This window comes from Lichenicoccus roseus (genome assembly GCF_005844085.1).
Taxonomy (GTDB): Bacteria; Pseudomonadota; Alphaproteobacteria; order Acetobacterales; family Acetobacteraceae; genus Lichenicoccus; species Lichenicoccus roseus.
In genome coordinates this window covers 564,387-622,057 of sequence record NZ_VCDI01000003.1, presented here as the reverse complement: position 1 = coordinate 622,057, position 57,671 = coordinate 564,387, and the positions used below count along the sequence as shown (strand labels likewise).

General features: G+C 67.6%; 49 protein-coding genes, 3 tRNA genes and 1 pseudogene (2 of these 53 cut by a window edge). 44 read left to right on the top strand and 9 right to left on the bottom strand.

The features are described from left to right. The 8 genes in view from sufB to FE263_RS12065 are tightly spaced (at most 56 nt apart) and all read left to right on the top strand, a layout consistent with a single transcriptional unit that may run on beyond the window. Window positions 1-63, top strand: partial view of a Fe-S cluster assembly protein SufB gene (gene sufB, locus FE263_RS12100; RefSeq protein ID WP_138326218.1) — the 3' end only. 1,458 nt of this gene lie to the left of the window's left edge; 63 of the gene's 1,521 nt are visible here — the last part of the coding sequence; its start codon lies beyond the left edge, outside the window; its stop codon occupies window positions 61-63. Then, window positions 60-830 carry a Fe-S cluster assembly ATPase SufC gene (sufC, locus tag FE263_RS12095; RefSeq protein ID WP_138326217.1) on the top strand — a complete coding sequence of 257 codons (771 nt, stop codon included), beginning with the start codon at window positions 60-62 and terminating at the stop codon, window positions 828-830. Before sufB ends, sufC begins: the two co-directional genes overlap by 4 nt. Beyond that, window positions 827-2,101, top strand: coding sequence for a Fe-S cluster assembly protein SufD (gene sufD / locus FE263_RS12090; RefSeq protein WP_138326216.1), 1,275 nt, complete (start codon window positions 827-829; stop codon window positions 2,099-2,101). The genes sufC and sufD overlap by 4 nt, the downstream gene beginning before the upstream one ends. 1 nt (window position 2,102) lies before the next feature. Next, window positions 2,103-3,350, top strand: coding sequence for a cysteine desulfurase (locus FE263_RS12085; protein ID WP_138326345.1), 1,248 nt, complete (start codon window positions 2,103-2,105; stop codon window positions 3,348-3,350). Window positions 3,351-3,406: 56 nt separating this feature from the next. Next, window positions 3,407-3,856 (top strand): Fe-S cluster assembly sulfur transfer protein SufU, encoded by a 450-nt coding sequence (sufU, locus tag FE263_RS12080; RefSeq protein WP_240759417.1) that lies wholly within the window; start codon window positions 3,407-3,409, stop codon window positions 3,854-3,856. After that, window positions 3,856-4,263, top strand: coding sequence for an SUF system Fe-S cluster assembly protein (locus tag FE263_RS12075; RefSeq protein WP_171034066.1), 408 nt, complete (start codon window positions 3,856-3,858; stop codon window positions 4,261-4,263). Before sufU ends, FE263_RS12075 begins: the two co-directional genes overlap by 1 nt. 17 nt (window positions 4,264-4,280) lie before the next feature. Continuing rightward, on the top strand, window positions 4,281-4,652 hold the full coding sequence (locus FE263_RS12070) for a HesB/IscA family protein (RefSeq protein ID WP_171034065.1): 372 nt from the start codon (window positions 4,281-4,283) through the stop codon (window positions 4,650-4,652). Then, window positions 4,652-5,626, top strand: coding sequence for an alpha/beta hydrolase (locus tag FE263_RS12065; RefSeq protein WP_138326213.1), 975 nt, complete (start codon window positions 4,652-4,654; stop codon window positions 5,624-5,626). Before FE263_RS12070 ends, FE263_RS12065 begins: the two co-directional genes overlap by 1 nt. Here the strand turns inward: FE263_RS12065 and FE263_RS12060 are convergent. Next, entirely contained in the window at window positions 5,589-6,884 is a 1,296-nt protein-coding gene (locus FE263_RS12060) for a class I SAM-dependent RNA methyltransferase (protein WP_240759414.1), read from the bottom strand. The two genes, FE263_RS12065 and FE263_RS12060, sit on opposite strands and share 38 nt — an antisense overlap. Beyond that, a complete protein-coding gene (locus tag FE263_RS12055; protein ID WP_456306569.1) occupies window positions 6,871-8,490 on the bottom strand; it encodes a DEAD/DEAH box helicase in 1,620 nt (539 codons plus the stop codon). Before FE263_RS12055 ends, FE263_RS12060 begins: the two co-directional genes overlap by 14 nt. 563 nt (window positions 8,491-9,053) lie before the next feature. On the opposite strand from FE263_RS12055, the gene FE263_RS12050 reads away from it, so the two are divergent. Then, the gene (locus FE263_RS12050; protein WP_205880349.1) at window positions 9,054-10,895 is read left to right on the top strand and encodes a glycoside hydrolase family 15 protein; all 1,842 of its coding nucleotides are present in this window, start codon (window positions 9,054-9,056) and stop codon (window positions 10,893-10,895) included. 21 nt (window positions 10,896-10,916) lie between these two features. Here the strand turns inward: FE263_RS12050 and FE263_RS12045 are convergent, their stop codons facing one another. Then, the gene (locus FE263_RS12045; RefSeq protein WP_138326212.1) at window positions 10,917-11,381 is read right to left on the bottom strand and encodes a CopD family protein; all 465 of its coding nucleotides are present in this window, start codon (window positions 11,379-11,381) and stop codon (window positions 10,917-10,919) included. Window positions 11,382-11,473: 92 nt separating this feature from the next. Between FE263_RS12045 and FE263_RS12040 the strand changes: the two genes are divergently transcribed. The 30 genes and pseudogenes from FE263_RS12040 to FE263_RS11895 all read left to right on the top strand — a co-directional run bounded on the left by FE263_RS12040 (window position 11,474) and on the right by FE263_RS11895 (window position 42,242). After that, entirely contained in the window at window positions 11,474-12,919 is a 1,446-nt protein-coding gene (locus FE263_RS12040; RefSeq protein WP_138326211.1) for an NAD(P)H-hydrate dehydratase, read from the top strand. A gap of 39 nt (window positions 12,920-12,958) precedes the next feature. Further along, window positions 12,959-13,043 (top strand) — tRNA-Leu (locus tag FE263_RS12035). A gap of 66 nt (window positions 13,044-13,109) precedes the next feature. Next, a pseudogene (tig, locus tag FE263_RS12030) lies at window positions 13,110-14,453 on the top strand (trigger factor); the annotation flags it as partial. Window positions 14,454-14,726: 273 nt separating this feature from the next. After that, a complete protein-coding gene (locus FE263_RS12025) occupies window positions 14,727-15,374 on the top strand; it encodes an ATP-dependent Clp protease proteolytic subunit (RefSeq protein ID WP_138326209.1) in 648 nt (215 codons plus the stop codon). Between the two features lie 164 nt (window positions 15,375-15,538). Then, window positions 15,539-16,795 carry an ATP-dependent Clp protease ATP-binding subunit ClpX gene (gene clpX / locus FE263_RS12020; RefSeq protein WP_138326208.1) on the top strand — a complete coding sequence of 419 codons (1,257 nt, stop codon included), beginning with the start codon at window positions 15,539-15,541 and terminating at the stop codon, window positions 16,793-16,795. A 207-nt stretch (window positions 16,796-17,002) separates the two neighbouring features. After that, on the top strand, window positions 17,003-19,564 hold the full coding sequence (lon, locus tag FE263_RS12015) for an endopeptidase La (protein WP_138326207.1): 2,562 nt from the start codon (window positions 17,003-17,005) through the stop codon (window positions 19,562-19,564). A gap of 293 nt (window positions 19,565-19,857) precedes the next feature. Next, window positions 19,858-20,145 (top strand): HU family DNA-binding protein, encoded by a 288-nt coding sequence (locus tag FE263_RS12010; protein WP_138326206.1) that lies wholly within the window; start codon window positions 19,858-19,860, stop codon window positions 20,143-20,145. Window positions 20,146-20,263: 118 nt separating this feature from the next. After that, window positions 20,264-20,335 (top strand) — tRNA-Val (locus FE263_RS12005). Window positions 20,336-20,418: 83 nt separating this feature from the next. Continuing rightward, window positions 20,419-20,495, top strand: a tRNA-Asp gene (locus FE263_RS12000). 186 nt (window positions 20,496-20,681) lie between these two features. Next, window positions 20,682-21,047, top strand: coding sequence for an NADH-quinone oxidoreductase subunit A (locus FE263_RS11995; RefSeq protein WP_138326340.1), 366 nt, complete (start codon window positions 20,682-20,684; stop codon window positions 21,045-21,047). 7 nt (window positions 21,048-21,054) lie between these two features. Then, the gene (locus FE263_RS11990; RefSeq protein ID WP_138326205.1) at window positions 21,055-21,615 is read left to right on the top strand and encodes a NuoB/complex I 20 kDa subunit family protein; all 561 of its coding nucleotides are present in this window, start codon (window positions 21,055-21,057) and stop codon (window positions 21,613-21,615) included. After that, entirely contained in the window at window positions 21,608-22,297 is a 690-nt protein-coding gene (locus tag FE263_RS11985; RefSeq protein WP_171034064.1) for an NADH-quinone oxidoreductase subunit C, read from the top strand. Before FE263_RS11990 ends, FE263_RS11985 begins: the two co-directional genes overlap by 8 nt. Beyond that, window positions 22,294-23,550 carry an NADH-quinone oxidoreductase subunit D gene (locus tag FE263_RS11980; protein ID WP_138326204.1) on the top strand — a complete coding sequence of 419 codons (1,257 nt, stop codon included), beginning with the start codon at window positions 22,294-22,296 and terminating at the stop codon, window positions 23,548-23,550. The genes FE263_RS11985 and FE263_RS11980 overlap by 4 nt, the downstream gene beginning before the upstream one ends. A gap of 8 nt (window positions 23,551-23,558) precedes the next feature. Continuing rightward, entirely contained in the window at window positions 23,559-24,293 is a 735-nt protein-coding gene (locus FE263_RS11975; protein ID WP_138326203.1) for a complex I 24 kDa subunit family protein, read from the top strand. Window positions 24,294-24,304: 11 nt separating this feature from the next. Further along, a complete protein-coding gene (nuoF, locus tag FE263_RS11970) occupies window positions 24,305-25,657 on the top strand; it encodes an NADH-quinone oxidoreductase subunit NuoF (protein WP_138326202.1) in 1,353 nt (450 codons plus the stop codon). Between the two features lie 6 nt (window positions 25,658-25,663). Further along, a complete protein-coding gene (gene nuoG / locus FE263_RS11965) occupies window positions 25,664-27,721 on the top strand; it encodes an NADH-quinone oxidoreductase subunit NuoG (protein WP_138326201.1) in 2,058 nt (685 codons plus the stop codon). Between the two features lie 5 nt (window positions 27,722-27,726). Continuing rightward, complete coding sequence (gene nuoH, locus FE263_RS11960) at window positions 27,727-28,749, top strand: NADH-quinone oxidoreductase subunit NuoH (protein ID WP_138326200.1); 1,023 nt, start codon at window positions 27,727-27,729, stop codon at window positions 28,747-28,749. Window positions 28,750-28,771: 22 nt separating this feature from the next. Beyond that, window positions 28,772-29,260, top strand: a complete 489-nt coding sequence (gene nuoI, locus FE263_RS11955; RefSeq protein ID WP_138326199.1) for an NADH-quinone oxidoreductase subunit NuoI — start codon at window positions 28,772-28,774, stop codon at window positions 29,258-29,260. Next, complete coding sequence (locus FE263_RS11950) at window positions 29,257-29,961, top strand: NADH-quinone oxidoreductase subunit J (RefSeq protein WP_138326198.1); 705 nt, start codon at window positions 29,257-29,259, stop codon at window positions 29,959-29,961. The genes nuoI and FE263_RS11950 overlap by 4 nt, the downstream gene beginning before the upstream one ends. A 4-nt stretch (window positions 29,962-29,965) precedes the next feature. Continuing rightward, window positions 29,966-30,289, top strand: coding sequence for an NADH-quinone oxidoreductase subunit NuoK (nuoK, locus tag FE263_RS11945; RefSeq protein WP_205880348.1), 324 nt, complete (start codon window positions 29,966-29,968; stop codon window positions 30,287-30,289). A 1-nt stretch (window position 30,290) separates the two neighbouring features. Then, window positions 30,291-32,249, top strand: coding sequence for an NADH-quinone oxidoreductase subunit L (gene nuoL / locus FE263_RS11940; protein WP_138326197.1), 1,959 nt, complete (start codon window positions 30,291-30,293; stop codon window positions 32,247-32,249). Further along, window positions 32,249-33,670, top strand: a complete 1,422-nt coding sequence (gene nuoN, locus FE263_RS11935; protein WP_138326196.1) for an NADH-quinone oxidoreductase subunit NuoN — start codon at window positions 32,249-32,251, stop codon at window positions 33,668-33,670. Before nuoL ends, nuoN begins: the two co-directional genes overlap by 1 nt. After that, the gene (locus FE263_RS11930) at window positions 33,667-34,506 is read left to right on the top strand and encodes a biotin--[acetyl-CoA-carboxylase] ligase (protein ID WP_240759412.1); all 840 of its coding nucleotides are present in this window, start codon (window positions 33,667-33,669) and stop codon (window positions 34,504-34,506) included. The genes nuoN and FE263_RS11930 overlap by 4 nt, the downstream gene beginning before the upstream one ends. Before the next feature lie 61 nt (window positions 34,507-34,567). Next, window positions 34,568-35,371, top strand: a complete 804-nt coding sequence (locus FE263_RS11925; protein ID WP_138326195.1) for a type III pantothenate kinase — start codon at window positions 34,568-34,570, stop codon at window positions 35,369-35,371. 9 nt (window positions 35,372-35,380) lie between these two features. Then, window positions 35,381-37,027 carry a ribonuclease J gene (locus tag FE263_RS11920; RefSeq protein ID WP_138326194.1) on the top strand — a complete coding sequence of 549 codons (1,647 nt, stop codon included), beginning with the start codon at window positions 35,381-35,383 and terminating at the stop codon, window positions 37,025-37,027. Window positions 37,028-37,033: 6 nt separating this feature from the next. Beyond that, window positions 37,034-37,291 carry a DUF1467 family protein gene (locus FE263_RS11915; protein ID WP_138326193.1) on the top strand — a complete coding sequence of 86 codons (258 nt, stop codon included), beginning with the start codon at window positions 37,034-37,036 and terminating at the stop codon, window positions 37,289-37,291. Window positions 37,292-37,799: 508 nt separating this feature from the next. Continuing rightward, window positions 37,800-39,146 (top strand): proline--tRNA ligase, encoded by a 1,347-nt coding sequence (proS, locus tag FE263_RS11910; protein ID WP_138326192.1) that lies wholly within the window; start codon window positions 37,800-37,802, stop codon window positions 39,144-39,146. Continuing rightward, window positions 39,146-40,393, top strand: a complete 1,248-nt coding sequence (locus tag FE263_RS11905; protein ID WP_138326191.1) for a lipoprotein-releasing ABC transporter permease subunit — start codon at window positions 39,146-39,148, stop codon at window positions 40,391-40,393. The genes proS and FE263_RS11905 overlap by 1 nt, the downstream gene beginning before the upstream one ends. After that, window positions 40,386-41,090, top strand: a complete 705-nt coding sequence (locus FE263_RS11900) for an ABC transporter ATP-binding protein (RefSeq protein ID WP_138326190.1) — start codon at window positions 40,386-40,388, stop codon at window positions 41,088-41,090. Before FE263_RS11905 ends, FE263_RS11900 begins: the two co-directional genes overlap by 8 nt. Window positions 41,091-41,135: 45 nt before the next feature. Beyond that, on the top strand, window positions 41,136-42,242 hold the full coding sequence (locus FE263_RS11895; RefSeq protein ID WP_138326189.1) for a DNA topoisomerase IB: 1,107 nt from the start codon (window positions 41,136-41,138) through the stop codon (window positions 42,240-42,242). Window positions 42,243-42,426: 184 nt separating this feature from the next. On the opposite strand, the gene FE263_RS11890 is transcribed toward FE263_RS11895, so the two are convergent. Next, a complete protein-coding gene (locus tag FE263_RS11890) occupies window positions 42,427-43,743 on the bottom strand; it encodes a hypothetical protein (RefSeq protein ID WP_138326188.1) in 1,317 nt (438 codons plus the stop codon). Window positions 43,744-44,345: 602 nt separating this feature from the next. On the opposite strand from FE263_RS11890, the gene dnaE reads away from it, so the two are divergent. The 5 genes from dnaE (at window position 44,346) to FE263_RS11865 (ending at window position 52,775) form a co-directional block, all read left to right on the top strand. Further along, entirely contained in the window at window positions 44,346-47,765 is a 3,420-nt protein-coding gene (gene dnaE / locus FE263_RS11885; protein ID WP_138326187.1) for a DNA polymerase III subunit alpha, read from the top strand. Between the two features lie 147 nt (window positions 47,766-47,912). Continuing rightward, window positions 47,913-49,793, top strand: a complete 1,881-nt coding sequence (locus tag FE263_RS11880) for an ABC transporter transmembrane domain-containing protein (RefSeq protein ID WP_138326186.1) — start codon at window positions 47,913-47,915, stop codon at window positions 49,791-49,793. A 149-nt stretch (window positions 49,794-49,942) separates the two neighbouring features. Then, window positions 49,943-50,482 (top strand): hypothetical protein, encoded by a 540-nt coding sequence (locus FE263_RS11875; protein WP_138326185.1) that lies wholly within the window; start codon window positions 49,943-49,945, stop codon window positions 50,480-50,482. 103 nt (window positions 50,483-50,585) lie between these two features. Beyond that, window positions 50,586-51,356, top strand: a complete 771-nt coding sequence (locus FE263_RS11870) for a YdcF family protein (RefSeq protein WP_240759409.1) — start codon at window positions 50,586-50,588, stop codon at window positions 51,354-51,356. Window positions 51,357-51,362: 6 nt separating this feature from the next. Beyond that, on the top strand, window positions 51,363-52,775 hold the full coding sequence (locus FE263_RS11865; RefSeq protein ID WP_240759406.1) for an MFS transporter: 1,413 nt from the start codon (window positions 51,363-51,365) through the stop codon (window positions 52,773-52,775). A 42-nt stretch (window positions 52,776-52,817) separates the two neighbouring features. Here FE263_RS11865 and FE263_RS11860 read toward each other — a convergent pair whose 3' ends face one another. The 5 genes from FE263_RS11860 to FE263_RS11840 form a co-directional block, all read right to left on the bottom strand. Further along, window positions 52,818-53,102 carry a hypothetical protein gene (locus FE263_RS11860; RefSeq protein ID WP_138326183.1) on the bottom strand — a complete coding sequence of 95 codons (285 nt, stop codon included), beginning with the start codon at window positions 53,100-53,102 and terminating at the stop codon, window positions 52,818-52,820. A gap of 89 nt (window positions 53,103-53,191) precedes the next feature. Continuing rightward, window positions 53,192-54,955 (bottom strand): Hint domain-containing protein, encoded by a 1,764-nt coding sequence (locus tag FE263_RS11855; RefSeq protein ID WP_138326182.1) that lies wholly within the window; start codon window positions 54,953-54,955, stop codon window positions 53,192-53,194. A gap of 139 nt (window positions 54,956-55,094) precedes the next feature. Further along, complete coding sequence (locus tag FE263_RS11850) at window positions 55,095-56,639, bottom strand: hypothetical protein (protein WP_138326181.1); 1,545 nt, start codon at window positions 56,637-56,639, stop codon at window positions 55,095-55,097. Then, window positions 56,621-57,301, bottom strand: coding sequence for a TadE family protein (locus FE263_RS11845; RefSeq protein WP_171034062.1), 681 nt, complete (start codon window positions 57,299-57,301; stop codon window positions 56,621-56,623). The genes FE263_RS11850 and FE263_RS11845 overlap by 19 nt, the downstream gene beginning before the upstream one ends. A gap of 32 nt (window positions 57,302-57,333) precedes the next feature. Then, a protein-coding gene (locus tag FE263_RS11840) for a TadE/TadG family type IV pilus assembly protein (protein WP_240759476.1) crosses the window boundary here: on the bottom strand, window positions 57,334-57,671 show its 3' portion. It continues 235 nt past the right edge of the window; only the last 338 of its 573 coding nucleotides appear in the window; the start codon falls outside the window, past its right edge; the stop codon is at window positions 57,334-57,336.

Genomic DNA, 57,671 nt, shown 5'->3' with positions numbered 1-57,671 from the left:
ATGGAGTTCGCCGTCGAGGCGCAGAAGCTGCTGCAGATCAGCCTCGAGGGAAGCGTCGGATGAGCACCGTTCTCACCATCAACGCCCTGCACGCCAAGATCGACGACGCCGGCACCGACAAGCCGATCCTCAAGGGCGTGGACCTGGTGGTGCCACCGGGCGAGGTCCACGCGATCATGGGGCCAAACGGCTCGGGCAAGTCCACGCTGTCGTACGTGCTGTCCGGCCGCGCGGATTACGAGGTGACCGGTGGGACCGTTGCATTCGGCGAGCAGGACCTGCTGGCGATGGAGCCGGAGGAGCGTGCCGCGGCGGGACTGTTCCTGGCGTTCCAGGCGCCAATCGAACTGCCGGGCGTGAACAACGCCAACTTCCTGCGCACCGCGGTGAACGCGGTCCGCCGGGCGCGTGGCGAGCCAGAGCTGGATGCGGTGGCGTTCCTCAAGCTGGCGCGGGCCGAGTGCAAGCGGCTCGGCATTCCGGACGCGATGCTCAAGCGTGCGGTGAACGTCGGCTTCTCGGGCGGCGAGAAGAAGCGTAACGAGGTGCTGCAGATGTCGCTGCTGCGGCCGCGCTTCGCCATTCTTGACGAGACCGACAGCGGCCTCGACATCGACGCGCTGCGCATCGTGGCCGAAGGGGTGAATGCACTGCGGGCACCGGACTTCTCGGCGCTGATCATCACCCATCACCAGCGGCTGCTCGACTACATCGTGCCGGACCATGTGCACGTGATGTCGGCGGGCCGGATCATCCGCAGCGGCGGTCCGGAGCTGGCGCGGCAGCTCGAGGCCGAGGGCTACGCCAACCTGATCGCGGAGGCGGCGTGAACGCGATCGACGGCAACAACGCGGCGCAGTTCCTGGCGCTGCATGACCGGCGTGGATCCAGCTCGGCGCTGAGTGAAGCCGGGGCGGCGGCGCTGCGCCATGGCGGGCTGCCGCGTCGGGACGTCGAGGCGTGGAAATACACCGACCTGCGTCCGCTGACGGCACTCGCGGTCTCGGTGGCCGAGGCGCCGTCCGAGGCGGTCCTGGCGACGGCGAACGGGTTGCTGCAGGGGCTGCAGCTGGATATGCACGGGCTCGCCGGCGTGGCGCGGCTGGTGTTCGTGAACGGCCACGCGGCGCCCTCGCTTTCGCTGCTGCCGGATGCCGCCTTGCTGTCCGTTCAGGATGCGCCGGCCGAAGGGTCGCTGGCCCCTGGCGCGATGGCGGCCCTGAATGCGACGCTCGGACAGGGCGGCGCGGCACTGCGCGTCCCGGGCGGGGTCGATGCCGGCCGGCTGCTGCTGTTGACGTTGGGCGTCGGCGAGGGCGACGGGGCGGTGACTGCGCATCCGCATCATCGGATCCTGCTGGAGCCGGGCTCGCGGCTGTCGCTGCTGGAGATCGCGGCAGGACACGGCCTCTACGTCAACAACCCGGTGCTCGAGGTCGAATTGCGGAACGGCGCGCACCTTACCCACGTGCGACTGCAGGACGAGGCGGTCGAGGCGCTGCATCTCTCGACCGTGCGGGCCGAAGTCGCCGAGGGCGGCTCCTACGATAGTTTCAGCCTGGCGCTGGGGGCGCGGCTGGCGCGTCACGAGGTGCATGCGACGATGAGCGGGCGCGGCGCCGAGGTGCAGGTCAACGGTGCGCAGCTGCTGGATGGCCAGCAGCATGCCGACCTGACCAGCGTGATCGTGCACAAGGCGCCTGCGTGCAATTCCCGTCAGACGGTGAAGAACGTGCTGTCCGGTCGTTCCCGCGCGGTATTCCAGGGCAAGATCGTGGTCGAGCGCATCGCGCAGAAGACCGACGGCTACCAGATGAACCAGGCCCTCCTGCTGTCGAACGAGGCCGAGATCGACACCAAGCCGGAACTCGAGATCTACGCCGATGACGTGAAATGCAGCCACGGCGCCACCGCCGGTGCGCTTGACGACGACCAACTGTTCTATCTGCGCAGCCGCGGCGTGCCGGTGGTGGAGGCGCGGGCGATCCTGGTGCGGGCGTTCCTGGCCGACGCGCTCGGCCTGATCGACGACGAGGTCACGCGTGGCGTGCTGGAACGGGCGGTGGATGCAAGCTGGGACAGGAGATCGTCCGATGAATGAGATGAGCGCGGTCACGCTGGCCCGGCCCGGCCTGACCGGTTTCGAGGCGCTGCGGGACGACTTCCCGATCCTGTCGCAGACGGTGCACGGCAAGCCCCTGGTGTTCCTGGACAGCGCGGCGTCGGCGATGAAGCCGGCGCAGGTGATCGATGCGATGTCGGACACCATGCGCACCCAGTACGCCAACGTGCATCGTGGGCTGCACTGGATGAGCGAGCGCACCACCGATGCCTACGAGGGCGTGCGCGACAAGGTCGCGCGGCTGCTCAATGCGCCGTCCCGCGACGAGATCATCTTCACGCAGAACAGCACCGGCGCGATCAACCTGCTGGCGCATTCGTTCGGCGCCACGCTGGCGCGTGGCCAGGCGGTGGTGATCTCCGAGATGGAGCACCACTCAAACATCGTGCCCTGGCAGATGCTGCGCGACCGCGCCGGCATCGAGTTGCGGGTGGCGCGGGTGACGGATGCGGGCGAACTCGACCTCGATCACCTGGCCGAGCTGCTGGCGGATGGCAGGGCCGGGCTGGTCGCGGTCACCCACATGTCGAACGTGCTGGGCACGGTGACGCCGGCAGCCGGGATCGCGCGTCTCGCACATGCGCATGGGGCGAAGCTGATGCTGGACGGCTCGCAGGCGGTGGTGCATCGGGCGGTCGACGTGCAGGCGCTGGATGCGGATTTCTACGTCTTCACCGGCCACAAGCTATACGGGCCGAGCGGCATCGGCGTGCTCTGGGGCCGGACCTCGCTCCTGGAAACGATGCCGCCTTTCCTGGGCGGCGGCGACATGATCAGCACCGTCAGTTTCGAGGAGAGCCGCTGGGCCGAGCTGCCGCACCGCTTCGAGGCCGGCACGCCGGCGATCATCGAGGCGATCGGTCTGGGCGCGGCGATCGACTACGTGCAGGCGATCGGCTTCGACGCGTTGCAGGCGCACGAGGCTGACCTGACGGCGCATGCGCTTGCTCGGCTGCAGGCGATCGAAGGGCTGCAGGTGCTGGGACATGCAGCCGACCGTGGCGGCGTCATCTCGTTCACGCTGGAAAATGCGCACGCGCATGACATCGCCACGCTGCTGGACCGCAACGGCATTGCGGTGCGGGCCGGCAATCACTGCGCCGAGCCGCTGATGCGCCGCCTTGGGGTGAACAGCACAGCGCGGGCGAGCTTCGGGCTGTACACGACGAAGCGCGAGATCGACCTGCTGGCGGAGACGCTGGAGCAGGTTCGGGTCTTCTTCGCCTGAGCCCGACCCAGGCGTTGACCGCGATGCAAGGCCCTCAGGCCACGACCGCCGATCCGATGAGCGATCTCTACCAGCAGCTTATCGTCGAGCGCGCCCGCGCCCCGCATCGTGCCGGCGTGCTGGAGCCGGCGGATGGCGGCGCGGAGGGCGACAATCCGTTCTGCGGCGATCGCGTGCAGGTGACGGTCAGGTTGGGCGCGGACGGCGGCGTGGCCGAGTCGCGGCACCGCACCCGGGGCTGCGCCATCTGCACGGCGTCGGCCGACCTCATGGCGGAAAGTGTCGAGGGTCTGCAGCGTCCGGCAATTGCCTCGCTGTACGAGCGCTTCGGTGCAATGCTGCAGAGCGGCGAGAGCGGCACGACGGACAGCCTCGGTTTGCTGGCGGCGTTCCGGAGCCTACATGAATACCGGTCGCGCATACGCTGCGCGACCCTACCCTGGACGGCCTTGCTGGATGCTATGTCCGAGGCGGCGGGGCCCGGGTCGGGGCGAAAGGACACATGATGCAGAACGAGACGGCGACTGCGTCGGGCGAGGGCTTCTCGCTGGATGCGCCGGAAGCGGGACGCGCACAGGGAAGCTGGACGCCCGATGGCGAGGCCCTGTCGGCGCCGGACGAGGACCAAGTGATCGCGGCGATCGCGACGGTCTATGACCCGGAAATCCCGGTCAACATCTACGAACTTGGCCTGATCTACGCCATCGACCTGCATGACGACGGCAAGATCAAGGTGGAGATGACGCTGACCGCGCCGGGCTGTCCGAGCGCGCAGGAACTTCCGGTGGCGGTGCGGGACGCCATCATGGGCCTGCCCGGGGTGTCAGGCTGCGAGGTCGAGACCGTCTGGGATCCGCCGTGGGATCCGAGCCGGATGAGCGAGGATGCCCGCCTCGCCTTGAACATGTTCTGAGCAGTGGGATCCGTGCGATGACCGCCAATACCCAGACCAAGACCCGTCCGGTGCGCGCCCTGCCGCCGCTGATGTCGCTGTCCGATGCTGCGGCGGACCGACTGCGCGGCCTCTACCAGACAGCCCATGCCGGCCAGCTGCTTCGCATCAGCGTCGGCACCAAGGGCTGCTCCGGGCTTTCATACGACATGGGCTGGACCGATGCGGCCGGTCCCAACGACGAGGTCGTCACCGATCGCGGCCTGACCGTGCTGGTCGACCGCAAGGCGTCGCTGTTCCTGATCGGCACGGTGATGGACTACCAGGTGAAGGATCTCGAATCAGGCTTCACCTTCGTCAACCCGAACGAGAAGGGCCGCTGCGGCTGCGGCGAGAGCTTCCACGTCTGATGGGGCCTGCGCTTGATCCGGATGTAGAGCGGCTGCTGGCGGCGCTGGCGCAGCGCCCGTCGCCGCCGCTGGACCAGGTGACGCCACTGGAGGCCAGGACCGCCTACCGGCAGAGCTGCGCTGCGCTCGCACTGGCGCCCGACCGGCCGGTGGCGACGGAAGATCATCGCACGGCGGACGGGGTGCCGGTCAGGGTCTACCGGCCCGCAACGGATGCCGTCCTTGCTCCCTGCCTGCTGTATCTGCATGGCGGCGGCTGGGTGATCGGCGATCTCGAGACGCATGACGGGATCTGCCGGACGCTGGCACTCGAAGCGGGGTGCGCGGTGGTGGCACTGGACTATCCGCTGGCTCCCGAGCATCCCTTTCCGGCCGCGATCGACAGCGTGCTGGCGACGGTTGCCTGGCTGCACCGGGACGGGGCGTCGATCGGCATCGATGCCACGCGGCTGGCGATCGGTGGCGACAGTGCCGGTGCCAACCTGGCAACCGTGGCCTGCCTGCTGCTGCGCGATCGCGGAGAGGCCCTGCCGCTGATGCAGCTGCTGTTCTATCCGGCCACCGACCTGCGAGCTCAGTCAAACTCCTATGCACGCATCACCGACGGCGTGCCTCTGACGGCGGCTCGCAGCCGCTGGTTCGTGCGGCACTATCTCCAGGACCTGCAGCACGCCCAGGACTGGCGCGCCTCCCCCCTGCTGGCGCCGAGCCTCGCCGGGCTGCCGCCGGCCTGGCTGCTGACGGTGGGCCACGATCCGTTGCGTGACGAAGGGATCGCCTATGCGCACCGGCTGGAGGAGGCTGGGGTAGTGGTGGCGCACCTGCATGTGAGCGACCAGATCCACGGCCTGCTGACACTGGGTCGCGCCCTGCCGCAGGCGGCTCCGGTGCTGCGCCAGGCGGCCGCGGTGCTGGCCCGTGCCGTCGGGGCGTCCGCTACCGGTGCTTCACGTGTCGCCGGACCCGCGGCCTGACGAAGGCGGCGACGCTCTCGACCTGCACCGACCAGAGGAACTGGTCGACCACGGTGACCCGCTCAAGCGCGTAGCCAGCCTTGTGCAACATCTCCGCATCACGACGCAATGCTTTGGGATTGCAGCTTACCATGACCACCCGCTCGACGCCGGAGCGGGCGACTTCCTGCATCTGTGCGCCGGAGCCGGCATAGGGCGGATCGAGTACGATCGCACTGGCGCGGCCCAGGTCGGCAGCGAGGATCGGCTGCCGGTTGAGGTCGCGGTTCAGCACCTCGATCGGCAGTCCGCCGGCGGCGCTGCGCAGGCAGAGGGCGGAAGCCTGGTGCCCCTCGACTGCGAGCACACGGCCGCGCCGCGCCAGGGCGAAGGTGAGCGTCCCGCAGCCGGCGAAGAACTCGACCACCCGGGCCCCGCGCGGCCAGGCCTGCGGCATCGCGTCCAGCACCGCTGCCACGATGGCGGCCTCGCCCTCCAGGGTAGCCTGCAGGAAGGCGTCCGGCGGCGGCACCACCGCGACACCGGAGAGGGTGTGGCGGACCGGCTCGATGGCGCAGACGATCTCCGGCGTGCCACCGGGCTTGAGGGGGCGCCACGCGATACGCGGCACCCCGGCGGCGCGGGCGAATTCGGCCAGCCGGGCGCGGTCGGCGGTGCCTGGTGCCTCGTCGGTGGAGAGCAGCAGGTCGGGACCGGTCTCGAGCAGGTTGACCAGCAGCGACCCGGTGCCGCGCAACGCCGACAGACGCATCAATACCGGCCGTGCATCCTCGATCAGCCGGAACAGCCGCGGATGCAGCACGTGGCACTCCGTCATGTCGACCACGTCGCCGCCACGCTGATGCAGGCCGACCAGCATGCCGTCGCGGCTGCGGCGCAGTGCGAGATCCATCCGACGGCGCGCGTACGGCGGGCTGGTGTGTTCCGCGATCGGGCCGGGCAGCTCGTAGCCGGCGTCCCGCAACGCGCTCTCGACCAGATGGCGCTTGAAGCTGGCCGTGGCGTCGACGGCGAGATGCTGCAGGGCGCAACCGCCACACCGTGCGAACAGGCCGCAGGGCGGCCTGACGCGATCCGGGCTCTCCCGCAGACGCTGCTCGATGACAGCCCGGTCACCTGACCTGCTGTAGAGCACGGTCTCGCCAGGCAGCGTGAATGGCGCGAACAGCGTCATGCCGCCGGCGTGGATGATGCCGTCGCCCTCCGCACCGAGGGCGGTGACCTCGGCCACCAGGGCCGAGATGTCAGCCGTCGGCAAGGAGGTCGTCTGGGTCCTCGCCGGACCGTCCGGTGTCGGACGGACGGTTGGCGCGGGTGGGCAGCAGCATGAAGGCCGGCACGTCGTCACCGAAGCCGATCACCGGCGCGCCCTGGTCCTCGCTGCGCTGGCTGCGATCGCGGCTGTCGTCGCGACGCGGCTCCTCGCGTCGGGCGGGCGCCCGGTCGGCACCGCCACGCTCGCGGCGCGGCCGGTCGCGCCGTTGCGAATCGCCGGAACGCGCCTCCGGCGTGCGGATCTCGGCCTGGCGCACCTCGGCCACCTCGGGCACCGCCGCGATCTCGACTTCCGCCGGCTGGCGCTGCGTCTTCTCCGGACGGGCGCCCTGGTCGCGACGTGGCCCGCTGCGATCTGTCCTGCCCTGGCTGCTGTCGTGACCGCTTCCCTGCGGCTTGCCGCCGCGTCCACGGCCGCGGCCGCGACGGTCGTCGTCGGCCCATTCGAGAGTTTCGATGCCGTCGACCTCGAAGCGCGGGATGGAACGGCCGGTCAGCTTCTCGATGGCGTCGACGAACTGTCGGTCATAGGGGCTGGCGATGCTGTAGGCGTGCCCGGTCCGTCCGGCGCGCCCGGTACGGCCGATGCGGTGGATATAGTCCTCGGAATGGATCGGCACGTCGAAATTGAACACGTGGCTGAGACCGCCGATGTCGATGCCTCGCGCGGCGACGTCGGAGCAGACCAGCAACTGCAGGTCGCCGGCCTTGAACTTCTCCAGCGTCGCGAAGCGCACCGGCTGCGGCAGGTCGCCGTGCAACGCGCCGGCCGAGAAGCCGTGCTTGACCAGCGATTTCTGCAGGATGTCGACGTCGCGCTTGCGGTTGCAGAAGATCAGCGCGTTCTGCACCTCCTGGGTGCGCAGCATGCGTCGCAGCGCGCGGCGCTTGTCGGCCTCGGCGACGATGGCCAGGCCTTCCTCGATCTGCGGCGCCGTGGCGGCGGTGCGCTGGACGGTGATTTCCTTGGGATTGCTGAGGAACACATCGGCGAGGCGGCGGATCTCCGGCGCCATGGTCGCCGAGAAGAACAGCGTCTGGCGGTTCGGCGAGAGCAGCGACACGATGCGCTCGACGTCGGGGATGAACCCCATGTCGAGCATGCGGTCGGCCTCGTCGATGACCAGCGTGCTGGTCTGGGTCAGCAGCAGGCCGCCGCGTTCGAACAGGTCGAGCAGCCGGCCGGGGGTGGCGATCAGCACGTCGACGCCACGGTTCAGCGCCTCCTTCTGCTCGGCCATGCTTTCGCCGCCGATCAGCAGAGCATGGCTGAGCTTGAGGTACTTGCCATACAGCAGGAAGTTCTCGGCTACCTGCAGGGCGAGTTCGCGCGTGGGCTCGAGGATCAGCGAGCGCGGCATGCGGGCACGGGCGCGCGAGCCGGACAGGATGTCGAGCAGCGGCAGCGTGAAGCCCGCGGTCTTGCCGGTGCCGGTCTGTGCGACACCGAGCACGTCGCGGCCCATCAGCACGACCGGAATGGCCTGCGCCTGGATCGGCGTCGGGTGCTTGTAGCCCATCTCGTCGATGGCGCGCAGGATCGGCTCGGACAGGCCGAGGTCGGAGAACAGCGGTTTCGCCTCGGCGATGTCCGCCTCGACGGCGACCGTGTTCCCAGTGTCCTGGGTTGCGTCGTCCTGGGTTGCGTCGTCCTGGCTCACGTCGTCCGGGATCAGGTCGTCTCGCGCAACATCGGCTGGGGCGACGTCGCCCGGCGCCTCATCGTCGGCGCCGGCTGCGTCGGGCGCACCTGCCTCGGCGGGCGTGGTCCCCGTGCCGATCGCGTGTAGATCCGGGTCGCTGGTGACCCCGTCTTGAGCAGTCTGGTCCGGCAATGCCGCCGGGTGGTCATTGTTGTCGTTCAAGTCTCTCTCGAAAGGTCAGGGTTACGAGGCCAAGGCCTGTCGCCGGCGAGGCGACGTACCGTCTGCACGGCGGAGACTGGGCCTTCGATCTGCATGGCCCATCGACCGGGTTCACGCTCCTCGAGCGTCCGGCTGCACAGGCGTATCGACAGTAACACCCCGAAAGTCAAGGTTCATGCCGTGCGACCCGGGCCGGCCGACCAACGGGGCGGCGGGTCGAACGGAAGTTGCAACCGCCGCGCCGACTGCATCGTTTGCGGCACGAACTGCTCAAGAGGTGCTCCGGCGTGTCCTACACCCCCCTGGCGATCGAGGACTACGGATTGATCGGCGACTGCACCAGTTGTGCGCTGGTCGGGCGCAACGGATCGATCGACTGGCTGTGCTGGCCGCGCTTCGACAGCCCGGCCTGCCTCGCCGCCCTTGTCGGCACCGGGGAGAACGGACGCTGGATGATCGCCCCCGTGGCCGATTGGACATCGACCCGGTCCTACCGGGACGGCAGCCTGGTGCTCGAGACGGTATTCGAGACCGAGGCGGGTTCGGTCGCGGTGATCGACTTCATGCCGGTCAACAATCCGGTGCCGAGCGTGGTCCGCATCGTCGAGGGGCGGCGCGGCCGTGTCGAGATGATGACCGAGGGGGTGATCCGCTTCGATTACGGCCACTCGATCCCGTGGGTGACGCGGCTGCCGGACGATGCCGGCATCGTCGCGATCGCCGGGCCGTCGCTGGTGGCTCTGCATACCGCGGTGCGGCTCGAGGGCGAGCACATGGCGACGGTCGGGCATTTCAGCGTGGCCGAGGGCGAGCGGGTGGCGTTCACCCTGAGCTACGGCGCCTCGCATCTGCCGGCGCCGGAAAGCTTCGACGTCGAAGCGGCGCTGACCCGGACCGACCGGTTCTGGACCGAGTGGTCCAGCCGCTGCGCCTACGACGGGCCCTATCGCGATGTAGTGGTGCGCTCGATGCTGACCCTGAAGGGCCTCACCTACGCAGCGACCGGCGGCATCGTGGCGGCGGCGACCACCTCGCTGCCGGAGCAACTCGGCGGCGCGCGGAACTGGGACTACCGGTTCTGCTGGCTGCGCGACGCGACGCTGACCCTGCTCGCCATGATGTCGGGTGGCTACTACGACGAGGCGCTGCTGTGGCGCGACTGGCTGCATCGCAGCATCGCCGGCAGTCCGGCGCAGATCCAGATCATGTACGGCATCGCCGGCGAGCGCGGCCTGCAGGAATGGGAGGTGCCCTGGCTGGTGGGCTACCAGGGGGCGTCTCCGGTTCGCGTCGGCAACGAGGCTGCCGGGCAGCTGCAGCTGGATGTCTATGGCGAGGTGATCGCGGCGCTGCACCTGGCACGCAGTGAGAACCTGCGCGAGCCGACCTATGGCTGGTCGCTGCAGGTGGCACTCCTGGAGCACCTCGAGACCATCTGGCGCGAGCCGGACGAGGGCATGTGGGAAGTGCGTGGCGGACGGCAGCAATTCACCGTCTCGAAGGTGTTCGCCTGGATGGCGTTCGATCGAACCCTGCAGGATTGCGAGACCTACGGGCTGCAGGGTCCGGTGGAGCGCTGGCGCGGGGTGCGCGACGAGATCCATGCCCTGGTCTGCAAGGAGGGCTACAGCGAGAGCAAGGGCTGCTTCACCCAGGCGTTCGGCTCCGACGCGCTCGATGCCGGCCTGCTGCTGATCCCGGTCTGCGGCTTCCTGCCCGCGGACGATCCGCGCATCGTGCGGACGGTGGCGGCGATCGAGCACGAGTTGCTGGAGGATGGCTTCGTGCTGCGCTACCGCACCGAGCCGACCAAGGATGGGCGCAGCCTGGATGGCATGACCGGGCGGGAAGGTGCCTTCCTGGCCTGCACCTTCTGGCTGGTCGACAACTACGTGCTGCAGGGCCGCTTCGACGAGGCCAAGGCGCTGTTCGAGCGGCTGCTGTCGCTGACCAACGATCTCGGTCTGCTGTCGGAGGAGTACGACCAGCAGGCCAGGCGGCTGGTCGGCAACTTCCCGCAGGCCTTCTCGCATGTCGGGCTGGTGCATTCGGCGATGAACCTGCACCAGGGCGCAGTCGCGATGCGTGGCGAGGCGCAGCCGGAACCGCAGGCCGAGGCGGCGGAGTAGCCGCCGCCTTCGACAAGCTGGCTAGAACTGGTGCCCGAGCGAGGCCACGACGATGACCAGGATGCCGAGCGCCAGCTTGATGCTGATCAGCGAGCGGATGCGCTCGAAGGTGGCGGGTTGCGGGCGCAGTGCCCGCCGGGCCTTCTGGAACGGGCCGAAATAGATCGCCCCGAACAGCAGCGCCATCAGGACGCCGAGGCCCTGCATGGCGTTGATGTGCCAGTTCGCACCCGCAAACCCGCCTTCGCGGAAGATCTCCATCGCCCAGCCGGTCACCAGCACCAGCGGCATGACGTGCCAGATCAGCCGGAGGAAACGTTTCAACGTCTGCAGCTGCACCGAGGTGCGTTGGGTGGCGTCGAGCAGCCCAAGGCTCGGACGCAGCACGAACAGTGCGTAGACCATGCCGCCGACCCAGGCCGCCATGGCGGCGAGATGAACCGCGAGCACCAGGCCCCATAGTATCGTTGCGGGGGCAGACTGCATGAGGGCGTCTCCGATGAGCGGATGCCTCATACGGGGAAGCGTCATCCCCGCCAAGCCGGTATGCAGGGTGCCCGAGGCAGGAGAAGCAGGCGATGTCGACCGGACCCGATGATCTCGTGCTGTACGCGCCGGAGGAGATGGCAGCCGCCGACCGGCTGGCGGCGACGCTGATGCCGTCCTTCACCCTGATGCGGAATGCCGGGCGGGCGGTGGCGCGCGCCGCGCTGCAGTTAGGTCCGCAGCGGACGCTGGTCCTGTGCGGGCCGGGCGGCAACGGCGGCGACGGCTACGTGGCGGCGACGCTGCTGGCGCAGCAGGGCTGGCCGGTCGAGGTGGCGGCGCTTGCCGAGCCGCGTCCGGGCAGCGACGCGGCGCAGGCGCGGGCGGGCTGGCATGGGCCAATACGCGGATTCGATCCGGAGCGGGCGGCAGCGGCAGACCTGGTGATCGATGCCGTCTACGGTGCCGGGCTGAGCCGGCCGGTCGAGGGGCTGGTCGCCGAGACGCTGTCGCGCGCGCGCCGGGTGCTGGCGGTGGACGTGCCCAGCGGCATCGACGGCGCCACCGGAGCGGTGCGCGGCATGGCGCCGGTGGCCGAACTGACGGTGACCTTCTTCCGCGCCAAGCCGGGGCATTGGCTGCTGCCGGGTCGCGAGCATCTCGGCCGGCTGGTGGTCGCCGATATCGGCATGCCGGAGCAGGTGCTGCGGGATGTTGCGCCGCGCTGCTGGGAGAACCGTCCGGGCTTGTGGCACCTCCGCGTGCTGACCGTGCACGACCATAAGTACAGCCGCGGCGTTGTCAGCATCTGCGGTGGCGGCAACATGACCGGAGCAGCCCGCCTCGCCGCCGGCGGTGCGCGCGGCGCCGGCGCCGGGCTGGTCCGGTTGGCGGCGGAGCATGGCGCCGACCTCTATCGCACCGGTGCGCCCGGCCTGATCGTGGACGAGGCGCCGCTCGAGGAACTGCTCGCAGACGAGCGCCGCAAGGTATGGGTGTGCGGCCCCGGGCTCGCCGGCGACGAGGTGGAGGCGAGCCTGCCGGCGCTGCTGCGCGGCGGGCGGCAGGTGATCGCGGATGCCGGGGCGCTGACCGGAAGTGCCGGCGATCCAGGCAGGCTGCGAGGCGCCGCGGTGTTGACCCCGCACGCCGGCGAGTTCGCCAGGCTGTTCGGCGGTCCGGGCGATGACCGTCTCGGCGCCGCCCGGTGTGCTGCCGCCGAGGTGGGCGCGGTGGTGCTGCTGAAGGGGTCGGACAGCATCATCGCCGCACCCGATGGCCGCGCCGCCATCAATGCCAACGCGCCGCCCTGGCTCGGCACGGCGGGGGCAGGGGACGTGCTGTCCGGCGTGATCGCGGCCTTGCTCGCCGGCGGCATGGCGCCGTTCGAGGCGACCTGCGCGGGTGTGTGGTTGCATGGCGAGGCGGCAAACATCGCGGGCGAGGGGCTGCTGGCCGAAGACCTGCTGCGCTGCCTGCCGCTCGCCGCCCGCCGGGCGCGGGGCAGCGCTCTTGCCTCGGCAGGTGCCGTAAGCTAAAGGCCCGCCCTCACGGCTGCGGCTCCGGCGGACGTGCCGGCGGGCGTGGTGGAATTGGCAGACACGCCAGATTTAGGTTCTGGTGGCGCAAGCCGTGGGGGTTCAAGTCCCTCCGCCCGCACCAGCCCCGCCGCCGATCCCGTCGGACACGCGCCACCTCGAGATCGTATGTAGAAGGATGGCCTGGCAGATGCAGGTGACCGAGACGCTTTCCGAAGGCCTCAAGCGCGGCTTCACTGTCGTGGTGCCGGGCGCCGAGATGGAAGGCCGCCGCCAGGCGCGTCTGGCCGAGCTCGGCCGCGAGATGAAGCTGCCCGGCTTCCGTCCGGGCAAGATACCGCTGTCGCTGGTGCGCCAGCGCTACGGCACCGCGGTGTCCGGCGAGATCCTCGAGCAGACCGTGAACGATGCGACGCGCGACCTGCTGGCCGAGCGTGGCCTGCGTTCGGCGACACAGCCGAAGGTCGACCTGGTTCGCGGCGACGTCGCGGCGGCTTCGGGCAAGCAAGCGGCGGACGATCTCGAATTCACTGTCGAGCTGGAGCTGCTGCCGGAGATCACGCCGCCCGACCTGGCCGGCCTCTCGCTGACCCGGCTGAAGGCGTTGCCGGATCCGGAGACGGTGGAGAAGGCGCTTGCCGATATCGCCAAGCGCAACCGCGGCTTCGAGGTGATCGAGGAGCAGCGCGGCGCGGCGCAGGGCGAGGTCCTGACGGTGGATTTCGTTGGCAAGGTCGACGGCGTCGCCTTCGAGGGCGGCACCGCTTCGGACGTCAATGTCGAGATCGGCGGTACGGGGTTCATCCCGGGCTTCGCGGAGCAGCTCGAGGGGCTGGAGCCGGGCCAGGAGCGAACCATAAACGTCACATTCCCGGAGGAGTACCAGGCGGCGGAGCTGGCCGGCAAGGCGGCGACCTTCGAGGTGAGCGCCAAGGCGCTGAAGCGCCCGGTCGATGGCGCGATCGATGACGAGCTTGCCAAGAAGATCGGCTTCGAGGAGCTGGCGCAGGTCCGCGAGGTGATCGGCCAGCAGGTACAGCAGGAATACGACCAGCTCTCGCGCATGCGCATCAAGCGCGAACTGCTCGACATACTGGCCGACAAGGCGGACTTCCCGGCTCCCGAAGGCATGGTCGAGAGCGAGTTCGCGTCGATCTGGCAGCGCGTCGAAGCCGACCGCAAGGAAGGTCGTGTCGATGACGAGGACCGCGAGAAGGACGAGGATACCTTGCGCGGCGACTACCGGCGGATCGCCGAGCGCCGCGTGCGTCTCGGCCTGCTGCTGGCGGAGATCGGACGGATTGCGCAGGTGTCGGTGACGCAGGAGGAGCTTGGCCGCGCGATGCGCGCCGAGGCCGGCCGCTATCCCGGCCAGGAACAGATGGTGATCGACTTCTTCCGCAAGAATCCGCAGGCGGCGGAGACGCTGCGAGGGCCGATCTTCGAGAACAAGGTGGTCGACTACATCATCGACCAGGCGACGGTCGAGGAGCGCATCGTGACCCCGGAGGAATTGGCCGAGGTGCCGCCTGCTCCGGGCGAGGAGGGCGCGGCCACCGGCCAGGATGGCAAGGCCGCGGCCGAGATCCATTCCGAGGCATCGGCCGGTGACGAGGCCGAGGCGACCCGCCCGTCCGAGTAGGCAGGCGATCCGGGACTCCTGCCTGCGCAGGGGTTCCATCCCGGCCGGTTCCGACTATCTTGTTTCCTTCAGTTCGAGGGATCATCTCTCGCAGCATGTCGGTTCGCGGCGAGCCTCTCTTCTCGGAGGCAGCCCGCCGCAAACTCCGGTATCAGGGGACAGGGTATGTGGGATCGTGATCCCGTCGAGGTCTACAACAACGCGCTGGTGCCGATGGTGGTCGAGCAGACCAGCCGCGGCGAGCGTGCGTTCGACATCTTCTCGCGACTGCTGCAGGACCGGATCATCTTCCTGACCGGGCCGGTCTATGATGGCGTCGCATCGTTGATCAGCGCGCAGCTGCTGCACCTGGAGAGCGTCAATCCCAACAAGGATATCTCGTTCTACATCAACAGCCCGGGCGGCGTGGTCTCGGCGGGCCTCGCGATCTACGACACCATGCAGTACATACGCAGCCCGGTGAACACGGTCTGTATCGGACAGGCCGCCTCGATGGGCTCGCTGCTGCTGGCGGCCGGCGCCAAGGGCAAGCGTCTGGCGCTGCCGAACGCACGCGTCATGGTGCATCAGCCGTCCGGTGGAGCGCAGGGGCAGGCCAGCGACATCGAGATCCAGGCCAAGGAGATCCTCTATCTCCGGCAGCGCCTGAACGAGATCTACGAGCAGCATACCGGCCAGACCCTGGAGGCCATCGAACAGAAGCTCGAGCGCGACAGCTACATGTCGGCGGTCGAGGCTCAGGCTTTCGGGATCGTGGACGAGGTGCTGCAGAACCGCCCGGTGCCGGCGGCCGAGGATGGCACCAAGACCTAGCGTCCTACCCGCGATGGCGCCCTGCTGCTCCTTCGGAGGGCAGGGCCGGCCCGGGGTGGGGTGGCGCCCGGAAGTTCCGTCCTTGATGCGGCTTCCGGGAGAGGTCTAGTGTTTCGAGCGTGACCCCTTGGCTGCTTGCGCAACCATGGGGGGTAGGAGCAGGCATGAGCAAGTCCAGCGATTCCAAGAACACCCTGTATTGCTCGTTCTGCGGGAAGTCGCAGCACGAGGTGCGCAAGCTCATCGCTGGCCCGACCGTGTTCATCTGCGACGAATGCGTCGAATTGTGCATGGACATCATCCGCGAGGAGCACAAGACGCATCTCGTGAAGTCCCGCGACGGCGTGCCGACGCCGAAGGAGATCTGCAAGGTCCTGGACGACTACGTGATCGGCCAGTTCCATGCCAAGAAGGTGCTCTCCGTCGCGGTGCACAACCATTACAAGCGGCTGGCGCACGGGGCCAAGAACAACGACGTCGAGATCGCCAAGTCCAACATCATGCTCGTCGGCCCCACCGGGTCGGGCAAGACGCTGCTGGCGCAGACGCTCGCACGCATCCTCGATGTTCCGTTCACCATGGCGGACGCCACGACGCTGACCGAGGCCGGCTATGTCGGGGAGGATGTCGAGAACATCATCCTGAAGTTGCTGCAATCGGCCGACTACAACGTGGAGCGCGCGCAGCGCGGCATCGTCTATATCGACGAGGTCGACAAGATCAGCCGCAAGTCGGACAACCCCTCGATCACCCGTGACGTCAGCGGCGAGGGTGTCCAGCAGGCCCTGCTCAAGATCATGGAAGGCACCGTGGCCTCGGTGCCGCCGCAGGGTGGCCGCAAGCATCCGCAGCAGGAGTTCCTGCAGGTCGACACCACCAACATCCTGTTCATCTGCGGTGGTGCGTTCGCCGGGCTCGAGAAGATCATCGCCGCCCGCGGCAAGGGCTCGGGCGTCGGCTTCGGCGGCGACGTGCAGGGGCCTGACGAGCGCCGGATGGGGCATATCCTGCGTGAGGTCGAGCCGGAGGACCTCCTCAAGTTCGGCCTGATCCCGGAGTTCATCGGTCGCCTGCCGGTGGTGGCAACCCTCGAGGATCTGGACGAGCCGGCGCTGATCGAGATCCTGACCAAGCCGAAGAACGCACTGATCAAGCAGTACGGCCGGCTGTTCCAGATGGAGGGCGTTAAGCTCTCTTTCACGGACGATGCGCTAAAGCAGGTGGCGCTGCGGGCGATCGCCCGACGCACCGGGGCACGCGGGTTGCGATCGATCATGGAGAGCATCCTGCTCTCGACGATGTTCGACCTGCCCGGCCTCGAGAACGTCGACGAGGTGGTGATCAACCGTGAGGTGGCCGAGAACAAGGCTGAGCCGGTGTTCGTTTACGGCAAGGAGCGTCCGGCGGAGCAGTCCGCCTGACGCCAGGCTGGCCGGACCGGGCGCCGATACGCAAGGCGCAGAGGGCTGCCAAAGGCGGGATCTCTGTGTACGAGACCGCTCTCTTGCGACCTGTCCGGGTGGTGCCGATATTGCATTTCCAAGGCGGCAGCGATGGCTGCAGCCAGAAGCCCTTGCGTGCCGACCCGGGCGCACGGTCTTCGACTGTCCTCCAGGAGGTCGATCCCCATGACTGACATCAAGAAGCCGGCCAGGACGCGATCCAAGCCAGCGTCCGAGAAGCAAGCCGCTCCCGACGGGACGGCTGCCAGCGCCGCGGCGGCTGCCCCCGCCGCGAAGGCATCCGGCAAGCCAGCCGGTGAAACCGCACGTCCGGCGTCACGCGCGCGCACGGGGTCCGACGAGGTCCTCGCGGTGCTTCCGCTGCGTGACATCGTCGTATTTCCGCACATGATCGTGCCGCTGTTCGTGGGTCGGGAGAAGTCCGTCCGCGCGCTCGAGGCGGTGACGAAGGAGGACAAGCAGATCCTCCTGGTGGCCCAGAAGAACGCCGCCCAGGACGATCCCGGCGCAGACGACATCTATCGGGCAGGCACGGTGTCCACCATCCTGCAGCTGCTCAAGTTGCCGGACGGCACCGTCAAGGTGCTGGTCGAGGGCGGCCGGCGCGCCCGCATCCGTGAGTTCCGCGAGACCGAAAGCCACTTCGAGGCGGTCATCGACGAGATGCCGGAGATCGTGCCGGAAGAGGGTGCAACCAGCGAGCTCGAGGCGCTCGGCCGCACCGTGGTCGGGCAGTTCGAGCAGTACATCAAGCTGAACAAGAAGATCGCACCCGAGGTGCTGGTTTCGCTGAACCAGATCGAGGAGCCGACCAAGCTCGCCGACACGATCGCGAGTCACCTGAACCTCAAGATCTCCGAGAAGCAGGAGCTGCTGGAGATCACCGGCGTCGCCGAGCGGCTGGAGCGGGTGTTTGCCCACATGGAGGCCGAGATCGGCGTCCTGCAGGTGGAGAAGCGCATCCGCAACCGCGTCAAGCGGCAGATGGAGAAGACGCAGCGCGAGTACTACCTGAACGAGCAGCTGAAGGCGATCCAGAAGGAGCTCGGCGAGGGCGAGGACGGCAAGGACGAGACGTCCGAGCTGGAGGATCGCATCAAGAAGACCAAGCTCTCCAAGGAAGCCCACGACAAGGCGATGGGCGAGCTGAAGAAGCTGCGCGGCATGAGCCCGATGTCGGCCGAGAGCACGGTGGTGCGCAACTATCTCGACTGGATGCTGAGCATTCCGTGGAAGAAGCGTTCCAAGGTCCGTACCGATGTCGCCGAGGCCGAGAAGGTGCTCGACATCGACCATTACGGCCTCGACAAGGTCAAGGAACGCATCCTCGAGTATCTCGCGGTGCAGTCGCGGGCAAACAAGCTGAAGGGGCCGATCCTGTGCCTGGTCGGGCCGCCCGGTGTCGGCAAGACGTCGCTGGGCAAGTCGATCGCCAAGGCGACGGGGCGCAACTTCGTGCGCATGTCGCTCGGCGGCGTGCGTGACGAGGCCGAGATCCGTGGCCACCGGCGCACCTATATCGGCTCGATGCCCGGCAAGATCGTGCAGGGCATGAAGAAGGCGAAGAGTTCGAACCCGCTGTTCCTGCTCGACGAGATCGACAAGCTCGGCAACGACTGGCGTGGCGATCCGTCTGCGGCGCTGCTCGAGGTGCTCGATCCGGAGCAGAACGCGACGTTCGCGGACCACTACCTCGAGGTCGACTACGACCTGTCGGACGTGATGTTCGTCACCACCGCGAACAGCCTGCACATGCCGCAGCCGCTGCTCGACCGCATGGAGATCATCCGTATCTCCGGCTACACCGAGGACGAGAAGGTCGAGATCGCCAAGCGGCATCTGCTGTCCAAGCAGACCGAGGCGCACAGCCTGAAGCCGGACGAGTGGTCGATCAGCGAGGATGCGTTGCGCGAGCTGGTGCGGACCTATACCCGCGAGGCGGGGGTGCGCAATCTCGAGCGCGAGATCGCCAACCTGGCGCGCAAGGTGGTGAAGGAGATCGTCACCGGGAAGGCGAAGCGGGTGGCGATCACCCGCAAGAACCTCGAGAAGTATGCCGGCGTGAAGCGGTTCCGCTATGGGGAGGCCGAGTCTGAGGACATGGTCGGCGTGGTGACCGGCCTGGCCTGGACCGAGGTCGGTGGCGAGATCCTGACCATCGAGAGCGTGATGGTGCCGGGCAAGGGTGTGGTGAAGATCACCGGCAAGCTCGGGGACGTTATGCAGGAGAGCGTGTCAGCGGCGCTCAGCTACGTGCGCAGCCGTGCGGTCACCTTCGGGATCAAGCCGACCCTGCTGGAGAAGCGCGACATCCACGTGCACGTGCCGGAGGGTGCGACGCCGAAGGACGGTCCGTCCGCCGGCGTGGCGATGGCAATATCGCTGATCAGCGTGATGACCGGGATCCCGATCCGTCGCGATGTCGCCATGACTGGCGAGATCACGCTGCGTGGGCGGGTGCTGCCGATCGGCGGGCTGAAGGAGAAGCTGCTGGCGGCGCTGCGGGCCGGCATCACCACGGTGTTCTTCCCGAAGGACAACGAGAAGGACCTGGTCGAAATCCCGGACAGCGTGCGCAAGCATCTCAAGCTGATCCCGGTGGCGCATGTCGACGAGGTGATCAGCAAGGCGCTGGTGAAGGCGCCGGAGCCGATCGAATGGGAAGAGCCCGCCGAGCCGGTGGCCGCGGCTGGTTCCACCGAAGCCGGCGCGCAACTGCCGCACTAGGCCGCATGCGGGTCAGGCGGCCGGATGTCCGATCGATGTAGGCATCCGGCCAGCGTGCTACGTCGCCAAGCAAGTGGCCGATTGTTCAAGAGGTGCAGCCGGAGGTTGAAACGGTCCAGGTGATCGCGACGAGCCGCGGCCCCCACCGGACTGCCGGGCAGTCTTTGCTTCGTTGACGGGGCAGAACAGAGGCCCGTAGTCTGCCGGGCCGCCGGCCTGCTGCGGCCGGTCAACGACGGAATGGCGCGGTCCCGACGGCGGGGTGCACCGCGCCCAAGACAGAAAGGCGTACAATGGCAGAGAAGCCACTCAACAAGCAGGAACTCGTCTCGGCAGTCGCTGACGAAGCGGACCTGCCCAAGGCCAAGGCGAGCGAGGTGGTTGACGCCGTGTTTGCCTCCATCGAGAAGGCTCTGAAGAACAAGCAGGAAGTTCGCCTGGTTGGGTTCGGGACGTTCGTGACGGCGTCGCGCAAGGCAGCGAAGGGGCGCAATCCGCGCACCGGGGAGGAGATCGATATTCCGGCTTCCACCTCCGTGCGGTTCAAGCCGGGCAAGACCCTGAAGGATGCCGTCAGCTAGTCTGGGCTGCGCCGGATCGACGAGTTTTGACAGGTTCAGAGGGCCGCTCCGCATCGGCGGATGCGGCCCTCATGGTGTAGGAGGCCGTGGTGCCTGCAGGACACCGTGTTGCCACTAAGGGCGGTTAGCTCAGCGGTAGAGCGTCTCGTTTACACCGAGAGGGTCGGCGGTTCGAAACCGTCACCGCCCATACCGCGGCAATACAGGCGATGCGGGGCGCGAGTTGGGTTGACGGCGCAGGCGGCTGGCCTTACACCGCCGCTCACGCCAAATGCGGGTGTAGCTCAGTTGGTTAGAGCGCCGGCCTGTCACGCCGGAGGTCGCGGGTTCGAGCCCCGTCACTCGCGCCATTGCCCCGGACCGTATCATGGGTCCGGAGGCTGGCGGTTCCAGGATGAATTGCTGCAGCGCACTCTGGCGGCGCCCTTGTCGCAGGACTAGTGTTCCTCCATGAGTTGTCCGGTTTCGATCCGGAACAAGCCGCTTCGGGCGCGCGTTCACGCCCCGGCGCTCGGGACATTAGGGAGGTGCGGGTCATGCATGTCGTGTTGGCAGACTACTTCCCGGTTCTGGTGTTCGTCGTGATTGCCTTCGGCATTGCCGGGGCGATGCTCGGCGGCTCGCTACTTGCCGGCCAGCAGAAGCCGTACGCCGAGAAGCTCTCGGCCTACGAATGCGGCTTCGATGCCTTCGACGATGCCCGCCGTCGCTTCGACGTGCGCTTCTACCTGGTCTCGATCCTGTTCATCATCTTCGACCTTGAGGTGGCGTTCCTGTTCCCCTGGGCGGTCGCCCTCGGAAGAATCGGCCTGTTCGGGTTCCTGTCGATGCTCGCCTTCCTTGGAGTTCTGACAGTCGGGTTTATCTATGAGTGGCGCAAAGGTGCGCTGGATTGGGAATAGACCACGTATGAGCACAGAGCTCTCGGCGACGACTGCCTGGAACAGGGAGGCCCTGGCCCCTGGGCCGGGCCAGGATGCGGTGATCCGCGGCATCACCGGCGAGATCACCGAGAAAGGTTTCGTCGTCGCCAACGTGGATAAACTGGTCAACTGGGCGCGCACCGGCAGCCTGTGGCCGCTCTCGTTCGGGCTCGCCTGCTGCGCGGTGGAGATGATCCACGCCTTCATGCCGCGCTATGATCTCGATCGCTTCGGCATCATCCCGCGCGGATCGCCACGCCAGGCGGATGTGATGATCGTCTCCGGCACGCTGACCAACAAGATGGCGCCCGCCATGCGTCGCGTTTACGACCAGATGGCCGAGCCTCGCTGGGTGATCTCCATGGGGTCCTGCGCAAACGGCGGCGGCTACTACCATTACAGCTATTCGGTGGTGCGCGGCTGCGATCGCATCGTGCCGGTCGACATATACGTGCCTGGCTGCCCGCCGACGGCCGAGGCGCTGGTCTACGGCATCATCCAGCTGCAGAAGAAGATCCGCCGCACCGGGACCATCCTGCGTGGCTGAGACCGCGACGGCCATCGCCGTGCCCGCGCGACGCACGCCCTGGAATGGCGTGGGGCGGCTCGGGTCGCTGGCAGTGACGCTGGCCACCTCGCTGCCTGGTGTTCAGGGGGCTGCCGTCGAGCAGGGCGAACTGGTGTTGCGGACCGACCGCCTGTCGCTGCTCGCGGTGATGACGACGCTGCGTGACGATCCGCGGTTCAGCTTCGAGCAGATGATGGATCTGTGCGGGGTCGATTTCCCGGAGCGCGCGGAGCGGTTCGAGGTTGTCTACAACCTGCTGTCGGTGACCCTGAACCAGCGGATCCGGGTGATCGTCAGCACCGACGAGACGCAGCCAGTGCCTTCCGCGCACCGGATCTGGCCCTCGGCGACCTGGTGGGAGCGCGAGTGCTACGACCTGTTCGGGGTGCTGTTCTCCGACCAGCCGGATCTGCGCCGCATCCTGACTGACTACGGGTTCGAGGGTCATCCGTTGCGCAAGGACTTCCCGCTGACCGGGTATGTCGAGGTGCGCTACGACGTCGACCGCCGCCAGGTCGTGTATGAGCCGGTGCGGCTGACCCAGGACTTCCGCAACTTCGATTTCGAGTCGCCCTGGGAGGGCGTGCTGACGCTTCCCGGCGACGAAAAGGCGCACGAGACGCGGCAGGATCCGCTTCCGGGCGCGGGGAAAACGCGATGAGCGATATCGTTCTCCGGGAGGATATCCCGGACAACATGCAGCCTAGCCATCCGGCAGTGCCGCAGGACCAGCGGGTCAAGACGGTCGAGATCGACAGCCATTCGCTGAATTTCGGTCCCCAGCATCCTTCCGCGCACGGCGTGCTGCGGCTGGTGATGGAGATGGACGGCGAAGTGGTGACCCGGGCGGTGCCGCATATCGGCCTGCTGCACCGGGGCACCGAGAAGCTGATCGAATACAAGACCTACATGAAGGCGCTGCCGTATTTCGATCGGCTCGATTACGTGTCGCCGATGTGCGAGGAGCAGGCGTTCGCGCTGGCGACCGAGAAGCTGCTTGGCCTGGACATACCGATCCGTGCCAAGTGGATCCGCACGATGTTTGCCGAGATCACCCGGGTATTGAACCACCTGCTCAACGTGACCTCGTTCGGCCTCGATGTCGGTGCCCTGACGCCGGCGCTGTGGGGCTACGAGGAGCGCGAAAAGCTGCTCGAGTTCTACGAGGCTGCGTCCGGCGCGCGGTATCATGCGAACTATTTCCGGCCAGGCGGTGTGGCGCGCGACCTGCCGGCTGGGCTGACCGACCGGATTGCGGCCTGGGCGGAGGAATTCCCGAAATTCGTCGATGATCTCGAGGCGTTGCTGACCGGCAACCGGATCTGGAAGCAGCGTACCGTGGGCATCGGCGTGTTCACCGCCGAACAGGCGCTAGCTTGGGGATTCTCGGGACCCAACCTGCGTGCGTCCGGCGTGCCTTGGGATTTGCGTCGCTCGCAGCCTTACGATGCCTACGACCGCGTCGAATTCGGCATTCCGGTGACACGCAACGGCGACTGCTATGATCGCTACCTGATACGCGTTGCCGAGATGCGTGAGAGCGTCAAGATCGTCAAGCAGTGCCTGGCGCAGATGCAGCCCGGGCCGGTCAAGGTGCAGGACACTAAGATCTCACCTCCGAGCCGCCGCGAGATGAAGCGGTCGATGGAAGCGCTGATCCATCATTTCAAGCTGTTCACCGAGGGCTATCACGTGCCGCCGGGTGCCACCTACACCGCGACGGAGAGCCCTAAGGGCGAGTTCGCGGTCTATCTGGTGGCGGATGGCAGCAACCGTCCGTATCGCTGCAAGATCCGGCCGACCGGGTTCGCGCATCTGCAGGCGATGGACGAGATGGCGCGGCGGCACATGCTCGCCGACGCGGTGGCGATCATCGGGTCGATCGACCTGGTGTTCGGCGAGATCGACAGGTAGGCGGCGCGATGTCCGGGCATTTTTCGGCAGAGAATATCGGCCACGGCACGCCGGGGCATGTCCCGCACGATGGTGCGTCGGAACAGCCGTCCCACTTCGCCTTCGACGAGGATAGCGAGGCGCAGATCGCGACGGCTCTCGCCAAATATCCGGAGGGCAAGCAGGCAAGCGCGGTGATGCCGATGCTGTTCATCGCGCAGAAGCAGATGGGCCGGCACACCGGTAGCGCCTGGATTCCGAAGGTGGCGATGGACATCATCGCTGCGCGTCTCGGCATGGCGCCGATCCGCGTGTATGAGGTCGCGACCTTCTACCTGATGTTCAACCGCAAGCCGGTCGGCCGCTATCACCTGCAGGTCTGCACCACCACGCCGTGCTGGCTGCGCGGCTCCGCGGATGTGGTGGCTGCGGTGAAACAGGCGGCTGGTGTGCGGAACTGGGAGGAGATGTCGGCGGATGGGCTGTTCACGATGACCGAGGTGGAATGCCTGGGCGCCTGCGTGAACGCGCCGATCCTGCAGGTCAACGACGATTACTACGAGGATCTCGACGGTCCGCGCACGGTGGCGCTGATCGAGGCACTACGGCGGGGCGATGTGCCGCCGCCTGGCTCCACCATCGACCGCTTCGGCTCGGAGCCGATCGGCGGCCGCACTACCCTGCTTGATGTGCCGGCTCGAGAGCCGGCCGTTGCGGGACACGACGACCATGGCGCTCCGGACCCGCACGGCCCGGAGGCCTGAGGAAACCTCGAATGCTTAGCGACAAGGACCGCATCTTCACCAACATCTACGGCCGGGAGGATTTCCGGCTGGCAGGTGCACGCAAACGCGGGGACTGGGATGGCACTGCCGCCATCCTTGCGCGCGGGCGGGACGGGATCGTTGCCGAGATGAAAGCGTCCAACCTTCGCGGGCGGGGCGGGGCGGGCTTTCCGACCGGGTTGAAGTGGTCGTTCATGCCGAAGGTGTCGGATGGCCGTCCGCATTATCTCGTCATCAACGGCGACGAGAGCGAGCCCGGCACCTGCAAGGATCGCGAGATCATCCGGCACGAGCCGCACAAGCTGATCGAGAGCGCGCTGATCGCCTCGTTCGCGATGGGTGCGCATACCGCGTACATCTACATCCGCGGCGAATACTACAACGAGAGCCGCAACCTGCAGGTGGCGATCGATGAGGCGTATGAAGCGGGGCTGATCGGGCGGAATGCCTGCGGGTCGGGCTGGGATTTCGACTTCTTTATCCATCGCGGCGCCGGCGCATACATCTGCGGCGAGGAGACCGCGCTGCTGGAGAGCCTCGAGGGCAAGAAGGGCCTGCCGCGTATGAAGCCGCCATTTCCGGCGGCGATGGGGCTGTATGGCTGCCCGACCACCGTGAACAACGTTGAGAGCATTGCGGTGGCGTCGACCATCCTGCGTCGCGGTGGGGCGTGGTTCTCGAGCTTCGGGCGGCCGAACAATGTCGGCACCAAGCTGTTCGCGATCTCCGGGCACGTGAACCGGCCTTGCGTGGTGGAAGAGGAACTCGGCCTGCCGATGCGCGAGATCATCGAGCGTCATGCGGGCGGCGTGCGCGGCGGCTGGGATAATCTGCTGGCGGTGATCCCGGGTGGCTGCTCGGTGCCGATCCTGCCGAAGGCGACCTGCGATACCGTGCTGATGGATTTCGACGCGCTGCGAGCCGAGCGTTCGGGTCTGGGCACGGCGGCGATGATCGTGATGGACCGCAGCACGGATGTGGTCGAGGCGATCGCGCGGTTTGCCCGCTTCTTCAAGCACGAGAGCTGCGGCCAGTGCACGCCCTGCCGCGAAGGTACCGGCTGGATGATGCGGGTGATGGACCGCATGGTGAAGGGGCGTGCCGAGATCGAGGAGATCGACATGCTCGAGCAGGTCACCCGTCAGGTCGAGGGACATACCATCTGCGCGCTGGGCGATGCGGCGGCCTGGCCGATCCAGGGCCTGATCCGCCATTTCCGGCCGGTGATGGAGGAGCGCATCGCGGCCTACAAGGCGGCGCACCCGAGCGGCGTGAAGGGGGCTGGCCTGGCGCCGACGCCGAGCAACATACCGGGCAATACGCTCCCGGTCGCGGCGGAGTAGAGGACGATGGCACGCGTTACCGTCGACGGCATCCAGGTCGAGGTCGCCAACGGCTCCTCGGTGCTGCAGGCCTGCGAGGCGGCGGGCAAGGAGATCCCGCGCTTCTGCTATCACGAGCGGCTGTCGATCGCCGGCAACTGCCGGATGTGCCTGGTCGAGGTGGAAAAGGCGCCGAAGCCGGTGGCATCCTGCGGCTATCCCGTGATGGACGGCATGGTGGTGAAGACCGACACCGCGGTGGTGCGCAAGGCGCGTCGCGCGGTGATGGAATTCCTGTTGATCAACCATCCGCTTGACTGTCCGATCTGCGACCAGGGAGGCGAATGCGACCTGCAGGACCAGGCGTATTCGTATGGCGCCGATCATTCGCGCTATGCCGAGAACAAGCGGGCGGTGAAGGACAAGTACCTCGGTCCGCTGGTCAAGACGGTGATGACCCGTTGCATCCAGTGCACGCGCTGCGTGCGCTTCGCGACCGAGGTTGCAGGCGTGCCAGAGCTCGGGGCGACTTCGCGCGGCGAGAACATGGAAATCGGCACCTATGTCGAGAAGGCGCTGACGTCGGAATTGTCCGGCAACCTGATCGACATCTGCCCGGTCGGGGCGCTGACGTCGAAGCCCTACGCCTTCATGGCGCGGCCGTGGGAGCTGAAGCGTTCCGACAGCATCGACGTGATGGATGCGGTCGGCACCAACATCAGCATCCATGCCCGCGGCGCCGAGGTGCTGCGCATCCTGCCGCGCACCAACGACGAGGTGAATGAGGAGTGGATGGCCGACAAGGGCCGCTTCTCGTTCGACGGGTTCCGGCGCAGGCGCCTGGACCAGCCCTGGGTGCGGGCGCACGGCAAGCTGCAGCCGGCGCGTTGGCAGGATGCGTTCGTGGCGATCGCGCATGGGTTGCAGGGTGTGCACGGGGATCGCATCGGGGCGATCGCCGGCGACCTGTGCGATGCCGAGAGCATGGTGGCGCTTCGCGACCTGATGGTCTCGCTGGGGTCGCCGAACCTCGATTGCCGGCAGGACGGCGCGCGCTACGACACCACGCGGCGCGAGTTCTACACCTTCAACACCAGCATCGCCGGCATCGAGGAGAGCGACGCGCTGCTGCTGGTCGGCTGCGATCCGCGCCACGAGGCGCCGGTGCTCAACGCCCGCATACGCAAGCGCTATCTGGCGGGGCGCTACCCGATCGGGGTGATCGGGCATCCGACCGCCGACCTGACCTATGGGGCGGAGATCATCGGGGACCGGCCTGCAGCGCTGACTGGGCTGCTGGAGGGCGGGCTTGCCTTTGCCGAGGTGCTGAAGTCGGCAAAGCGCCCGATGATCGTCGTCGGCCAGGCGGCGCTGGCGCGCGACGACGGCGCCGCGGTACTGGCGGCGTGCTGGAAGCTGGCCGAGTCGGTCGGCGCACTGGCGGACGATTGGCATGGCTTCAACGTGCTGCATCATGCGGCGTCGCGGGTTGCGGCGCTGGATATCGGGTTCCTGCCCGGGCGTGGCGGCCGGTCGGTGGCCGGGATGATGAGCGGCGGGGTCGACGTGCTGTGGCTGCTCGGCGCCGACGAGTTCCATCCGGCGCGGATCGGCCCGGACACCTTCGTGATCTACCAAGGGCATCATGGCGATGCCGGCGCGTCGCGCGCCGACGTCATTCTGCCGGGTGCCACCTATGCCGAGAAGCCGGGCACCTACGTGAACACCGAAGGGCGCGTTCAGAGGGCGTTCCAGGCGATCATGCCGCCGGGCGAGGCCAAGGAAGATTGGCGGATCATCCGGGCGTTCTCCGAGGTCATCGGGATGACCCTGCCGTATGACAACCTGGATGCGGTGCGGGCGCGGCTGACGGAGGTCAATCCGGTGTTCGGGGTGCAGGGCTTGCCGCGTTTTGGGTCCGGCGATCGGAGTGGGCCGGCCGGCGATGTGGCGGCGCTTGGCAATGCGGCGTTCGCACCGGGCATCGGCGACTACTACCTGACCAATGCGATCAGCCGGGCCAGCCCGACCATGCAGGAGTGTTCGCGGGTCTATACCCAGCCGGTCGTGCAGGCGGCGGAGTAGGCGAGGTGCAGCACTTCTTCCTCGACACGACCCTTGGGCTGATCATCCTGACGGTGCTGGAAGCGCTGGCGATGCTGGTGCCGCTGCTGGTCGGTGTGGCCTACCTGACCTATGCCGAGCGCAAGGTGCTAGCGGCGATCCAGCTTCGCAAGGGACCCAACACGGTGGGGCCGTTCGGGCTGCTGCAGGCGTTTGCCGACGCCATCAAGATGATCACCAAGGAGACCATCATCCCGTCCGGGGCCAACCGGGCACTGTTCCTGCTGGCGCCGGTGCTGACCTTCGGCCTGGCGATGATGGCGTGGGCAGTGATCCCGACCAACAACCACTGGGCGGTGGCGGACATCAATGTCGGCATCCTGTACCTGTTCGCGATCTCCTCGCTGGGCGTCTACGGCATCCTCATCGCCGGGTGGGCCAGCAACTCGAAGTACGCCTTCATGGGCGGCCTGCGCTCGGCGGCGCAGATGGTCAGCTATGAGGTCTCGATCGGGCTGGTCATGGTGTCGGTGCTGCTTGCGGTCGGCAGCCTGAACCTCAACGACATCGTGCTGGCGCAGCGGCATGTCTGGTTCGCGCTGCCGATGTTCCCGATGTTCGTCGTGTTCTTCATCTCGGCCCTGGCCGAGACCAACCGGGCGCCGTTCGACCTGCCGGAAGGCGAGAGTGAACTGGTGGCTGGATTCTTCGTGGAATACAGCTCGTTGTCGTTCGGGCTGTTCTTCCTGGGCGAATACGCCAACATGTTCCTGATGAGCGGGATGACCACCATCCTGTTCCTCGGTGGCTGGCTGCCGCCGGTGGGGATCGCGCCGTTCACCTGGATCCCCGGACCGATCTGGTTCATCGCCAAGATCCTGTTCGTGCTGTTCGTGTTCATCTGGGTACGCGGCACATTCCCGCGCTACCGCTACGACCAGCTCATGCGGCTCGGCTGGAAGGTGTTCCTGCCGTTCTCACTGCTCTGGATGGTGCTGACCGCGGGCTTCCTGATGGCGACGGGGCTATTGCCCCATAGCGGCTCCTGAAGGGGCCGGAGAGAAAAAGATCATGGCGTTCCTCGATCGCACCGCGCGCGGCTTCCTGCTGACGGAGCTGATCTCCGGCATGGGGGTCACGCTGCGCTACATGTTCAAACCGAAGGCGACGCTGAACTACCCGAACGAGAAAGGCTCTCTCTCGCCGCGCTTCAGGGGCGAGCACGCGCTGCGCCGCTACCCGAACGGCGAGGAGCGCTGCATCGCCTGCAAGCTGTGCGAGGCGGCGTGCCCGGCTGAGGCGATCACCATCGAGGCGGAGCCGCGCGAGGATGGCAGCCGGCGCACCACGCGCTACGACATCGACATGACCAAGTGCATCTATTGTGGCCTGTGCGAGGAAGCCTGCCCGGTGGACGCCATCGTCGAGGGGCCGAACTACGAGTTCGCCACCGAGACGCGCGAGGAGCTGATGTACAACAAGGACAAGCTGCTCGCGAACGGCGATCGCTGGGAGAGCGTGCTGGCACGCCGGCTCGAGCAGGACGCGCCGTACCGATGATCACGCAGATCGTCTTCTGGTTCTTCGCCGTGGTGCTGATCGGCTCCGCGGTGATGGTGGTGAGCGCCCGCAATCCGGTGCACTCGGTGCTGTTCCTGATCCTGGCGTTCTTCAATGCCGCCGGGCTGTTCCTGATCGCCGGCGCCGAGTTCCTGGCGATGATCCTGGTGATCGCCTATGTCGGTGCGGTCGCGGTGCTGTTCCTGTTCGTCGTCATGATGCTCGACGTCAATTTCTCGCAGTTGCGCGAGGGCCTGCAACGCTACTTCCCGGTGGGGGCCGCGGTCGGCCTGGTTCTGTTCGTCGAGCTGGCGCTGAGCGCCAGCGCCTGGCGGATCGCGCCGAACGTGCGCGACCTGCCGCATGCGAGGGTGCCGGGGGCGAGCAGCAATACCGAGGCGCTGGGCGAGCTGATCTATACCCACTACGTGTTCCTGTTCCAGGCGTGCGGGCTGGTGCTGCTGGTGGCGATGATCGGCGCCATCGTACTGACGCTGCGTGACCGGCCGAGCGCAAAACGCCAGGACGTGGCGGTTCAGCATGCGCGGGTGCCGGCCGATACGCTCCAGATGATGACGCTGGGGCTGGGCGAGAGCACCACCGGCAATGGCGGGTTCCGGCGCCCGATCGGCAAGTCGGCGGAGAAGCCGGTTAGCAGGCCGGCCCTGGTCATCGAGAACAGTCCGGACCGGGAGGGCTAGGCCGGTGCTGCCTGGGATCGCCAACGTGGGCCTCGGCCCGTATCTCACCGTAAGCGCGGCACTGCTGGTGCTGGGCGTGTTCGGCATCTTCCTGAACCGCAAGAACGTCATCACCATCATGATGTCGATCGAGCTGATTCTGCTCGCCGGCGAGATCAACCTGGTGGCGTTCTCCTCGGCGCTCGGCGATCTTTCCGGGCAGGTGTTCACGCTGTTCGTGCTGACCGTGGCCGCCGCCGAGGCGGCGATCGGGCTCGCCATCGTCACCGTCTATTTCCGTAACCGCGGCTCGATCCAGGTCGAGGACGTGACCTTGATGAAGGGCTGAGATGATCGGCGCGTCTTCCCTGTTTACCGTCGCGGTCTTTGCGCCGCTGTTCGGCGCGATCATTGCCGGCCTGTTCGGGGCCGGATTGTTCGGGCCAAGCATCGGCGATCGTGGCGCCCGCGCGGTCAGCGTCGGGCTGATGGTGCTGGCCACCGTCTGCGGTCTCGGCGCCCTGTCCGGGGCGTTGTCGCAGGGCTCGCCGACCCTGGCGGTGCCGGTGTCCGACTGGATCCAGGCCGGCGGCTTCCGGGCGCCCTGGACGCTGCGGTTCGACATGCTGTCGGTCGAGATGGTGGCGATGGTCACCCTGGTCTCGACGCTGATCCACATCTACAGCATCGGCTACATGAGCCATGAGACGAACCCGGTCTCGCGGTTCTTCGCGTATCTGTCGCTGTTCACCTTCGCCATGCTGATGCTGGTGAGCTCCGACAACCTGATCCAGCTGTTCTTCGGCTGGGAAGGCGTCGGCCTCGCGAGCTACCTGCTGATCGGCTACTGGTACGACCGTCCGAGCGCCAACGCCGCCGCGATCAAGGCATTCGTGGTCAACCGGGTGGCGGACCTGTTCTTCATGGTCGGCATCGCGCTGCTGTTCGCGCTGTTCGGAACGGTCAGCTACGACAACATCTTCGCGCTGGTGCCCGATCACCAGGCTGCCATGTACCATCTGTTCGGCACCGACATGCGCGCGTACGAGGTGATCGGCGTGCTGCTGTTCATCGGCGCGATGGGCAAGTCGGCACAGCTGTTCTTCCATACCTGGCTGCCGGATGCGATGGAGGGGCCGACGCCGGTCTCCGCCCTGATCCATGCCGCGACCATGGTGACCGCGGGCGTGTTCCTGCTGGCACGGATGTCGCCGCTGATCGAGTTCGCGCCGGTGACGAAGGACCTGGTGGTCTTGATCGGCGCCTCGACCTGCTTCTTTGCCGCCACCGTCGGGCTGGTGCAGCCGGACATCAAGCGCACCATCGCATACTCGACCTGCTCGCAGCTCGGCTACATGTTCATGGCCTGTGGCGTCGGCGTCTACCAGGCCGGCATGTTCCACCTGACGACGCATGCCTTCTTCAAGGCGCTGCTGTTCCTGGGCGCGGGCTCGGTGATCCATGCCCTGCATGACGAGCAGGACATGTTCAAGATGGGCGGCCTGGCGCGGAAGCTGCCGGTGACCTGCGCGGTGATGTGGATCGGCTCGCTGGCGCTGGCGGGCATCCCGCCGTTTGCAGGCTGGTGGTCGAAGGATGCCATCATCGACGCGACCTTCATCGCCGGTACCGGACCCGGCTACTACGGCTGGCTGCTGGGCTCGCTGACCGCCTTCCTGACCGCGCTGTACAGCGGGCGGCTGCTTTTCCTGGTGTTCCACGGCAAGCCGCGGGATGCGCAACTCGCCGAGCACGCGCACGAGAGCGGGCCAGTCATCCTCGGGCCGCTGGTGGTACTGGCGATCGGCGCCGCATTCGCGGGAGCGGCGTTCGCGCCCTGGTTCATCGGAGGCCGTCAGGCGGGGTTCTGGAACGGCGCGATCTTTACGGCGCCCGGCAACGCGGTGCTGGCGTCGCTGGAGCAGGTGCCGGTGCTGATAACCCTGGTGCCGACGGTGCTGGCGCTGCTTGGTGCGGCGACGTCCTACTACGCCTACGTGGCGAAGCCGGAGCTGCCTGCCCGGTTGGCGACGCAATACGGCAGCCTGTACCGATTCCTGCTCAACAAGTGGTATTTCGACGAGCTGTACGACCGCATATTCGTGCGCCCCTACGAGGCGATCGCCCGGCTGTTCTGGCATGTCGGCGAGGAGGATATCGCCGAGGGCGTACCGGACGGGATCGGCCGCCTGACATCGGGAGGGTCGATGCAGCTCGTGCGGGTGCAGACCGGGTCGATCGCCGTCTATGCCTTCACCATGCTGATCGGACTGGTCGTGCTGATCTCGACGTTCCTGGTTTTCCGCTGATGAACTGGACTCTTGCGCTTCCGGAGATCGTCCTCTCGGTTTCCGGCCTCGCCATCCTGGTGTTCGGCGTCCTGCAGCGGCGTGATCCGACTCAGGTCTGCTCGCTGCTGACGCTGGCAGCCTTCGTGCTGACCGGCGTGCTGGTGCTGCTGGCGCCGGACGGGATCGGCTACAACTCGGTCTTCGTCGGCGACGATTTCGCCCGCTACATGAAGATCCTCAGCCTGGCCGGAGCGGCGCTCAGCCTGATCCTGTCGATGGACTACAATCGCCGGGAGGGGATCGGCCGCTTCGAGTTTCCGGTTCTGCTGTTGTTCTCGACCGTCGGCACCATGGTGATGGCGTCGAGCGAGAACCTGATGACGCTCTACATCGGGCTCGAGCTGCAATCGCTGGCGATCTACATCCTGTGCGCCTTCGACCGTGACCGGCTGGGGTCGGCGGAAGCGGGACTGAAGTACTTCGTGCTCGGCTCGCTGGCATCCGGACTGTTGCTGTATGGCGTCTCGCTGGTGTTCGGCTTCGCCGGCACAATGGAGTATCGCGGCCTGCAGGCGGCGCTGTCGGCCTCCGCGGAGATCCCGACCGGACTGGTGATCGGCATCGTGTTCATCATCGTCGGCCTGGCCTTCAAGGTCTCGGCGGTGCCGTTCCATATGTGGACGCCGGACGTGTACCAGGGTGCGCCGCCGCCGGTGACGTCGTTCATGGCGGGCGCCCCGAAGATCGCCGCGTTCGCGCTGCTGCTGCGGGTGATGGCTGGACCGTTCGGCACCGCGTCGCACCAGTGGCAGCTGCTGATCGAGCTGATCTCGATGGCCTCGATGCTGTTCGGCGCATTGGCGGCGATCCCGCAGACCAGCATCAAGCGGCTTATGGCGTACTCGTCCATCGGCCACATGGGGTACGCGCTGATGGGCCTGGCGGCGGCGACGCCGGCCGGGATGCGCGGGACGCTCATCTATCTTGCGGTCTACCTGTTCATGAATGCCGGCACCTTCGCGGTGATCGTGGCGATGCGCCGGCGTGGCCGCCCGGTCGAGCGCATTGCCGACCTGGCCGGACTTGGGCGCACCGATCCGGGGCTTGCCCTGGCGATGGCGATCTTCATGTTCAGCATGATCGGCGTGCCGCCGTTGTCGGGGTTCTTCGGCAAGCTGCTGGTATTCAGTGCCGCGCTGCAGGCGGGGCTGCCGGTGCTGGTGGTGGTCGGCATCGTGTCGAGCGTGATCGGCGCGTACTACTACCTCCGCGTGGTGAAGGTGATGTATTTCGACGTCGCCACCGCGGCGTTCGATCGCCCGGCCGCCTCGGTATCGCTAGTCTCGGCCGGGATGGGCCTGGTGACCGGCCTGTTCATCCTGTTGCTGGGCCCGGTGAGCAGCGCCGCGCAGGCGGCCGCGGCAGTGCTGTTCAGGTGACAGCGGCGGCGTTGATCCCGGGAGCGGGTGACCGGCTCCCGGGCGGACCGACCTGGCGGCTGCAGGATCATGAGACGCTGCCCTCCACATCCGATCTGTGCATCGAGCTGGCGCGGGCCGGGGAGCCGGCCGGGCTTGCGGTGCTGGCGCGTTCGCAGACACGTGGGCGGGGCACACGCGGCCGCGGCTGGATGTCCGGGGCAGGGGCGCTGGCCCTGTCCGTGCTGCTGCGGCCGCAAGAGGGCGATGCCTCGCGTGCCTCGGTCTGGCCGTTCGTCGCCTCCCTCGCGCTGCACGACGCATTCGCGCTGACACCCCGGCACAGGCAGTCGCTGAGGCTGAAATGGCCGAACGACGTCATGCTCGCCGATACCGGGGAGGCGGGTTCCTCCGCCGCGACGGCTCTGCCTGCAAGGAAACTGGCTGGCATCCTGATCGAGCGCTCGCCTTCGTCTGCGGACGATGCCGGCTGGCTGGTGCTCGGTTTTGGTGCCAATCTCGCCAGCGCGCCGATACTGACTGACCGGTCGACCGGGTGCCTGGCAGAGCTCGGCGCGGCGCCGGATCCGCGCCTGATCGCGGAACGGCTGCTTGCGGCGCTGTCCGGCCGGATCGAGGAGATGCAGCGCGGGGGATTCGCGGCGATCCGGCAGGCTTGGCTGGATCGCGCCTTCCCGGCTGGTACCGCGCTCGCCGTGCGGACACCCGCCGGCGAAACCCTGGGGGCGTTCTCGTCGATCGCGGAGGACGGCACCCTGCTGCTACGGGTCGGCGGTGCGATCAGCCGGATCTCGACCGGCGAGGTCATGCTGGCGGGGGCCGGCGCGTCGTCATGAGGGCGCGGCGCGGCTGCCGGGTAGTACGATCCGACATCGCCGGACAGGAAGGCTAAAGCCAATGCTGCTTGTCGTCGATGCCGGCAATACCAACATCGTGTTCGCGCTGCATGACGGTGGCGAGTGGCGCGGCATCTGGCGCATCGCCACCGAAACCAGGCGTACATCCGACGAGTATGCGGTCTGGCTGCTGGCGCTGCTGACCCATAGCGGTCTGGAACGCGGCATGGTCGATCGGGCGGTGATCGGCACGGTGGTGCCGGCGGCGCTGTATCACCTGCGCAGGCTGTGCCGGGACTGGTTCGACGTGGAGCCGCTGATCGCCTCGTCCCGGCTGGACTGGGGCTTCGAGATCCGCATGGACAACCCCGCGGAGGTCGGCGTGGACCGGTTGCTGAACGGGCTCGCCGGGCACCAGCTCTATGGCGGGCCGCTGATGGTGATCGATTTCGGCACCGCGACCACGTTTGATGTGGTCGACCGGGAAGGCTGCTATACAGGCGGCGTCATCGCGCCGGGGATCTCTCTTTCGGTCGAAGCCCTGCATCAGGCGGCCGCCCGGCTGCCACGCATCGGCATCGGCCGCTCGCAGGGGCCGGTGATCGGACGCAACACGATCGCAGCCATGCGATCCGGAATCTATTGGGGCTACATCGGCCTGATCGAGGGCATCGCGTCCCGGATCATCGCCGAAGTCGGTGAACCGATGAAGGTGGTGGCGACCGGCGGCCTGGCGCCGCTGTTCGCGGAAGGCACCACCGTCATCGAACGCATCGACCCCGAACTCACCTTGGACGGGCTCCGCCTGCTGGCAGCCCGCAACCCGCACCCGACGCATCCTGTCGATAGAACCACCAACGATTGAAGGCGAATTATGAATGTGTTGAACGGCGACCTGGCCTTCCTGCCCCTGGGCGGGACGGGCGAGATCGGCATGAACCTGAACCTGTATCGATGCGACGGTGCGTGGCTGGCGGTGGATTGCGGCATCGGCTTCTCCGGCAACGACAGCCCGGAAGTCGACATCCTGATGCCGGACCCGTCCTACATCGTCGAGCGGTCGCGCGACCTCGTCGGACTGGTCATCACCCACGCGCACGAGGACCATCTCGGGGCGGTGGCGCATCTGTGGCCGCGGCTGCGCTGCCCGGTCTATGCGACGCAGTTCGCGGCCGCGGTCCTGCGCCGCAAGCTCGGCGAGGCCGGGCTGCTGTCCCAGGTGAAGCTGCACGTGATCCCGGAAGGCGGTGCGTTCCGTCTCGAGCCGTTCGACCTGCGCTTCATCAGCGTGACGCACTCGGTGCCGGAGGCGCAGGCGCTGGTGATCCGCACGCGGCATGGCATCGTGCTGCATACCGGTGACTGGAAGCTCGATCCGAACCCGCTGGTCGGGCCGCCGACGGATCTGGAGGCGCTTGCCGATCTCGGTCGCGAGGGCGTGCTGGCGATGGTGTGCGACAGCACCAACGCGATGGTCGAGGGCGAGAGCGGGTCCGAGGCGGATGTGCGCCGGAGCATGACCAGCCTGATCGCCGGCATCAATGGCCGCATCGCGGTGACCTGCTTTGCCAGCAACGTGGCGCGCGTCGAGAGTATCGCGCTTGCCGCCGAGGCGGCCGGGCGTTCGGTCGTGGTGGTGGGCCGCTCCCTGCGCAACCTCGAGGCGGCGGCGCGGGACTGCGGCTACCTGGACCAGGTGCCGATGTTCCTGTCCGAGCAGGATGCCGAGGACGTGCCGGACGACAACCTGCTGATGATCGTGACCGGCAGCCAGGGCGAGCCGCGTTCGGCGATGTCGCGGATCGCGCTGGACAGCCACCCGAACATCTCGCTGGGCGAGGGCGACACGGTGGTGTTCTCCTCGCGCATGATCCCCGGCAACGAGCGTGCCATCATGCAGGTGCAGGACAACCTGGTGCGGCGCGGCGTGCGTGTGCTGACCGCCGACGACCACATGGTGCATGTCTCCGGCCACGCTGCCCGCGACGACCTGCGCCGGCTGTACGGTCTGGTGAAGCCGCGCTACTCGGTGCCGGTGCATGGCGAGTGGCGGCATCTTGCGGCGCACGCGACGCTCGCGCGCGAGGAGGGGGCGCAGCCGATCCTGCTGGAGGATGGCGACGTGTTGAGCCTGTCCGGCAACGCGGTCGAGGTGATCGAAAGCGTTCCGGTGGCAAAGCTGGCGCTGGACGGCAACCGGGTGGTGCCGATGGAGGGCGGTGTGCTGGCGGCGCGGCGCAAGATGCTGTTCAACGGCGTGGTGCTCGGCAGCGTGGTGATGGACCGGGGCGGCCGCTTCCTGGGTGCGCCGAAGGTCAGCGCACCAGGATTGCTCGAACCGGACGATGCCGAGACAATCCGGGTCACCGCGAGCTTCGCGCAGAACCTTGCCGAACTGTCCGACGCGGTGCGTGGCGACGAAGCCGGGCTGAAGGAGGCTGCACGCAGCGCGTTGCGACGGGCGCTGGGACGCAAGCTGCAGAAGCGACCGATGGTGGACGTGCATCTGCTGCGCGTCTGACCGGAGATGGGCTGGTTCACCGGCCTCATCCTGTTCGTGCTGATCTGGTGGACGGCGCTGTTCGCGGTGCTGCCGCTGGGTCAGCGCATGCGTCCGGAAGCCGACGAGGTATCCGGGGTGCGCGGCCTGCCGGAGCGGCCAAGGATCGGTCGGGTCGTGCTGATCACGACAATCGTTTCGATAGTTTTATGGACCGGCTGTGACCTGCTGATCAGCAGCAGTTACTTGTCCTTCAGGCACGGAATACTGGCATTCGACGGCTAGAGACTGTTCCGCGCGAGGGCGACGCAGTCAGGCGCGATTCGTCTGTACGGTCCCAACAACGGCAATAACTTTTGCATGATTGTAACGTATTTCCCTAGCTATCGATGCCCGGTTCCGCAATCATTAACGGCAGGATGAGGGTATCCCCATCCTGCCGTGTGACTGGCGTTTTCTCCCTAAACTTGGCCCACGCGGTTGACCAAGTCGTCGCGTGGGCTTTTTTTATGCGGGCAACCGCGATTTGTCACGCCCTGCAAGACAATAAAGATGCAGGGGAACAACGATTTCCACGGACTGTTACTTGTGCACCGCATCATAGTGCGATGCACAATTATATCATGTGCGAGTAATCGTGCGTCCGCGCTCGAACCGGGCATGCCCAGCCGGTGCGCGGAGGACGCCGGCCCGTCGCCGGCGGCGCGGGGACGGACAATTCTCAACATGGTGATCCTGCTCTAGTGTCCAGGCGCGTCGTCCCCGTCCCTGATCTCCGAGGTCATGTCCGCCTATGCGTCTGTCGAGAGGCTTCCTGCCGACCCTGAAGGAGAATCCGGCCGAGGCGCAGATCGCCTCGCACCGGCTGATGCTGCGGGCCGGGCTGATCCGCCAGACCGCGGCAGGCATCTACGCCTGGTTGCCGGCCGGCCTCCGGGTGCTGCGCAACATCGCGCAGATCGTCCGTGAGGAGCAGGACGCCATCGGCGCGCAGGAGGTGCTGATGCCGACGCTGCAGCCGGCCGAGCTTTGGCGACGGTCCGGCCGCTACGAGGCATACGGTCCGGAGATGCTGCGTCTCACCGACCGGCACGAGCGCGACCTGCTGTACGGGCCGACCAACGAGGAGATGATCACCGACCTTTTCGGGCAGTCGGTCAGATCATACCGGGAGCTGCCGCAGGTGCTCTACCAGATCCACTGGAAGTTCCGCGACGAGGTGCGGCCGCGATTCGGCGTCATGCGCGGGCGCGAATTCCTGATGAAGGATGCCTACAGCTTCGATACGGATCCCGAGGCAGCGGTCGCGACCTACCGCCGCATGCTGCTGGCCTACCTGCGCACGTTCCAGCGCCTGGGAGTGGCGGCTATCCCGATGGTGGCGGATGCCGGGCCGATCGGCGGCAACCACAGCCATGAGTTCATCATCCTGGCCCCGACGGGCGAGAGCGGCGTGTTCTACGACGGCGGGCTGGAAGAGCAGGACTGGCTGTCGAGCGAGATCGACCTTGCGGATCGCGAGGCCCTGGCTGGCTTCTTCACGCGGGTGACGTCGCTGTACGCCGCGACCGACGAGAAGCATGACGAGGCGGCGTGGGCCGAGGTGCCGGCGGATCGCCGTCGCGAAGGACGCGGGATCGAGGTCGGACACATCTTCTATTTCGGCACCAAATATACCGAGTCGATGGGGATCTCCGTCAGCGGCGCGGACGGTGCGCCGTTCCATCCGGAAATGGGCAGCTACGGCATCGGCGTCTCGCGCCTGGCCGGCGCCATCATCGAGGCGAGCCACGACGAGGCCGGCATCATCTGGCCCGACGCGGTTGCGCCCTACAAGGCGGCGATCCTCAACCTCAAGCCCGGCGATGCCGGCTGCGACGCGTTGTGCGAGCGGCTGTATGGCGCCAGCCCGGATGCGCTGCTGCTCGACGACCGCAGCGAGCGCGCCGGTGTCAAGTTCAACGACGCCGACCTGATGGGTCATCCGTGGCAGGTCATCGTCGGTCCGCGCGGGGCCGCCGCCGGCCGGGTCGAGCTCAAGCGGCGGGCCACCGGGGAGCGTGTCGAACTGTCGCCGGAGGAGGCGCTGGAAAGGATCGGCCTGCCGGCTGTGGGTGGTCCGGGCGGTCACGCCGCCTGATGTTCGGCGCCTTCGAGCGTGCGATCGCCGGGCGCTACCTGCGCGCCCGGCGCGGGGAGCGGTTCGTCTCCGTCATCGCAATCTTTTCGCTGATCGGCATCGCGCTCGGCGTTGCCACCCTGATCATCGTGATGTCGGTGATGAACGGCTTCAAGGCCGACCTGATGAGCCGCATCCTGGGGCTGAACGGCGATCTCAGCATCACCGGCACCGGCGTGCCGATCCAGGACTACAACGAGCTGGCCAGCAAGGTTGCCGGGATCGACGGCGTGGTGTCGGCGACGCCGCTGGTCGAGGGGCAGGTGCTGCTGAGTGCCGGGAGCTACAGTGCCGGTGGGTTGATACGCGGCATGACGCCGGCCGACCTGCAGCGGCTGCGGGAGATCAGCGGCAACATCATCAGCGGCAACCTTGCGGACTTCCACGGCGACGATGCGATTGCCATCGGCGTGACGCTCGCCGAACGCGCCAACCTCACCATCGGCTCGCACCTGACCCTGGTCTCGCCGAACGGGGCGGCGACCGCCTTCGGCACCATCCCGCGGGTCCGGGCGTACCGCATCGTCGCGATCTTCGATGCCGGCGTGAACGACTACAATGCGTCGTATGCATTCCTGCCGTTGGCTGCGGCGCAGGTCTTCTTCCAGATGCCGAACGCGGTGTCGCTGATCCAGGTGATGACGCGCGACGCCGAGAACGTGCGTCCGGTAACGCGCCGCATCCGCGAAGCGCTGCCCGACCAGCCGCTCCGCGTGCTCGACTGGACGCAGAGCAACAACGCGTTCTTTGGTGCGGTGCAGGTCGAGCAGAACGTGATGTTCCTGATCCTGACGCTGATCATCCTGGTGGCCGCCTTCAACGTGGTGTCGTCGCTGATCATGATGGTGAAGGACAAGACGCGCGATATCGCCGTGCTGCGCACCATCGGCGCCGGGCGCGGCGCGGTGATGCGGATCTTCCTGATGTGCGGCGCCTCGGTCGGCGTCACCGGCACGCTGCTCGGGACTTTGCTCGGCATCGTGTTCGCGCTCAACATCGAGCATATCCGGCAGGCGCTGCAGTCGGTGACCGGCACCAACCTGTTCAACCCGGAGGTGTATTATCTCGAGCATCTGCCGGCCAAGCTCGAGTGGCCGCAGGTGATCCAGGTGATCGTGATGGCGCTGGTGCTGTCGTTGCTGGCGACCCTGTACCCGTCCTGGCGTGCGGCGCGCACCGATCCTGTCGAGGCGCTTCGCCATGAGTAGCGCGACGGTGGGGGAGACGAGGCTGCCGCTTGCCCTGCGCAGGCTGTTCCATGGCTACCAGAGCGGTGAGGGACGGCTCGAGGTGCTGCAGGGCGCCGAGCTGTCGCTGCGGCCAGGCGAGATCGTGGCGCTGGTGGCGCCGTCCGGTACCGGCAAGTCGACGCTGCTGCACCTGGCCGGCCTGCTGGAGACGCCGCAGGATGGCGCAGTATTGATCGACGGGCGGGATGCCGGTCGGCTCTCCGACGGCGAGCGCACCGCGATACGGCGAACCGCCATCGGCTTCGTCTACCAGTTCCATCACCTGCTGGCCGAGTTTACAGCGCTGGAGAATGTGGTGCTGCCGCAGATGATCGGCGGCGGGGGGCGCAAGGCGGCGCGGGTGCGGGCGGAGGCGCTGCTGCGCGCCTTCGGGCTCGGGCACCGCATGGACCATCTGCCGGGGAAGCTTTCCGGTGGCGAGCAGCAGCGGGTGGCGATTGCCCGCGCCCTCGCCAACCGGCCGCGTGTGCTGCTGGCCGACGAGCCGACCGGCAACCTCGATGTCGGCACTGCGGACCAGGTGTTCGACGAACTGCTGCGGGTCGCTCGCGAGGAGGGCCTCGCCGGCCTGATCGCCACGCACAACACCGAGCTTGCGCGGCGCATGGACCGGATCGTGACGCTTCGCGAGGGGCGCATCGTCGCGGTTGCGTGAAGAGCGGGTTCTGCAACCGGCTTCGATCGTCCTGGTTCCAGGGACATGGCGGATGACGAGAACGCGGTAAGGGCCCAGGCGAAAGCGGCACGGCTGCATTACGTGTCGGCGCGCAAGCCGGGATACAGCCGCGAGCCTGTGGAGGACGGCTTCCAGTATCGCGACCCGACTGGCGCGATCGTCACCGACGAGGAGACCGTGAGCCGGCTGCGCAAGCTGGCAATTCCGCCTGCCTACCGGGATGTGTGGATCTGCAGGGATCCAAAGGGCCATTTGCAGGCGGTCGGACGCGACGCACGCGGACGGCTGCAGTATCGCTATCATCCGGACTGGCGGCTGGTCCGCGACGAGGCCAAGTTCAGCAAGATGCTGCTGTTCGGGCGCAAGCTGCCCGAGATGCGCGCGCACGTGGGCAGGGACCTCGCCGAGCGCGGGTTGACCCGTCGCAAGGTCCTGGCAACGGTCGTGACCCTGCTGGAGCGGACACTGGCGCGCGTCGGCAACGAGGAATACACGCGCACCAACAAGAGCTTCGGCCTGACCACTTTGCGCAACCGTCACCTGAAGGTGAAGGGCGAGGCGATGATCCTGGACTTCCGAGCAAAGCACGGGATCCAGCAGCATATCGAGGTGCGTGACCGGCGCATCGCCAACATCATGAAGAAGCTGCAGGACATCCCGGGTCAGGACCTGTTCCAGTATCTCGACGACGATGGCGAGCGGCACTCGATCACCTCATCGGACGTGAACGAATACCTGCACGAGATCACCGGCGAGGACATCACCGCCAAGGATTTCCGCACGTGGGCGGCGACCAATCTCGCGGCGTTGGCGCTGCGCCAGTTCGAGCAGTTCGACTCCAAGGCCGCGGCGAAAAAGAACGTGCTGCGTGCGGTCGAGAGTGTGTCGAAGCTGCTCGGCAACACGCCGGCGATCTGCCGCAAATGCTACATCCATCCGGCGGTGTTCGACGGCTATCTCGACGGCAGCCTGGCCGCCACCCTGAAGCAGCGGGCTGAAGCGGCACTCGATCCGAAGCACCAGCCGCACGCGCTGACGGCGGACGAGGTTGCGGTGATGGCGTTCCTGAGCCGCGGGCTGGACGAGGCGGCGCGCGGGCACGAGGGCGAGGTCACGATCCGGAATTCCTAGCGTCCGGGCTTGTCGAAGATGTCTGGCGATACCGTTCGGGAGCTTGTTACCGGCTTCACACACGGCGATTGGCCGCGTTGGCGGGCGGCATCATCCCGACGGTGCGGACCTGCTGGATACGGGGATCATCGGCAGCGTTATCGGCGACCCTGTCATCGCCTACGGCAAGGACGGACGGCGGCATTCACGCCGGCGGGAGAATGGTGATGCGATGCTTGTGGAAGAACAGCATCATGCCGTGCGCGCTCCATGACTCCAGGGCCGGTTCGGTGAAGTGACCGGTCGGGATGCCGTCGGGACCGGCGACCATGGCGACGGGCGGGAGGTAGTACTGCATCGAAGCGGTCGGCGCCCGACCGCCGCGCCAGTCCTCGCGCCGGATCATGGTGATGGTGTCCATCAGTCGGATGTCGTGCAGGATCGGCTGCAGGCGCGGGACGATCCCGATCAGGCAGGCCAGCATGAGCATCCCCGGTCCGAAGGCTGCCGTGCGATCACCGACCGTCCAGAGACGCACGGAGGCGCTGCCGGCTGCCGCCAGCGCCAGCACCATCCAGCATTGGCGCAGGCTTTCGTGACGCTCGCAGCACAGGGCGCCGAACTGGTGCCAAGACGCGGCAGCGACGGCGGCGGCAGCGAGCGGCAGGACAACGGCACACGCCATGAGTGCGCCGGCTTTCGGGCGGGTGCGGGCGGTGCACCAGCGCATGCCGAGCAGGAAGGCCAGGCGGGCCGGCCAGAGATGCCGTGCCTCGCGCCAAAGGTCGGACGGCACCGGCCGCAGGCTCTGCCAGACGGTGAGGTGGCCGACCGCCTCAGCCGAGCCGACACGGTGCCCGGCCACTTCCCAGAACACGAAGCCGACGACGCCGAGGCCTGGCAGTGACAGTGCGAGCGCCCTGCCGGGATGACGCCAGCGCAGCGCCGCAAGGGCTGGCGCCAGCAGCACCGTCAGGCAAGCGCCGGCTTCGCTGCAGGCAGCGCAGGCGGCCAGCGTTGCCGACAGGGCCAGCGTGCCGGACCAGCAGCGGCCGCGGTCGTCGATGAGCAGGAATACCGCCAGGCTGGCGGCGGCGAGGGTGGAGACGTAGGCCACCGCGCCGGCCGGCCAGTAGAACATCTCGCCAACCGGATGGCCGAGCAGGAACATGCAGCAGGTGGCGAGCCCGGCAAGCAGGCGAGGCGGGGCGGTGGTCCGCATGCTGGCCAGGGTGGAGGCAAACAGAGCGATCCAGAGCATGGCGATGAACGGGATCGTCAGCGGTCGCTGCAGGGCGGCGGCGAGGCGGCAGTAGACGTAGAACACGCTCTCCGATAGCGGCCTTGGGCTCCAGCCGCCGATGCGCTGGCGCCAGAGATAGGCGAGGTGGCCGTCGCGGGCGAAGGCGCTGCAGATGAACTCGTCGCCTCGCCAATGAGCTTCCGGAAGCAGGGTGGCATGCAGGGCAAGGATCGCGAGCATGAGGCAGGCAGCGGGCGTTGCGAGACCTGGCAGCCTCATCCTCGGCCACAGTCTGCCGGAAGATCCTGAAAGGATCCGAATGGGGGAAGCAGGGCGCGGGTCAGCATGACAGAACCAGGATTACACCTCGCAACTCGTCGGCGCTCGTCAACATGGCGAGGCAGCTCGCCATCTGAGGCATGAGGCGTGCCGCGGGCGCTGCAGGAAAGCCGCCTGCCGCCGGGAACTCGATCGAGATCGCTCTGAGGCCTGCCTGCATGGCTGCGTCTTCCAGCGCCGGCCGCAGACGTGCGGTGTCGCGCGGGGCATGCAGCACATGCACGCGACCCCCGGGCGACCGCTGTCAGGGAACGTCCGATCCGCGCTGCCGGGCCTGGCAGCGACCGCACGCTGATCACCGCTGATGCTCAGCGCGCCTCGATCAGTTGCCGAACCAATGGATTGGCATCGAGCTGACGCTTCGCGCTCTGGCTTCGCTCGATGACGCCGAGCCTCTCGAATCACCGCCAGAGCGTGTTCGTCGTCCGAAACACCGCAATCGGGCTACGAGCCTGGGCTCGTCGATGCGCCAGTTGTCTCCATTCCCCCGACTCTGGCCGCGAGAGTGGGCCGGGCTGTGCCGTGGATGCTATGAGAGGGGCATGCCGATCGCCGATTTCGTCCATCTCCGCGTCCACTCCGCCTACTCGTTGAGTCAGGGGGCGATCCGGGTGCCGGACATCGCTGGCCTGGCGCTGGCCGAGGGCATGCCGGCGGTGGCGATCGCCGATACCGGCAACCTGTTCGGGGCGCTGGAATTCTCGCAGTACTGCGCCGGCAAGGGCGTGCAGCCGATCATCGGCTGCCAACTCTCGCTGGCCGCGCGCAACAACCGGCCGGGGGCGGTATCCGAGCCCGTCGTGGCGCTGGCGCGAGACGCACGCGGGCTGGACAACCTGCAGCGCCTGTCCTCGGCGGGCTTCCTGCTTGGCGACCCGGCCGATCCGTGCATCACCCTGGAAACCCTCTGCGAGCACGCGGCCGGGCTGATCCTGCTGACAGGGGGCACCCGCGGTCCAATCGCCCGGCTGCTGGCAGAGGGCCAGCAGGACGAGGCGGAGCGGCTGCTGGCGGCCTTCAAGGAGGCGTTCGGCGACCGGCTTATCATGGAACTGCATCGGCACGGCCTGCCGGTGGAGACCGCGATCGAGCCGGGCCTGGTCACGCTGGCCGATCGCTACGGCCTGCCGCTGGTGGCGACCAACGAGTGCTTCTTCGCGACGCCGGCGATGCACCAGGCGCACGACGCGCTGCTCTGCATCGCGCAGGGCCGCACGCTGGCCGAGCGGGAACGCTGGCGTGTCACGCCCGAGCACTGGTTCAAGCCGGCGGCGGCGATGCGCAGCCTGTTTTCCGACCTCCCGGAAGCCTGCGACAACACGCTGGCGATCGCCCGCATGTGCGCGGTGATGGTGGAGACCCGCAAGCCGCTGCTGCCGGTCTGCTCGAAGGTGCGATCCGGCAGCACCGAGGACGAGACGCTGCGGGCGATGGCGGCCGAGGGGCTGGCGGTTCGGCTCGACACCATGCGCGCCGATGCCGAAACGCGCGCGCAGTATGAGGCGCGGCTGGCGTTCGAGCTGGACGTCATCGCCAAGATGGGCTTCCCCGGGTATTTCATGATCGTCGCGGACTTCATCCAGTGGGCGAAGGCGCAGGGGATTCCGGTGGGCCCCGGACGCGGCTCGGGCGCCGGATCGCTGGCCGCCTGGGCGCTGACCATCACCGACCTGGATCCGATCCCGTTCAACCTGCTGTTCGAGCGCTTCCTGAACCCGGAACGCGTGTCGATGCCGGACTTCGACATCGATTTCTGCCAGGACCGGCGCGACGAGGTGATTGCGTACGTGCGCCGCGAATACGGCGGGAACAGGGTTGCGCAGATCATCACCTTCGGCAAGCTGCAGGCGCGTGCCGCGATCCGCGATGTCGGACGTGTGCAGGGGCTGCCGTTCGGCATGGTCAACAAGGTCGCCGAGCTGATCCCGAACAATCCGGCCAAGCCGGTGACGCTGAAGCAGGCGATCGACGGCGAGCCGCGGCTGCAGGAAATGCGCGACGCCGACGAGGCGACGGCGCGGCTGATGAATACCGCCCTGCAGCTCGAGGGGCTGTACCGGCATGCAAGCACGCATGCCGCCGGCGTGGTGATCGGCGATCGCGACCTCGTCGAGCTGGTGCCGCTGTATCGCGATCCGAAGAGCGACATGCTGGTCACCCAGTTCAACATGAAGTTCGTCGAGCAGGCCGGGCTGGTGAAGTTCGACTTCCTCGGCCTGACCACGCTCACCATCCTGCAGCGCGGCGTGCAGATGCTGGAAAAGCTCGGGGAGCGCGTCGATCTGGCAATGCTACCGCTGGATGACGAGCGCACCTACGCGATGCTGTCGAAGGGCGATACCGGCGGCGTGTTCCAGTTCGAAGGCGCCGGCATGCGCGACGTGCTGAAGCAGATGCGGCCGACCCGGCTGGAAGATCTGATCGCGGCAGTGGCGCTGTATCGTCCGGGGCCGATGGCGAATATTCCGGACTACTGCAGGCGCAAGCACGGCGAGGCGTGGCAGCCGCCGCACGAGGAACTCCGCGAAATCCTCGGCGAGACCTACGGCATCATGGTCTACCAGGAGCAGGTGATGCAGATCGCCCAGAAGATGGGCGGCTACAGCCTGGGAGCGGCGGACCTGCTGCGCCGCGCGATGGGCAAGAAGATACGCGCCGAGATGGACACCCAGCGGGAGATCTTCACCGAGGGCGCGGTCGGGCGCGGCATCGATCGCGAAAAGGCGGTCGAGGTGTTCGAATTGATGGCGAAGTTCGCCGACTATGGCTTCAACAAGTCGCACGCGGCGGCGTATGCGCTGGTTTCGTACCAGACCGCGTGGATGAAGGCGAACCATCCGGTGGCGTTCCTGGCGGCGTGCATGTCGCTGGCGCGCGAGAAGACCGACAAGCTGGCGGCGTTGCGGCAGGAGGCCGAGCGGCTCGGCGTTCGCGTGCTGCCGCCCGACATCAACCGCTCGGCGGCGGATTTCACCGTCGAGGTGGCGGCCGACGGCACGCAGTCGATCCGGTATGCGCTGGCGGCGATCAAGAAGGTCGGGCTTGGCGCCATGCAGGCGCTGGAGGCGGCGCGCGGTGACCGGCCGTTCCGGGATGTCGCGGATTTCGCCGCCCGCATCGAGCCGCGCCAGATCAACAAGATGCAGATCGAGAACCTCGCCAGGTGTGGCGCCTTCGACAGTCTCGACGGCAATCGCGCCCGGCTTTTCATGGGCGCGGAGACCATCCTGCGTCGGGCGCAGGCGCAGGCCGAGGAGATATCGAGCGGCCAGATCGGGTTGTTCGGCGGTCCCGGTGCGGTGGAGACGCTGAGGCTGCCGGATGTCGCCGACTGGCCGGAGATCGAGCGCCTGGGACTGGAGGCGGAGGCGGTCGGCTTCCACCTCACCGCGCATCCGCTGGACAGCTACGCGCCGCTGCTGCGCCGGCTCGGGGCGACGCGCTGCACCGGTCTGGAAGCAGCGGCCGCGGCCGGCATCGGCCGGGTGAAGATCGCGGGATGCGTCATCGATCGCAAGGAACGGCCGACACGCACCGGCGGGCGCATGGCCTGGGTTCGCATCTCGGACGCATCCGGCAGTACCGAGGTCACGCTGTTCTCCGAAGTGCTCGGCAAGGCACGGGAGATCCTGGTGGCGGGGCGCGCGGTACTGGTCACCGCGGACCTGCGGCTCGAGGGGGAGATGTTGCGCATCACCGCCGCGGATGTCGTCGATCTCGACCGGGCGGCGGCCGATGCCGGGGCGGAGATGCGTATCTGGCTCGACCGTCCGGACGCAATCGGGCCGCTGCGCGCGATCCTCGGGCGGGAGCGTGGCGGCAAGGGAAGGGTGATCCTGCTGCCCTGCCTGGATGACGGCCAGGATCTCGAGGTGTCTCTGCCGGAGCCGTACATGGTGACGCCGCGCCTCGCACAGGCACTGAAGCTGGTCGCCGGGATCGCCCGCATCGAGGAGCGCTGAGGCCCGGACGCAAGCAGCCACGTCGGGTCAGGCCGGAGCGGCGACTGCCCCTGTCCATGCCGGTGGCGCGGTGCGGGGCTGGTCGAACCCGCGGTGACGCAAGACGAGCAGGTACCCTGGGGCGCGGCGTACCGGAAGGAATTGACCATGTCACAGCAATCGACCGCAGCGGCTTATCCCGCGCCGGGTCCGCATACGGCGGCTCCGCAAAGCCGCCTGGCATCCAGTGCCGGCCCGGATGGATCCGGGGCGGGGGCATCCAGGGCGGGCGCATCGAGGTTTGGCGCGGTGGCGATGCTGGCCGGCTATCTGTTGCCCTATCGCTGGCGAGTCGCGGGCGCGTCAGCCGCCCTGCTGCTGGCGGCCGGCCTGATCCTGGCACTGGGACAGGGGGTGCGGCGGCTCATCGATCTCGGCTTTGCCACCGGCAGTCCGCGCCAGCTCGACCTGGCGGCGCTGGCGATGGCCTCCGTGGTCGCCTGCCTGGCGGTGGCCACGTCGCTGCGGTTCTACCTGGTGTCGTGGCTGGGCGAGCGGGTCGGAGCCGATCTGCGTCGCGACATGTTCTCGCATGTCCTCTCCCTCTCGCCGGAATTCTTCGAGACCGCACGCACCGGCGACGTGCTTACCCGGCTGACCGCGGACATCTCGGTGCTGCAATCGCTGGTCGGCTCCGCGGTATCGCAGTGGCTGCGCAATGCGATCCTGGTGACCGGCGCGCTGGTCATGCTGCTGGTCACCAGCCTGAAGCTGGCCCTGCTGGTGATCCTGGTGGTGCCGCTGGTGGTGTTGCCGCTGGTGCTGTTCGGGCGGCGGGAACGCGTGCTGTCGCGGGCGGCGCAGGACCGCATCGGCGATCTTGGCGCCTACACGGAGGAGACGGTGAACGCATTGCGCACGGTGCAGGCCTTCACCCACGAGCCGGTCGACCGGATGCGTTTCGGGCAGGAGGTCGAGCGTGCGGTGGGCGCTGCGCTGCGCCGCGTGCGGACGCGGTCATCCCTGCTGTTCGTGGTCATCCTGCTCGGCTTCGGCGCCATCGTGTTCAGCCTGTGGGTCGGCGGCAGGGACGTGGTGGCGGGGCGGCTGAGCGGCGGCGACCTCTCGGCATTCGTGTTCTACGCCGTGCTGGTGGCGACCTCCGGGGCGCAGATGAGCGAGCTGTGGGGCGACCTCGCACGGGCAAGCGGTGCCGCCGACCGGTTGCGCGAATTGCTGGCGCAACGTCCGACGATCGAGGCACCCGAGTCGCCGGTCGCGCTGCCGGAGCTGTTGGCGGGACGGGTGGGCTTCGAGGCGGTGACGTTCCGCTACCCCGGGCGTCCCGGGCACGATGCGCTGGCAGGGATCTCTCTCGAGATCGAGCCGGGACGGACGCTGGCGCTGGTCGGCCCGTCCGGCGCCGGCAAGACCACCATCCTGCAACTGCTGCTGCGCTACTACGACCCCTCCGAAGGCGTCATCCGGCTGGACGGCATCGACATCCGTCGCCTGCGGCCAGCCGATCTGCGCCGCCGGATCGGCATCGTGCCGCAGGAGCCGGTCATCTTCAGCATGTCGGCGATGGAGAACATCCGCTACGGCCGGCCCGAGGCCAGCGATGCCGAGGTGATGGCGGCCGGGCGGGCGGCGCGGGGGGATTTCATCGAGGCGCTGCCGGAGGGCTATCACAGCTTCCTGGGCGAGCGCGGGGTCCGGCTGTCCGGCGGTCAGCGGCAGCGGATCGCGATCGCGCGCGCGATCCTGCGCGACCCGGCGGTGCTGCTGCTGGACGAGGCGACCAGCGCGCTGGACGCGGAGTCCGAGCAGGCGGTGCAGGAGGCAATGGCGACGCTCTCGCGTGGGCGGACGACGCTGGTGATCGCGCACCGGCTGGCGACGGTGCGCAACGCGGACCGCATCGTCGTCATCGAGCAGGGGCGGATCGTGGCCAGCGGAACGCATGCCTCCTTGATGGCGGATGGCGGCCTCTATGCCCGCCTCGCCGAACTGCAGTTCCTGTCGGGCCGGGGCGTGCCGGCCCGGTAGGCCCGCAGGCTGGTCGCACATCGTGGAACAATCACCGCTCTGTGATTACTCTTCCGAGATAAGCTTGCATTATTCGGTTCGGATGTCGTAACGGCTTCCAGGCCGCTGCGAGTGGTCATCAGGCCGATCCGGATGGAGAGAGGGTGTCGATGAGCGAGCAGATGGAGGCGGTGGCTGCGATGCAGTTCAAGGTCGGCAGTGCCGTCCGGGCCTGTCGCGAAATCCCGCCGAACGTCGAACAGGGCGATATCGGGTTCGTGGTCGCCGTCTATGCCGAGGCGCGGGATTACGTGGTCGATTTCGGGCACGGGCCGCTCAACGACCTGCGTGTGCAGGAGGATGCGGTGATGGCCGTGATCGACGAGCCGGCGTCGAACGGATCCCATCCCCTGCTTGCCGGGACGGATCCAGCCCCCGCGGCGCCTTCCCGCGCCACGGTCGCGGAGACTGCGGACGGCAAGGCCCTGGCCTATCTGAAGACGCGCCTGCTCAGCAATTTCAGCGGCGATCCCGGTCATATCGCCACCTACCGGATGGCGCTTACCGACATGCTCGAGACGGTCTTCCACCTGCGGTACGTGCCGCCGGTGGAGGCCTGGTTCAAGCCGATCGACCCGGCCGAGCAGAATGCGGCACCGGCCCGGCAATCGGCGCCGTCCTGGACCGGTGCGCCGTCCGCCACGCCGTAGCGGGGCTGGCCCGGAGTTGCGCAGGCAGGGCAAGGTCTCGTAGCGATAGGCCGACAGACCGCGCCCGGGGCCCTTGATGTTTACCGTCGGCAAGCTGCTTACGATGGCTCTGCTGCCGACGGCGCTGCTGGTCGAGTGCGTCGTGATCGGGATACTGCTCGGGCGCTGGCGGCCCGGCCGCATGCTGGCGGCGATCGGCGCCACCGGTCTGGCGGCCTGCCTGTTGCTGCCGGTCGACAACTGGCTGATCCGTCCGCTCGAGGACCGCTTCCCGGCGATCACCAGCCCGCCGCCGGATGTCGACGGCATCGTCGTGCTCGGCGGCGGCATCGACGACCTGACCAGCCTGGATCGTGGCACGCCGATCCTCACCTCGGCCGGCAACCGCATCACCAGTTTCGTCATCCTCTCGCACCGCTACCCCAAGGCGCGGCTGGTGTTCACCGGCGGCTCCGGCAGCATCGTCCAGGGCGTGACCGACGAGGCGCGATACGCCCGCGAGATGTTCGGGCAGCTCGGTTTGCCGGCGGATCGCGTTCTGTTCGAGAGCCGGTCGCGCACGACCTGGGAGAATGCGGTGATGACCGCCGCCCTGGTGCATCCCAAGCCGGGCGAGCGATGGGTACTGCTGACATCGGCGGCACACATGCCGCGCTCGGTTGGCGTGTTCCGCCGCGCCGGCTGGACCGTGCTGCCCTGGCCGGTGGGATACCAGTCACGCGATCGCATCCCCGACTACTCGCAGACGCTCGGCGGCAAGCTGGCAGTCCTCGACTGGGCGGCGCACGAGTGGATCGGGCTGGTCGCCTACCGGCTGGAGGGGCGCAGCAGCGCCTGGTTCCCCGGGCCGCAGCCGGCGCCGGAGCAAGGCTGAGCGGGCTTGAGCAAGCGCGACATGCTGCCCGCTGTCAGCAGGGCGCCCGAGAGCCGCGCCGGGGAGGATGGGCTCGGTCAGCCGCGCCGGGCATGGGCGATGCTGGCGGTCGGGCTGGCGGTCGCCATGGCCGTGCTGGACGGCACCATCTCCAACGTTGCGTTGCCGACCATCGCGTCCGACCTGCACGCCAGTCCGGCCGCCTCGATCTGGGTGGTCAACGCCTACCAGCTGGCGATCACCGTCAGCCTGCTGCCGGTTGCCTCGTTCGGCGAGATCAGCGGCTACCAGCGCGTCTACCGGGCCGGCCTCGTCCTGTTCGTGCTGGCGTCGCTGGCCTGCGCGCTGTCGGCATCGCTGCCGCTCCTGGTGGCGGCGCGCATCCTGCAGGGCTTCGGCGCCGCCGGGATCATGAGCGTGAACGGAGCGCTGATCCGCTTCATCTTTCCGCACCGCATGCTCGGGCGGGCGATCGGCTACAATGCGATGGTTGTCGCTGTCGCGTCGGCTGCCGGTCCGACGGCGACCGCCGCGATCTTCGCCGTCGGGTCATGGCCGTGGCTGTTCGCCATCAACGTGCCGATCGGGGTGTTGTCCCTGGCGGTGGCGTGGCGCAGCCTGCCGGTCACGCCACGAGCGGACCGGCGGTTCGACGCCATCAGCGCGTTGCTGAGCGCCGCTGCGTTCGGACTGTTGATCGCCGCCATCGACGGGGTCGGGCACGCTGCCAGGGCCGTCGCTGTGCTCGGCATGCTGGCTGCGTCGATGGGCTGCGGGACCGTGCTGGTCCGCCGGCAGATCGCCCGGCCCGCCCCGCTGCTGCCGGTCGACCTGTTGCGCATTCCCATCTTCGCGCTCTCGATCGCGACCTCGATCGCATCGTTCGCGGCGCAGATGCTCGCCTTCGTTTCGCTGCCGTTCTACATCCAGGACACGATCGGCCGCTCGGCCGTGCAGACCGGGCTGCTGCTGACGCCCTGGCCGCTGACGCTGGCGGTGGTGGCGCCGATCGCCGGGCGCCTGTCCGAACGCTACCCGGCCGGACTGCTCGGCGGGATCGGGCTGCTGGCACTGGCGGGCGGCCTGCTCCTGCTGGCCGGGCTGCCGGCACATCCCGGCGATCTTGCCCTGGTCTGGCGGCTTGCCCTTTGCGGGGCTGGCTTCGGATTGTTCCAGGCACCGAACAACCGTACCCTGCTGCAGTCGGCGCCGCGCAGCCGGGCCGGCGGGGCGAGCGGAATGCTGGCGACCGCCCGGCTGCTGGGCCAGACCAGTGGTGCCGCCCTGGTCGCAATGATTTTCGCGCTGAGCCCCGGGGCCGGAACCCGCATCTCTGTCGAGGTCGCCGCCGCATTCGCGCTGGTGGCGGCGCTGGTCAGCATCCTGCGCATCGGCGTCGGGAGCAGCTCGACCAACTGATGAAGGCAGCAGCGACCGGGGGCTGACCCTGCAGGGTGGCGATCAGGAAGCTTCCGCACGTTGCTCGACGTTGTGGTCGGCGACGGACTGCCGCAACCGCCACAGCAGCTCATGGGTGGCGATCATGCCCTCCATGAGATGCTTGCGCGCCGTGGAGGGCACGCCGTTGCCGTTGGCGAATACGGTTTCGGCGAGTTCGAGCAGGCGTCCGGCAGCGTCGAGTTCCCCCTGCGCGCAGGCCTGGTGAGCCGCGCCGAGAATCCGCTCGGAAAGCTGTCGCCCCTGCCTCGGGGCCGAAGCGATGAGTGTGATGGATTGCGTAGCCATGCCTGACTACGGCGGTGGAACGTTCCTGGATGCGGTTGCGGTAAAAAATTATCAAAGCCGGGATCGTACGTCTCAGCCGGCCCGAATGGTCAGGCAGCCAGGCGGCTGAAGGCGAGCGGTTTCCGGTACGGCAACGTATCGACGATCCTGATCTCGACGAACGTGTCGGGACGTGTCGCGGTGGGTAGATCGAGATGTGCCGCGCCGGCGGTCCAGCGCAGATCGGACTCCGCTGCATGCCAGCCCTCCAGATCCAGGTCCGCCGCCCGGATCACGGTATCATGCAGCCCCTCCCAGTAGATGACGGTGCTGACCTGTACGCCGAGTTCGCGGCGGTCGTCGACGAAGGGTCCGATGACGATGGCGGGGACTGCGACGCGCGACAACAGCTGCACCGGCCTGGTGCCGACCGGGATGTGGAAGATGTGGCGCCCGCCATCGTCCCAGCGTGCGCTGATCTGCTGACCGCCTTCAAGCTGCAGGCGCAGCCGCGGATCGCGGGTCAGGGCGAGAGCCGGCCGCTGGTCCGGCCAGCCGATCGTGGCTGCCCTCCGATCGAGGCGCCGCCAGAGCGGCTCCAGAATGGCCCGGTCGGTCAGCAGGGGCGCGCATGCGGCCTGCTGCCAGCTGTCCTGCGCCGGATCGCAGCCGGGGGGCCCGGTGAAACTGCGTCGGTTGCCGGTGTCGAGGTAGCTCTCCGTGAACAGGCCCTCGGCGATGAGGATGCCGTGCCGCTCGAGTTCGACATGGTGGAAGGTGAAGGCTCCGACCGAGCGATCGACGAAGATGCTGCGGCCGTTGACCAGCATGCGCGCCGGAACCAGCTGGCCCTCGATCAGGACGCAATGCTCGGGGGTAACCAGCAGGTCGCGATGCGGGACGGCTTGCGATACCGCGCCGGCGCGCAGGCGCACCGGATGCCCGCCGGAGCGTCGCAGGATCGCCTTGTCGAGATGGCGGCTGCCGATCCAGCGCACCGGACGGTGGACGATGGCGCCGTCTTCCAGCGTGGCGACGATGTCGCCCACCTCGAGATCCTCGACCGCGACTTCACCAAACTCGCCCTGGATGCGGGTGCCGGCGACGAAGCAGGTGTAGAGCTCGGTGCCGCCGTTGCCGTCGGACTCCAGCCGGACATGGCCCGGAGTGTTGAAGTCGCTGAAGGTGAACAGCGTCTTGCCGGCGCCAGTGCCGGTGCCGGTGATCGTGAGCGTCGTGCCGTTCACGCTTACGGTTTCGCCCTTCGACCAGGCGAGCGAGCCGATGTCGATGGTGTCGGCGGCGCCGAAGCCGGTGATCGAGGCGCCGAAGACACTTCCGGCGCCGCTGAGGTTGAGGGTGATCGGGCTGGTGTCTCCGAACACGATGGCTCCGGATCCGCCGCTGCTGTCGCTGATGGTCATGCTGCCGGAGCCGGTCAGGTCGTAGGTGTTGATGCCGGCGATGGTGTTGATGAACAGGCTGCCGCCCTGCACGTCGATGGTGCCGTTGCCGCTAGCGGTGCCGGTGATGTCGAGCGAGCCGCGGTCGATGATGGTCGCGCCGGTCAGGTCAAGGGAGGATCCGCCTACGCTGCCGGTGGCGCCGATGTCGAGGGCACTGCCGCTGGCCACCGTGATGGCGCTGGCCACGCTCAGCCTGCCGGCAACCTGCAAGGTCACGTTGCTGCCGGCGGCGCCGAGGGCAAGGCTCCTGATGGTGTAGGCGGGATCGGTATTTCCGAGCAGGATGGTGAACGGGCCGGTGCCGAGGATCGAGAGGTTGCTGGCAGAACCCGGAACGGCGCCGGTGGACCAGTTACCGGCAGCGTCCCAGTAGCTGGTGCCGATGGTGGCACCGGTCCAAGTGGTCATGCAGAGCTCCCAGGGCAGCGAGCAGCATCCACATTCGCAGGGTGCCGAAGCGACGGAACCCGATGGTGCAGCGATGGGTGGCAGTTATAGCAGACGCCCAACCGTTCTCCTATCGGAACATGCATGCCCCCGGGGGCGGTCAGTCGGCGATGCGGGCGGGAGAGTTGAGCGCGGAGGCAAGCATCGTCTGCATCGCGGCCAGGATGTCGGCCGGATTACTAGCCTGAAAGAAGTTGCCGGGGTAGCGCGCGCAGGCCTGCAGGGCGGCGAGCACCGGGCTGGACCCGGTCGGCTCGACATACTGCTTGTCGTTCGACAGGTAGAAGGGGTTCGGCAGGGGGAGATACGGCGTGTAGAGCACGTAGACGTTGAAGCCCTTGTTCCAGAACTGCGTGCAGATCTGTTCGTTGCTGGCACTCGTCATCGGCCCCATGACGCGGCTGCCGGGAGTGTCCTCCAGGCCGTCGGTCACGATGAACAGGTTCTTGTGCGCGGTGGCGGCGCTGTTGCCCGTGCCGGATGGCGTCACGCTCGACGCCAGGGTGTTGGCCGCCAGCGGGAAGTTGGTGTTGCCGTCGTTCGGGGCCAGATCCGGCGGCACCGACTTGATAGCCGCCTGTGCCGCGACAAGATCGGGACCGGCCTCGGGCGATCCCGCCGCGGGATAGAGTGGCTCGATCCGGCTGTTGAACTGGTAGATGCCGACCAGGAACTGGCCGGGCGACTGCTCCTTGCCCTGCAGCGTGCTCACGACCTGCGCCGCGGCCTGCTGGACGACATCGAGGCGCAGCTGGATCGCCGGGCTCAGGGACCTGGCAAGCCCGTAATAGTCGTTGTTGTTCGGATCGTTGTGGCACGCGAAGGCGCACGGCGCGTTCGGCACGTTGCTGTATTGCCGCCCGTTGATCGTCGCGGAGGAGCCGCCGCCATTGGTGCAAGAGGCCGAGTTCGACCGGGAGATGTTCGGGAAGGTCGCGGGGTAGGTGCAGGCGGCGGCGGCGCCGGTGTATGCCGGATTGCAACTGCCGTTCGCCGTCGTCGGCGGCGCGATGTTGCCCGGCCCGTAGCCGTAGGCGGCGGAGCCGTAGTTCCAGGCATAGGCCGACATCCCTTGCGCCTCGTTGGTGCCCTGCGTGCTGCACGGGGTGGCGTTCTGCAATGCGACGATATCGGTTGTTGTGGCGCCGATCAGCATCGAGGACGAGTTGTCGAGCAGCATCAGGACCTCGACATAGGCATTCGTGATCGTGGCAGTCGATGTGCCGTTCATCGGCCAGCTGCCGAGAGCCAGGGGACCGGGGAATGGGACCGCAACGGAACCGCTGTAGCTGGCGAGCGCGGTGAACGTGCTGGGCGACGCGGTGTAGCTTACCGAAACGCTGGATGTCGCGGTGCCAAAGGGGACTGCTCCAAGCTGGGCCTTGAACCAGGCTTGCCCGGCCTGTTGGCCGAGCAGGACCAGCGACGCCGTCGAAGTCGTGCCGCCGGCATAAGCAACCGAGGCCGCCCGGACGGCCTGCATGGCGGCGGCGTCGATCGCGAGATTTGCCTGCACGCAGGCCTGAGCGTAGACGCCGTAATCGATTGCCAGGGCCACGACAAGGGTGATGGGCAGCAGCGCCAGGGCCAGGATTACCGCTACGGCGCCACGCTCGTCGGCGGCCCTCAGCTGAAGCCGGGGCATTTCCCAACCCCCGGGCCCTGCTTGAGGATGTCGTACCTCGTGTATCGATCGCCGCTCGTGGCGTTGGGATTGGCGCTGCGGATGGGCCAGTAGCTGGTGGCCCAGAAGTTGATGGGACCCGAAAGGAAACTGAAGAACATCGGCGTGAACTGGTAGGACACGTCGACGACCAGCATCGGCGAGGGATCGGCGATGTTCGACACCGGCAGGGATGTCAGGCTCGAGACGAAGTCGGTGACGGTGGCGACCACCAGCGGCGGCGTCGCGCAGCTTCGCGTTGTGGTCAGGAAACTTGCCGGGCCACGACCGGCATAGGCGACGCTCCAGACGAGCTGCGGGCATGGGTTCGTCGTGGTCGCGGTGCAGGAAGCGGTGGTCTGCACGAAATTTACCGACGACAGCACGACGGATGTCTGGCCGGTGAGAGCGCCGCTGCGTAGCCAGGGGATCGCTGCGAAGATGCCGGACAGAGCCTGCTGCACCTGGGCGACCGTGAGCGAGGTCGACTGGTCCGGCTGCACCGCGAGGCTGCTTGCGGAGCTCGCGATGGAACGTACGGCGCTCCAGACCTGCTCGCGGACGATCAGGGCGCGGGTCAGGTCGAAGACGCCGATCGAGAACAGGATCAGGACCGGCGCCACGAGCGCGAACTCGAGCGCCACGACACCGCGGCGCTCTTGCAGGATATGTCGCATCAGCAGGAGACCGCCGATCCCGAAGGTGCGGCAGCCGGCGGATAGCTTTCGCTGAACAGCGCCACCGTCGAGAGCGTTGCGTGCACGGGCTGCCCCTGGAACGTGACGCTGAAAGAGTTCGGCAGCAGGCTGCCCAGGAAGGCGGGTCCGACATAGATTGCGCTGACCAGCAGCATCTGAGCCGGGCCGCCATTGCAGAAGCTGCCACCGGAGTAGCCCGACAGATCGAGCTGCCCGTTGTTCACCGGGACAACACCTGTGGTGTAGTCGTAGAAATCCTGGCCGGCCTCGAAAGTGAGCCGCTGTACGCTGACATGCAGGTTGGCGCAGGACAGCA

Bases quoted from the DNA above. Each gene is read 5' to 3' on its own strand.
- nuoF (WP_138326202.1), top strand. From the start codon at position 24,305: ATGCTTAGCGACAAGGACCGCATCTTCACCAACATCTACGGCCGGGAG.
- FE263_RS11905 (WP_138326191.1), top strand. From the start codon at position 39,146: ATGTTCGGCGCCTTCGAGCGTGCGATCGCCGGGCGCTACCTGCGCGCC.
- FE263_RS12070 (WP_171034065.1), top strand. From the start codon at position 4,281: ATGACCGCCAATACCCAGACCAAGACCCGTCCGGTGCGCGCCCTGCCG.
- FE263_RS11980 (WP_138326204.1), top strand. From the start codon at position 22,294: ATGAGCGATATCGTTCTCCGGGAGGATATCCCGGACAACATGCAGCCT.
- nuoI (WP_138326199.1), top strand. From the start codon at position 28,772: ATGGCGTTCCTCGATCGCACCGCGCGCGGCTTCCTGCTGACGGAGCTG.
- FE263_RS11850 (WP_138326181.1), bottom strand. From the start codon at position 56,639: ATGCCCCGGCTTCAGCTGAGGGCCGCCGACGAGCGTGGCGCCGTAGCG.
- FE263_RS11925 (WP_138326195.1), top strand. From the start codon at position 34,568: ATGCTGCTTGTCGTCGATGCCGGCAATACCAACATCGTGTTCGCGCTG.
- FE263_RS11950 (WP_138326198.1), top strand. From the start codon at position 29,257: ATGATCACGCAGATCGTCTTCTGGTTCTTCGCCGTGGTGCTGATCGGC.
- dnaE (WP_138326187.1), top strand. From the start codon at position 44,346: ATGCCGATCGCCGATTTCGTCCATCTCCGCGTCCACTCCGCCTACTCG.
- FE263_RS11975 (WP_138326203.1), top strand. From the start codon at position 23,559: ATGTCCGGGCATTTTTCGGCAGAGAATATCGGCCACGGCACGCCGGGG.
- FE263_RS12010 (WP_138326206.1), top strand. From the start codon at position 19,858: ATGGCAGAGAAGCCACTCAACAAGCAGGAACTCGTCTCGGCAGTCGCT.
- sufC (WP_138326217.1), top strand. From the start codon at position 60: ATGAGCACCGTTCTCACCATCAACGCCCTGCACGCCAAGATCGACGAC.
- FE263_RS12025 (WP_138326209.1), top strand. From the start codon at position 14,727: ATGTGGGATCGTGATCCCGTCGAGGTCTACAACAACGCGCTGGTGCCG.
- nuoN (WP_138326196.1), top strand. From the start codon at position 32,249: ATGAACTGGACTCTTGCGCTTCCGGAGATCGTCCTCTCGGTTTCCGGC.
- FE263_RS12085 (WP_138326345.1), top strand. From the start codon at position 2,103: ATGAGCGCGGTCACGCTGGCCCGGCCCGGCCTGACCGGTTTCGAGGCG.
- nuoG (WP_138326201.1), top strand. From the start codon at position 25,664: ATGGCACGCGTTACCGTCGACGGCATCCAGGTCGAGGTCGCCAACGGC.
- FE263_RS11915 (WP_138326193.1), top strand. From the start codon at position 37,034: ATGGGCTGGTTCACCGGCCTCATCCTGTTCGTGCTGATCTGGTGGACG.
- FE263_RS12075 (WP_171034066.1), top strand. From the start codon at position 3,856: ATGCAGAACGAGACGGCGACTGCGTCGGGCGAGGGCTTCTCGCTGGAT.
- proS (WP_138326192.1), top strand. From the start codon at position 37,800: ATGCGTCTGTCGAGAGGCTTCCTGCCGACCCTGAAGGAGAATCCGGCC.
- lon (WP_138326207.1), top strand. From the start codon at position 17,003: ATGACTGACATCAAGAAGCCGGCCAGGACGCGATCCAAGCCAGCGTCC.
- FE263_RS11895 (WP_138326189.1), top strand. From the start codon at position 41,136: ATGGCGGATGACGAGAACGCGGTAAGGGCCCAGGCGAAAGCGGCACGG.
- clpX (WP_138326208.1), top strand. From the start codon at position 15,539: ATGAGCAAGTCCAGCGATTCCAAGAACACCCTGTATTGCTCGTTCTGC.
- FE263_RS11995 (WP_138326340.1), top strand. From the start codon at position 20,682: ATGCATGTCGTGTTGGCAGACTACTTCCCGGTTCTGGTGTTCGTCGTG.
- FE263_RS11920 (WP_138326194.1), top strand. From the start codon at position 35,381: ATGAATGTGTTGAACGGCGACCTGGCCTTCCTGCCCCTGGGCGGGACG.
- FE263_RS11860 (WP_138326183.1), bottom strand. From the start codon at position 53,102: ATGGCTACGCAATCCATCACACTCATCGCTTCGGCCCCGAGGCAGGGG.
- FE263_RS11855 (WP_138326182.1), bottom strand. From the start codon at position 54,955: ATGACCACTTGGACCGGTGCCACCATCGGCACCAGCTACTGGGACGCT.
- FE263_RS11990 (WP_138326205.1), top strand. From the start codon at position 21,055: ATGAGCACAGAGCTCTCGGCGACGACTGCCTGGAACAGGGAGGCCCTG.
- nuoL (WP_138326197.1), top strand. From the start codon at position 30,291: ATGATCGGCGCGTCTTCCCTGTTTACCGTCGCGGTCTTTGCGCCGCTG.
- FE263_RS11875 (WP_138326185.1), top strand. From the start codon at position 49,943: ATGAGCGAGCAGATGGAGGCGGTGGCTGCGATGCAGTTCAAGGTCGGC.
- sufU (WP_240759417.1), top strand. From the start codon at position 3,407: ATGAGCGATCTCTACCAGCAGCTTATCGTCGAGCGCGCCCGCGCCCCG.
- FE263_RS11870 (WP_240759409.1), top strand. From the start codon at position 50,586: ATGGCTCTGCTGCCGACGGCGCTGCTGGTCGAGTGCGTCGTGATCGGG.
- FE263_RS12040 (WP_138326211.1), top strand. From the start codon at position 11,474: ATGTCGACCGGACCCGATGATCTCGTGCTGTACGCGCCGGAGGAGATG.
- FE263_RS11890 (WP_138326188.1), bottom strand. From the start codon at position 43,743: ATGAGGCTGCCAGGTCTCGCAACGCCCGCTGCCTGCCTCATGCTCGCG.
- FE263_RS11880 (WP_138326186.1), top strand. From the start codon at position 47,913: ATGTCACAGCAATCGACCGCAGCGGCTTATCCCGCGCCGGGTCCGCAT.
- FE263_RS11900 (WP_138326190.1), top strand. From the start codon at position 40,386: ATGAGTAGCGCGACGGTGGGGGAGACGAGGCTGCCGCTTGCCCTGCGC.
- FE263_RS12065 (WP_138326213.1), top strand. From the start codon at position 4,652: ATGGGGCCTGCGCTTGATCCGGATGTAGAGCGGCTGCTGGCGGCGCTG.
- FE263_RS12045 (WP_138326212.1), bottom strand. From the start codon at position 11,381: ATGCAGTCTGCCCCCGCAACGATACTATGGGGCCTGGTGCTCGCGGTT.